At 62.6% G+C, this 57,269-nt stretch carries 54 protein-coding genes and 1 pseudogene (1 of these 55 running past the window's edge); 15 read left to right on the forward strand and 40 right to left on the reverse strand.

The genetic code is table 11. From position 1 onward, the window contains the following. The coding region (locus tag L901_RS04080; protein WP_059753750.1) for a cation diffusion facilitator family transporter at positions 1–747 on the reverse strand (747 nt) is incomplete at its 3' end. Between the two features lie 183 nt (positions 748–930). On the opposite strand from L901_RS04080, the gene L901_RS04085 reads away from it, so the two are divergent. Then, positions 931–1,719: an SDR family oxidoreductase gene (locus tag L901_RS04085; RefSeq protein WP_059753753.1), complete on the forward strand. Its 789-nt coding sequence runs from the start codon at positions 931–933 to the stop codon at positions 1,717–1,719. 18 nt (positions 1,720–1,737) lie between these two features. On the opposite strand, the gene L901_RS04090 is transcribed toward L901_RS04085, so the two are convergent. Then, positions 1,738–2,715 carry a sensor domain-containing diguanylate cyclase gene (locus L901_RS04090; RefSeq protein WP_059753756.1) on the reverse strand — a complete coding sequence of 326 codons (978 nt, stop codon included), beginning with the start codon at positions 2,713–2,715 and terminating at the stop codon, positions 1,738–1,740. Between the two features lie 408 nt (positions 2,716–3,123). Here L901_RS04090 and L901_RS04095 point away from each other — a divergent pair, with 408 nt between their 5' ends. The 3 genes from L901_RS04095 to L901_RS04105 all read left to right on the forward strand — a co-directional run bounded on the left by L901_RS04095 (position 3,124) and on the right by L901_RS04105 (position 5,708). Then, positions 3,124–4,422, forward strand: a complete 1,299-nt coding sequence (locus L901_RS04095; RefSeq protein WP_059753891.1) for an Hsp70 family protein — start codon at positions 3,124–3,126, stop codon at positions 4,420–4,422. A 43-nt stretch (positions 4,423–4,465) separates the two neighbouring features. Then, positions 4,466–5,365, forward strand: coding sequence for a uracil-DNA glycosylase family protein (locus tag L901_RS04100; protein ID WP_059753757.1), 900 nt, complete (start codon positions 4,466–4,468; stop codon positions 5,363–5,365). Between the two features lie 151 nt (positions 5,366–5,516). Then, positions 5,517–5,708 carry a hypothetical protein gene (locus tag L901_RS04105; protein WP_003509784.1) on the forward strand — a complete coding sequence of 64 codons (192 nt, stop codon included), beginning with the start codon at positions 5,517–5,519 and terminating at the stop codon, positions 5,706–5,708. Positions 5,709–6,139: 431 nt separating this feature from the next. On the opposite strand, the gene L901_RS04115 is transcribed toward L901_RS04105, so the two are convergent. After that, the gene (locus L901_RS04115) at positions 6,140–7,075 is read right to left on the reverse strand and encodes a DMT family transporter (protein WP_059753763.1); all 936 of its coding nucleotides are present in this window, start codon (positions 7,073–7,075) and stop codon (positions 6,140–6,142) included. Positions 7,076–7,515: 440 nt separating this feature from the next. On the opposite strand from L901_RS04115, the gene pepN reads away from it, so the two are divergent. The 3 genes from pepN to L901_RS04130 all read left to right on the forward strand — a co-directional run bounded on the left by pepN (position 7,516) and on the right by L901_RS04130 (position 13,187). Next, positions 7,516–10,164, forward strand: coding sequence for an aminopeptidase N (pepN, locus tag L901_RS04120; RefSeq protein WP_059753765.1), 2,649 nt, complete (start codon positions 7,516–7,518; stop codon positions 10,162–10,164). 128 nt (positions 10,165–10,292) lie between these two features. Continuing rightward, a complete protein-coding gene (locus L901_RS04125; RefSeq protein ID WP_059753768.1) occupies positions 10,293–10,613 on the forward strand; it encodes a carboxymuconolactone decarboxylase family protein in 321 nt (106 codons plus the stop codon). A 237-nt stretch (positions 10,614–10,850) separates the two neighbouring features. After that, on the forward strand, positions 10,851–13,187 hold the full coding sequence (locus tag L901_RS04130; protein ID WP_059753770.1) for a PAS domain-containing sensor histidine kinase: 2,337 nt from the start codon (positions 10,851–10,853) through the stop codon (positions 13,185–13,187). Between the two features lie 216 nt (positions 13,188–13,403). Here L901_RS04130 and L901_RS04135 read toward each other — a convergent pair whose 3' ends face one another. Next, a complete protein-coding gene (locus tag L901_RS04135) occupies positions 13,404–16,373 on the reverse strand; it encodes a bifunctional [glutamine synthetase] adenylyltransferase/[glutamine synthetase]-adenylyl-L-tyrosine phosphorylase (protein WP_082710462.1) in 2,970 nt (989 codons plus the stop codon). 287 nt (positions 16,374–16,660) lie between these two features. Here L901_RS04135 and L901_RS04140 point away from each other — a divergent pair, with 287 nt between their 5' ends. Continuing rightward, positions 16,661–17,524, forward strand: coding sequence for a MipA/OmpV family protein (locus L901_RS04140; RefSeq protein ID WP_059753774.1), 864 nt, complete (start codon positions 16,661–16,663; stop codon positions 17,522–17,524). Positions 17,525–17,654: 130 nt separating this feature from the next. Here L901_RS04140 and L901_RS04145 read toward each other — a convergent pair whose 3' ends face one another. The 18 genes and pseudogenes from L901_RS04145 to L901_RS04230 form a co-directional block, all read right to left on the reverse strand. After that, positions 17,655–18,080, reverse strand: a complete 426-nt coding sequence (locus tag L901_RS04145; RefSeq protein WP_059753776.1) for a thiol-disulfide oxidoreductase DCC family protein — start codon at positions 18,078–18,080, stop codon at positions 17,655–17,657. 203 nt (positions 18,081–18,283) lie between these two features. Continuing rightward, positions 18,284–19,693: a HAMP domain-containing sensor histidine kinase gene (locus tag L901_RS04150; protein WP_059753779.1), complete on the reverse strand. Its 1,410-nt coding sequence runs from the start codon at positions 19,691–19,693 to the stop codon at positions 18,284–18,286. 9 nt (positions 19,694–19,702) lie between these two features. Further along, positions 19,703–20,461, reverse strand: a complete 759-nt coding sequence (locus L901_RS04155; RefSeq protein WP_031233368.1) for a response regulator transcription factor — start codon at positions 20,459–20,461, stop codon at positions 19,703–19,705. Positions 20,462–20,762: 301 nt separating this feature from the next. Continuing rightward, on the reverse strand, positions 20,763–22,331 hold the full coding sequence (locus tag L901_RS04160) for a Do family serine endopeptidase (RefSeq protein WP_003509800.1): 1,569 nt from the start codon (positions 22,329–22,331) through the stop codon (positions 20,763–20,765). A gap of 156 nt (positions 22,332–22,487) precedes the next feature. After that, complete coding sequence (locus L901_RS04165) at positions 22,488–22,955, reverse strand: cytochrome c-type biogenesis protein CcmH (RefSeq protein WP_003509801.1); 468 nt, start codon at positions 22,953–22,955, stop codon at positions 22,488–22,490. Beyond that, a complete protein-coding gene (locus L901_RS04170) occupies positions 22,952–24,943 on the reverse strand; it encodes a heme lyase CcmF/NrfE family subunit (RefSeq protein ID WP_003509804.1) in 1,992 nt (663 codons plus the stop codon). The genes L901_RS04165 and L901_RS04170 overlap by 4 nt, the downstream gene beginning before the upstream one ends. After that, on the reverse strand, positions 24,940–25,452 hold the full coding sequence (gene ccmE, locus L901_RS04175) for a cytochrome c maturation protein CcmE (protein WP_020809581.1): 513 nt from the start codon (positions 25,450–25,452) through the stop codon (positions 24,940–24,942). Before ccmE ends, L901_RS04170 begins: the two co-directional genes overlap by 4 nt. Further along, positions 25,449–26,612, reverse strand: a complete 1,164-nt coding sequence (ccmI, locus tag L901_RS04180; RefSeq protein WP_059753782.1) for a c-type cytochrome biogenesis protein CcmI — start codon at positions 26,610–26,612, stop codon at positions 25,449–25,451. Before ccmI ends, ccmE begins: the two co-directional genes overlap by 4 nt. Positions 26,613–26,772: 160 nt before the next feature. After that, a complete protein-coding gene (locus L901_RS04185) occupies positions 26,773–27,201 on the reverse strand; it encodes a membrane protein (protein ID WP_031233662.1) in 429 nt (142 codons plus the stop codon). Between the two features lie 105 nt (positions 27,202–27,306). Then, positions 27,307–28,707, reverse strand: a complete 1,401-nt coding sequence (locus L901_RS04190) for a HAMP domain-containing sensor histidine kinase (RefSeq protein ID WP_059753784.1) — start codon at positions 28,705–28,707, stop codon at positions 27,307–27,309. Then, positions 28,697–29,368 carry a response regulator transcription factor gene (locus L901_RS04195; protein WP_003509815.1) on the reverse strand — a complete coding sequence of 224 codons (672 nt, stop codon included), beginning with the start codon at positions 29,366–29,368 and terminating at the stop codon, positions 28,697–28,699. Before L901_RS04195 ends, L901_RS04190 begins: the two co-directional genes overlap by 11 nt. Positions 29,369–29,462: 94 nt before the next feature. Beyond that, positions 29,463–29,717 (reverse strand): hypothetical protein, encoded by a 255-nt coding sequence (locus tag L901_RS04200; protein ID WP_003497070.1) that lies wholly within the window; start codon positions 29,715–29,717, stop codon positions 29,463–29,465. Positions 29,718–29,854: 137 nt separating this feature from the next. Then, complete coding sequence (locus L901_RS04205) at positions 29,855–30,061, reverse strand: hypothetical protein (protein ID WP_035262738.1); 207 nt, start codon at positions 30,059–30,061, stop codon at positions 29,855–29,857. 34 nt (positions 30,062–30,095) lie between these two features. After that, positions 30,096–33,904 (reverse strand): annotated as a pseudogene (locus tag L901_RS04210) (glycoside hydrolase TIM-barrel-like domain-containing protein). 16 nt (positions 33,905–33,920) lie between these two features. Then, complete coding sequence (locus tag L901_RS04215) at positions 33,921–34,355, reverse strand: NlpC/P60 family protein (protein ID WP_059753787.1); 435 nt, start codon at positions 34,353–34,355, stop codon at positions 33,921–33,923. Then, on the reverse strand, positions 34,352–35,236 hold the full coding sequence (locus L901_RS04220; protein ID WP_059753790.1) for a DUF2163 domain-containing protein: 885 nt from the start codon (positions 35,234–35,236) through the stop codon (positions 34,352–34,354). Before L901_RS04220 ends, L901_RS04215 begins: the two co-directional genes overlap by 4 nt. After that, entirely contained in the window at positions 35,233–35,871 is a 639-nt protein-coding gene (locus L901_RS04225) for a TIGR02217 family protein (protein WP_059753792.1), read from the reverse strand. Before L901_RS04225 ends, L901_RS04220 begins: the two co-directional genes overlap by 4 nt. Positions 35,872–35,927: 56 nt before the next feature. Beyond that, complete coding sequence (locus L901_RS04230) at positions 35,928–36,509, reverse strand: phage tail tape measure protein (RefSeq protein WP_059753795.1); 582 nt, start codon at positions 36,507–36,509, stop codon at positions 35,928–35,930. Positions 36,510–36,621: 112 nt separating this feature from the next. On the opposite strand from L901_RS04230, the gene L901_RS04235 reads away from it, so the two are divergent. Beyond that, the gene (locus L901_RS04235; RefSeq protein WP_031233366.1) at positions 36,622–36,849 is read left to right on the forward strand and encodes a DUF4160 domain-containing protein; all 228 of its coding nucleotides are present in this window, start codon (positions 36,622–36,624) and stop codon (positions 36,847–36,849) included. Then, positions 36,842–37,246, forward strand: coding sequence for a DUF2442 domain-containing protein (locus L901_RS04240; RefSeq protein WP_059753797.1), 405 nt, complete (start codon positions 36,842–36,844; stop codon positions 37,244–37,246). The genes L901_RS04235 and L901_RS04240 overlap by 8 nt, the downstream gene beginning before the upstream one ends. A 5-nt stretch (positions 37,247–37,251) precedes the next feature. Here L901_RS04240 and L901_RS04245 read toward each other — a convergent pair whose 3' ends face one another. Genes L901_RS04245 through L901_RS04255 form a run of 3 tightly spaced genes read right to left on the reverse strand, consistent with a single transcriptional unit; the run spans position 37,252 to position 38,224 of the window. Then, the gene (locus L901_RS04245; protein WP_059753799.1) at positions 37,252–37,461 is read right to left on the reverse strand and encodes a rcc01693 family protein; all 210 of its coding nucleotides are present in this window, start codon (positions 37,459–37,461) and stop codon (positions 37,252–37,254) included. After that, entirely contained in the window at positions 37,458–37,817 is a 360-nt protein-coding gene (locus L901_RS04250; RefSeq protein WP_059753802.1) for a gene transfer agent family protein, read from the reverse strand. The genes L901_RS04245 and L901_RS04250 overlap by 4 nt, the downstream gene beginning before the upstream one ends. After that, positions 37,817–38,224: a phage major tail protein, TP901-1 family gene (locus tag L901_RS04255; protein WP_059753803.1), complete on the reverse strand. Its 408-nt coding sequence runs from the start codon at positions 38,222–38,224 to the stop codon at positions 37,817–37,819. Before L901_RS04255 ends, L901_RS04250 begins: the two co-directional genes overlap by 1 nt. Positions 38,225–38,314: 90 nt before the next feature. Here L901_RS04255 and L901_RS04260 point away from each other — a divergent pair, with 90 nt between their 5' ends. Next, on the forward strand, positions 38,315–39,514 hold the full coding sequence (locus L901_RS04260; protein ID WP_059753894.1) for an MFS transporter: 1,200 nt from the start codon (positions 38,315–38,317) through the stop codon (positions 39,512–39,514). A 7-nt stretch (positions 39,515–39,521) separates the two neighbouring features. On the opposite strand, the gene L901_RS04265 is transcribed toward L901_RS04260, so the two are convergent. The 12 genes from L901_RS04265 to L901_RS04320 all read right to left on the reverse strand — a co-directional run bounded on the left by L901_RS04265 (position 39,522) and on the right by L901_RS04320 (position 49,267). After that, positions 39,522–39,917: a DUF3168 domain-containing protein gene (locus tag L901_RS04265; RefSeq protein ID WP_059753806.1), complete on the reverse strand. Its 396-nt coding sequence runs from the start codon at positions 39,915–39,917 to the stop codon at positions 39,522–39,524. Beyond that, entirely contained in the window at positions 39,914–40,249 is a 336-nt protein-coding gene (locus L901_RS04270; RefSeq protein WP_003521215.1) for a phage head closure protein, read from the reverse strand. Before L901_RS04270 ends, L901_RS04265 begins: the two co-directional genes overlap by 4 nt. Positions 40,250–40,252: 3 nt before the next feature. Beyond that, positions 40,253–40,822 (reverse strand): head-tail connector protein, encoded by a 570-nt coding sequence (locus tag L901_RS04275; RefSeq protein WP_059753808.1) that lies wholly within the window; start codon positions 40,820–40,822, stop codon positions 40,253–40,255. Positions 40,823–41,000: 178 nt separating this feature from the next. Beyond that, the gene (locus L901_RS04280) at positions 41,001–42,269 is read right to left on the reverse strand and encodes a phage major capsid protein (RefSeq protein WP_059753811.1); all 1,269 of its coding nucleotides are present in this window, start codon (positions 42,267–42,269) and stop codon (positions 41,001–41,003) included. Between the two features lie 30 nt (positions 42,270–42,299). After that, complete coding sequence (locus L901_RS04285) at positions 42,300–42,872, reverse strand: HK97 family phage prohead protease (RefSeq protein WP_020808623.1); 573 nt, start codon at positions 42,870–42,872, stop codon at positions 42,300–42,302. A gap of 28 nt (positions 42,873–42,900) precedes the next feature. Continuing rightward, positions 42,901–43,221, reverse strand: a complete 321-nt coding sequence (locus tag L901_RS04290) for a DUF6107 family protein (protein ID WP_020808622.1) — start codon at positions 43,219–43,221, stop codon at positions 42,901–42,903. A 195-nt stretch (positions 43,222–43,416) separates the two neighbouring features. After that, positions 43,417–44,583, reverse strand: coding sequence for a phage portal protein (locus L901_RS04295; protein WP_003522331.1), 1,167 nt, complete (start codon positions 44,581–44,583; stop codon positions 43,417–43,419). 268 nt (positions 44,584–44,851) lie between these two features. Further along, complete coding sequence (locus L901_RS04300) at positions 44,852–45,160, reverse strand: Dabb family protein (protein WP_003522330.1); 309 nt, start codon at positions 45,158–45,160, stop codon at positions 44,852–44,854. Between the two features lie 58 nt (positions 45,161–45,218). After that, entirely contained in the window at positions 45,219–45,857 is a 639-nt protein-coding gene (locus L901_RS04305; RefSeq protein ID WP_020808621.1) for a hypothetical protein, read from the reverse strand. 568 nt (positions 45,858–46,425) lie between these two features. Further along, positions 46,426–47,685, reverse strand: a complete 1,260-nt coding sequence (locus L901_RS04310) for a DNA-packaging protein (protein ID WP_020808620.1) — start codon at positions 47,683–47,685, stop codon at positions 46,426–46,428. Then, positions 47,682–48,209 (reverse strand): hypothetical protein, encoded by a 528-nt coding sequence (locus L901_RS04315; RefSeq protein ID WP_031233364.1) that lies wholly within the window; start codon positions 48,207–48,209, stop codon positions 47,682–47,684. Before L901_RS04315 ends, L901_RS04310 begins: the two co-directional genes overlap by 4 nt. An 80-nt stretch (positions 48,210–48,289) precedes the next feature. Further along, on the reverse strand, positions 48,290–49,267 hold the full coding sequence (locus L901_RS04320; protein WP_059753813.1) for an IS110 family transposase: 978 nt from the start codon (positions 49,265–49,267) through the stop codon (positions 48,290–48,292). A gap of 562 nt (positions 49,268–49,829) precedes the next feature. Here L901_RS04320 and L901_RS04325 point away from each other — a divergent pair. Continuing rightward, positions 49,830–51,470 (forward strand): alpha/beta-hydrolase family protein, encoded by a 1,641-nt coding sequence (locus L901_RS04325; protein ID WP_059753815.1) that lies wholly within the window; start codon positions 49,830–49,832, stop codon positions 51,468–51,470. 23 nt (positions 51,471–51,493) lie between these two features. Here L901_RS04325 and L901_RS04330 read toward each other — a convergent pair whose 3' ends face one another. Beyond that, positions 51,494–52,333, reverse strand: a complete 840-nt coding sequence (locus L901_RS04330; RefSeq protein WP_059753818.1) for an SDR family oxidoreductase — start codon at positions 52,331–52,333, stop codon at positions 51,494–51,496. 142 nt (positions 52,334–52,475) lie between these two features. On the opposite strand from L901_RS04330, the gene L901_RS04335 reads away from it, so the two are divergent. Beyond that, entirely contained in the window at positions 52,476–52,844 is a 369-nt protein-coding gene (locus L901_RS04335; RefSeq protein ID WP_003509204.1) for a helix-turn-helix domain-containing protein, read from the forward strand. 203 nt (positions 52,845–53,047) lie between these two features. On the opposite strand, the gene L901_RS04340 is transcribed toward L901_RS04335, so the two are convergent. After that, positions 53,048–53,479, reverse strand: a complete 432-nt coding sequence (locus L901_RS04340) for an Lrp/AsnC family transcriptional regulator (RefSeq protein WP_035262868.1) — start codon at positions 53,477–53,479, stop codon at positions 53,048–53,050. Positions 53,480–53,623: 144 nt separating this feature from the next. Here L901_RS04340 and L901_RS04345 point away from each other — a divergent pair, with 144 nt between their 5' ends. Further along, on the forward strand, positions 53,624–54,724 hold the full coding sequence (locus L901_RS04345) for a saccharopine dehydrogenase family protein (protein ID WP_059753820.1): 1,101 nt from the start codon (positions 53,624–53,626) through the stop codon (positions 54,722–54,724). A 193-nt stretch (positions 54,725–54,917) separates the two neighbouring features. Here the strand turns inward: L901_RS04345 and L901_RS04350 are convergent, their stop codons facing one another. Beyond that, complete coding sequence (locus tag L901_RS04350; protein ID WP_059753823.1) at positions 54,918–56,378, reverse strand: YdiU family protein; 1,461 nt, start codon at positions 56,376–56,378, stop codon at positions 54,918–54,920. Positions 56,379–56,546: 168 nt separating this feature from the next. Between L901_RS04350 and L901_RS04355 the strand changes: the two genes are divergently transcribed. Then, positions 56,547–57,269, forward strand: partial view of a glycoside hydrolase family 32 protein gene (locus L901_RS04355; RefSeq protein ID WP_059753826.1) — the 5' portion only. It continues 993 nt past the right edge of the window; only the first 723 of its 1,716 coding nucleotides appear in the window; the start codon lies at positions 56,547–56,549; its stop codon lies beyond the right edge, outside the window.

Raw genomic sequence — 57,269 nt, forward strand, 5'->3', positions numbered from 1 at the left:
GCGGGCGACATAGGAATAGTGCGAGGAGAAGCCGAATTTCTCCACCGTCTCGGCCGCCACCCGGTCCACATGCTGCCTGAATTCCAGCGGGGTCACCAGAAGAATGTCCGCGAGCGCCTGTTTCACATTGCCGAGCGGCATGGGGATGATGACGAGGCAGACCAGCGCCAGCACGGCCGGGTCGATATAGGGTGCGAGCCATGCCTGCGACGTTCCCGTGAGCCCGTAACCCACGGCGAAGGCGACGAAGAGCGCCATGCTCAGAAGCGCGCTCATCAGCCAGCTTTTGGCGTCCAGCGCCACGAAGGCGGATTTCAGCCGGCGGTTCTGCCGTTTGACGAACCATGCCATGGCGAGCGAGACGGCGAAGCTGACGAAGGTGACGACGATGGCGTAATCGAACTCGATCGATCTGCCGCCATCCATCAGGCTGTCGACGGCATTGATGAGGGCGTAGATCGCCGCCCCCATCAGGAGCGTGCCGTTAAGCCCGAGCACCATCGGCTCCAGATGCCAGAAGCCCATGGTGAAACGCTCCACCAGCCGGCCGCCGGGCTTGGGCGCGGCGGAAGCGGCGATCAGCCGCGCGACAAGCAGCGCCAGCACCGTCATGAAAGCATCCGTCAGCGCATAGACACCATCGAAAACCACGGCGAAGGAGCCGGAGAACAGGCCTGCGCCGATGCCGAAGAGCGCCAGCATAACCGTGACGGCGATGGAGAATTTGAGCAGGGATTGTTCTGTCATGACGTGTATTTTACCTTCAAAACCGGACGCGACCTTCCTCGAAGCGTTTTCGCTTTTCCTTGAATCGCGAAAGGGCTCTAACTCTTTGTTTTTTAGCATTTCCAGGCGGAAAACCGGGGTCCACTTTTCCTGGAAATACTCTATAAACAGCACATTGAGCACTCACAAGACAGGACAAAACCCATGGATCTCGGCATTTCCGGCAAACGCGCCCTCGTTCTCGCCTCCTCTCGCGGCCTTGGGCTGGGCATTGCCACCGCGCTGGCGAAAGAAGGCGCACATGTCCTTCTTGTCGGCAGAAGCGGCGAAAAGCTGGAGGCGAATTGCAAGGCGATCAATGCGCTCGGCAAGGGCAAGGCCGACTGGGTCTGGGGCGATCTGGCCGAGGACAATTTCGTCGAGGCCATGGTTCAGGCCGTCAAGGAAAAGCTCGGCGGTATCGATATTCTCGTCAACAACACCGGCGGCCCGACGCCGGGCCTTGCGCAGGAGATAACGGCCGACAAGCTGGATACCTTCTTCCAGTCGATGGTGATGCGCGTCATCACGCTTACCAATGCGCTTTTGCCGCAGATGAAGGAACAGGGTTTCGGCCGCATCCTGACTGTCGCCTCCTCCGGCGTGTTTGAGCCGATCGCCAATCTGGCGCTGTCCAATACGCTGCGCGGCGCACTGGTCGGCTGGAGCAAGACGCTATCCTCCGAAGTGGCCGGTTTCGGCATCACCTCCAACCTGCTGCTGCCCGGCCGTATCCATACCGACCGCATCGATGAACTCGATGGCGCCAACGCCAAGCGTCTGGGCAAAAGCGTCGAGGAAATTCGCGAGGCTTCCGTCAAGAGCATTCCGGCCGGCCGCCTTGGCACGGTGGAGGAATTCGCCGCCGCCGGCGCTTTCCTCTGCTCGGTGCCGGCAAGCTACATCACCGGCACGATGCTGCGGGTGGATGGCGGCGCGGCGAAGTCGAATTAAGGCCGCGACGGCGCGTTATCAAACGGGCGCATCGTGGATGACGAAGCGGTTCCGCCCCGTATTCTTGGCCCGATAAAGCGCCTTATCCGCCCGACGCAGCGCTTCCGCGGCGCAATCGCCGGGGCGCACGAAGGCAATGCCCGCCGAACAGGTGTAACGGAAATCCGGGACCTGTTCGAGCGGCGAGGCTTCCCGCAGCGACGCAAACAGGGCTTCGACGACGCTTTCGGCGTTGTGCATTCGCGCGCCGCTCAGCCCCAGCAGAAACTCCTCGCCGCCGATACGCCCGATGAGATCGTCGCGACCGGCGGCGGCGCATAGTTTTTCGGCGAAATGTTTCAGCACCCTGTCGCCCGATGCATGGCCGAAGCGATCGTTGATACTCTTGAAATGATCGATATCGAGCAGCACCAGAGCCAGCGCCTGCGCCTTGTGGGGACCGAGGCTGTGACCCAGATTGTCCATCAGGTAACGGCGATTGCCGAGCCCCGTCAACTCGTCGCAGAGGGCGGATTTGAGCGCCCTGTCGCGCTCCTGCCTGAGGTCGCGAAGCTCTATGCCGAGTTCGGAAATATCGGTGATGACGCACAGCATCCAGCCGCCCGGCAAAGTCGTTTCCGTCGTCAATACCCAGCGCCCGTCATTAAGGCTGGTCTCGATGGTGCGGAAAGGCAGCTTGCCGCGCCTCGTCCTGGCGGAGCGCAACCAGACTTCGAAGTCGGAAGTCTCGATTGCGGTGCCGGTGGAGTTGCCGTAGCCGCTGCGCATCAACTCGACCCAGCTTGGAAATTCATCCGGCGCGACATCCAGCGCCTTGCGGAAGGCCGCATTCGCAAAACACAGCCTGTCCTCGCCATCGAACAGCGCATAACCCTGCTGCGATGCCTCAAGAAGGTTCATGAGCTGACGGTTGAAAACGCCGGCATCGCCCCGAACGAGGCCGGGATGATCCGGCGATACATTGTCGAAGTTGGAACTGGTCGTCTTGCGGGACATAGAGTTTTCCAGATGACAAAGCGACAGGCAAAACCGAAGGGAGCGTTGAGTTAAACCCTTATCGTCGGGCTCCGCCAGTACAAAAAACAATGCGTGCGCGCCTGCTGCCATTGCGCCGTTCCACGGCAGCGGCTTCGTTACCAGCATAGCCGCAAACCCCTAAGAACATTGTCAAAAAACTGCCGCGTTCTTTCACGAGTGCGGAGGCGGATCGTTTACCATCTTCCCTCCCCGGCAGACGCTGCCGTCAATCTGCGAAAAACGGCGGGGGAAAAGCTTGCCATTCCATCGGGCCTGTGCAATCAACCGCCCTCCTCTGACATCGGGGTGCCAAAGGCATCCCTTATTTTCACGCCGGGCCGCCTTTCAGGCCGGGCGGGTGTTTCTATCGGCAACAAGGATATGGCGATGACGCAAAAGCGGGCTCTCGGCCTCGATTTCGGCACGACCAACACGGTCATGGCTCTTTCCGACACGGGCGGCGCCAGCCGTTCCATGCGCTTCACCAGCAGCGCGGGCACGGATGACAGCATGCGCACGGCGCTCTCCTTCATGAAGGATGCCGGCCTTGGTGCGGCCGCCCTGCATGTGGAAGCCGGCCATGCCGCCATCCGGCAATTCATCGACAATGCCGGCGACTGCCGTTTCCTGCAATCGATCAAGACATTCGCGGCCTCGCCGCTGTTTCAGGGCACGCTGATCTTCGCCAAGCGCCAGAGCTTCGAGGATCTGATGGACGTGTTCCTGCGCAAGCTGAAGACCTATGCGGGCGAGGAATGGCCGGGGGACGTCTCCACCGTCATCGCCGGCCGGCCGGTGCGTTTCGCCGGCAGCAATCCGGATGAAACGCTGGCGCTCGCCCGTTACAACGAGGCGCTCACCCGCGCCGGTTTCCCGGAAATCCACTATGTCTACGAGCCGGTGGCGGCCGCCTATTATTTCGCCCAGAGCCTGAAGAAGGACGCCAATGTGCTGGTGGCGGATTTCGGCGGCGGCACGACGGACTATTCGCTGATCCGCTTCGAAACCCATGCCGGCAAGCTTTCCGCCACCCCCATCGGCCATTCCGGCGTCGGCGTGGCTGGCGATCATTTCGACTTCCGCATGATCGACAATCTGGTCTCGCCGGAAATCGGCAAGGGCAGCAAGTTCAAGAGCTTCGACAAGGTGCTGGACGTGCCCTCCGGCTATTACGTGAATTTCGGCCGCTGGAACCAGCTGTCGATCTTCAAGACCTCGAAGGAATTCACCGACCTCAAATCGCTGGTGCGCTCGGCGCTGGAGCCGGAAAAGCTCGAACTCTTCATCGATCTGGTCGAACATGACGAGGGTTATCCGCTCTATCAGGCGATTTCCGCCACCAAGATGGCGCTCTCTTCGGCGGAAGAAGCGGAATTCAACTTCGCGCCGTTGGGCAAGGCCGGCCGCAAGATGGTGAAGCGCAGCGATTTCAACAACTGGATCGCCGAAGACCTCGCCAAGATAGAAGAAGCGCTCGACGAGGTTCTGGAAAAGACGAAAGTCGCGCCCGATGCCATCGACAAGGTGTTCCTGACCGGCGGCACCTCCTTCGTGCCGGCGGTTCGGGAGCTTTTCACCCGCCGTTTCGACGCGGACCGCATCGAAAGCGGCGGCGAGTTGCTCTCGATTGCCCATGGTCTGGCCATGATCGGCGAAAGCGGCGACATTCAGCGCTGGACAGTGTGATTTGCGGGTTCCCCGGGCGGGGAACATGGGGTAATTTCCGCCCATGATCGCCGCTCATGACCTCTCCCCGGCCGAACTCGCCGCCCTCCTGCATTTCCATGCGGATGCGGGCGTGGACTGGTTGCTGGAGGACCAGCCGGTCGATCGTTTCGCCGAATTTGCCGCCGCCCGCCCGGCCCGATCCGCGCCTGCGCAGGAGGCCGCAGCAGCTTCACGCCAGATGGAAAGGCCGGCGGACCGCCGTGCCGATGCGCCTCAGCGGCAGGCGGCGACGCGCAGCGCCCCGGCGCGCGGCGCACCGGCGGCCCCCGCCATTCAGCAGAATGTCGCCATGCCGGACGAGCAGGCCGTGGCGGCGGCGCGTTTCGCGGCCGAAAGCGCGCGGTCGCTTGCCGAGCTGAAAACCGCGCTCGACGGTTTCAGCGGCTGCAACCTCAAGAACAGCGCGCGCAATACGATTTTTACCGAAGGCGACCCCGCCTCCGCCATCATGGTCATCGGCCCGATGCCGGATGCCGATGACGACCGCGAAGGCCTGCCCTTCGCCGGCAAGACCGGGCTGTTGCTCGACCGCATGCTGGCAGCCATCGGGCTTGAGCGCAGTACCATCATGCTCGGCAATGTCGTGCCCTGGCGGCCGCCAGGCAACCGCCCGCCGACTCAGGCCGAAATGGATATCTGCCGCCCCTTCATCGAGCGTCAGATCGCCCTTGCGGAGCCGAAACACCTGTTGCTTCTCGGCAACTTTACCGCACGTTTCTTCTTTGGCGGCGCCGGCACGATCCATACGCTGCGCGGACAGTGGCGTGATGTCGCAGCCGGACACCTGATTTTGCCCGCTTTGGCCAGCCTGCATCCGCAGGAACTTTTGAATGCGCCGGCCAGCAAGTCATTGGCATGGCAGGATTTATTGGCTTTTCAGGCAAAGATTGCCGAAGGCTGATTGCCTTATTCTTGCTCAATGTAAATGAATTATGAAAAAAGCCATGCACAATGCGCATAACAGCGGCGCATTTGCTCAGCTTGCCGAATCCATGCTGCGCTGCGATATAGGCCTCATGTCTTGGGAGGAATAGGTTTAAGGAACCAAGGCAATGACCACTCGCTTCCGTCCGGTACATTCCGGCTTTGAAACGCTCCGCCTGGCGGGCCTCGGCCCTCGCTCCAGTCAGGGCTACCATCGTTTCGGCGCTGCCGCAAACGAACAGATGACCGCACGCGCTGCCATGCAGCAGGTCCGCGTGACGCGTCCCTCGGCAGTCTTCGCGGATTTCCGCGAGCGCTGAGAAGCACTCAGGCCAGTCTAGCGCTGGTCCACAGATATGATTGCGCGCTGGCGTCTTTCTTCGGGAAGGCGCCTTTTGCTTTTGTGGTTTTTTTACGAAAGGCTGCGACGAAGTCTTGAACCGAGTCACAAGGTTGTAGTGCGCGCCCAGCCGCCCCTTCTTCCGTTAACGCCGGTTGAGACGAAAAACGGCACTCTCAATCTTGTCTTCCACCATGCGTCATCCAATCCGTCATTCCGGCCTTGAGCCGGAATCCAGCCAGCCCAAGTCCTTGGGCTGAAAAGACTCTTCTCGCCGCGTGAGAGCCGCGTCGGCTGGATCCCGGCTCAAGGTCGGGATGACGGAGGAGAAGCATTTTTCGTGAAATTCGGTGGTTGAGAATGCCGCGCGCTTGTCCTGGAAACAGGCAAGACGCGCGGATTTGGGTTCCCTCACCCCTGCGGCGTCGAGGCCTTGCGGGCCGCCCGTCTTGCCAGGCCCAGCTGATGCTCGCGGAAGATGATGAAGATGCCGGCGAGGATAACGATCGCCGTGCCGATCAGCATCGTCACCGTGGGAATATCTCCGAACAGAATGTAGGAGACCGCGATGCCGAAGATGATGGAGCTGTATTCGAAGGGCGCGATGACCGAGACTTCGGCGTGCCGATAACTCTCCGTCAGGAAGATTTGCGCAACCCCGCCGCAGATGCCGCTGGTGATCAGCAGCATGGCCTGCGTCATGCTCAACGCGCTCCAGCCGAAGGGCACGCTGACAAGCGACAGCAGGGTGGCGGTGAGCGAAAAATAGAGCACGATGGTCGGCGTCTTTTCCGTTTCCACCAGTTGCCGCACCTGGATCATCGCCAGACCGCCGAGCGCCGCACCGCACAATACGGCTATGGCCCCCAGCCCCTCGCCCGCGGCAAAACCACCTTCCCTCAGTAGCGTCATCTTCGGCCAGAGAATCACCAGCACGCCCGTCATGCCGACGAAGACCGCGCTCCAGCGATAGATGCGCACCTTTTCATGCAGGATGACGGCGGCAAAAACGACCGCGAGAAGCGGCGAGGCATAACCGATGGCGATGAATTCCGGCAGCGGCAGCATGGTCAGCCCGTAAAAGCCGCAGGCCATGGACAGGATGCCCAGAAAACCGCGCTTGAAATGGCCGAAAAGATTATTGGTGTGCAGCGCGCTGGTCAGCGCATGCAGCCACGCCAGATAGACGACAATCGGGAGAATGGCGAAAGCGGAGCGAAAAAAGGTGATCTGGCCGGCAGGCACATCGCCTGCGGCCTTGATACAGGTCTGCATGACAAGAAAAAAGCCGACCGAAATCAGCTTCAGGCTAATCCCGCGAAAGGGATTCATCGGTTCGGCGTTCATTGGCAACTACTCATATCGGCTGCGCAAACACGCCATCGGGAGATTTTTCATGCGGGGAAGACGACGCAGGGGAATTGGATTTGTGCAAGGCTAGAGCATTCCCCCGGCGCTTTACAACAAAAAATGTGATTTACCCGTGAATTCCGTTGATTTGGGGAGGGATTGTTTTCGCGGCTGCGGAAATGATGCAAACCAAAAGCGACGCGCGCTAAAATTTGAAGAAAATAAAATATAATTTCAGCAATCGTTCAACATTTGCTGCCATGGTCCACAGGTCCGGCGGCGGGAGGATTGTCTGCATGGCCGGCAAAGCCTTCCATGGCGGGACAGAACGTCCTCCGACGCGCACATGAACGTGACGAATATTCTACCCATTTTACATCCGGGCCTTATGACGACATGATGCCGGGAAGACCACGCAAAGTTATTCAGGGACAGTCATGCGAACAGACACGGGCCAGATCGTTCACCTGGCAGATTACCGCCCCACCGATTTCGTTCTGGAGCGGGTGGATCTCACCTTCGAACTCGACCCCAAGAATACCAAGGTCGAAGCCCGTCTGATCTTTCACCGGCGCGAAGGCGCTGAGCGGCAGGCGCCGCTGGTTCTGGATGGCGACGAGCTGAAGCTTTCCAGCCTGCTGCTCGACCAGGTGGAACTTCCCGCCGGTCAATATGAGGCGACGCCGGAGAGCCTGACCATCCGCGACCTGCCGGCGGAGGCGCCCTTCGAAATCTGCGTCACCAATTACATCAATCCGCAGGTCAATACGCAGCTGATGGGGCTCTACCGCACCAATGGCGTCTATTGCACCCAATGCGAGGCGGAAGGTTTCCGCCGCATCACCTATTTCCCCGACCGCCCGGATGTTCTGGCGCCCTATACGGTGACGATCATCGCGGCGAAGGACGGCAATCCCCTGCTGCTCTCGAACGGCAATTTCCTCGGCGGCGGCAATTACGATGAAGGCCGTCACTTTGCGGCATGGTTCGATCCGCATCCGAAACCAAGCTACCTCTTCGCGCTTGTCGCCGGCGATCTCGGCGTGGTGGAAGACACATTCACCACCATGTCCGGCCGCGATGTGGCGCTGAAAATCTACGTCGAGCACGGCAAGGAGCCGCGTGCGGCCTATGCCATGGACGCGCTGAAGCGTTCGATGAAGTGGGACGAAGAGCGCTTCGGCCGCGAATACGACCTCGATATTTTCATGATCGTCGCCGTGTCGGACTTCAACATGGGCGCGATGGAGAACAAGGGTCTCAACGTCTTCAACGACAAATTCGTGCTGGCCGACCCGGAAACCGCCTCCGACGCTGACTACGCCAATATCGAGCGCATCATCGCGCATGAATATTTCCACAACTGGACCGGCAACCGCATCACCTGCCGCGACTGGTTCCAGCTCTGCCTGAAGGAAGGCCTGACGGTCTATCGCGATCAGGAATTTTCCGCCGACATGCGCTCACGCCCGGTCAAGCGCATCGCCGATGTGCGTCACCTGAAATCGGAGCAGTTTCCCGAGGATTCCGGCCCGCTGGCGCATCCGCCGCGCCCCGATACCTATCGCGAAATCAACAATTTCTACACAACGACCGTTTATGAAAAGGGCGCCGAAGTCACCCGCATGATCGCCACGATCCTCGGCGCGGACGACTTCAAAAAGGGCATGGACCTCTATTTCGAGCGCCATGACGGCGAAGCCGCAACCGTCGAGGATTTCGTCAAGAGCTTCGCGGACGCCAGCGGCCGTGACCTTTCGCAATTTTCGCTGTGGTACACCGAAGCGGGCACGCCGCTCGTCTCCGTCTCCTCGGCTTATGATGCGGGCAAGTCCACATTCAAACTCACTCTGGAACAGACGACCGCGCCGACGCCCGGCCAGCCGGTGAAACAGCCGCGTCACATTCCCCTGTCGCTGGCGCTGATCCTCGATAACGGCCAGATCGCCGAGCCTCAGGCTGTCGAAGGCGGCGACTATCGCGATGGCGTGCTACACCTGACCGAACGCAACCAGACTTTCTCCTTCTCCGGCATTTCCTCGCGGCCGGTGCTGTCGATCAATCGCAGCTTCTCAGCGCCGATCAATCTGGATTTCGAGCAGAATGCGGCCGATCTGGTGCAGATCGCCCGGCATGAGACGGATATGTTCGCGCGCTTCCAGGCGCTGACCGATCTTGCCCTGCCGGCGCTGATTGCCGCCACCAGGGCCGTGCAGAATGGCAAGGACGTTCAAACGGATGCGGAACTGACCGCAACGCTTATCGAAATCATCGGCAACGACGCCCTTGAGCCCGCCTTCCGGGCGCAGGCGCTGGCCTTGCCGAGCGAGACGGATATCGCCCGCGAAATGGGCGGCGACAACGATCCGGACGCCATCCACAAGGCGCGCAACGCCACCATCAAGGCCATTGCGACGGCCGGGCTCGAAACGCTGCGGCGGCTTGCCGACAGCACGGCTGACGGCGAGGCCTATAGCCCGGATGCGGCAAGTGCGGGACGCCGTTCGCTGCGCAACGGTGCGCTGACCTTCCTCGCCTTTGCCGAGGAAACGCCGGCCCGCGCGGCAAAGGCTTTTGCCGACGCCACCAACATGACCGATCTTGCGCATGCGCTCAGCGTCCTGACCCAGCGTTTCCCGGAAAGCACGGAAACAAAGGAAGCGCTTGCCGCCTTCGAAACACGCTTTGCCGACAATGCGCTGGTACTCGACAAGTGGTTCTCGCTGCAGGCCGCCATTCCGGGCGACGGTGCGCTCGACCGGATCAAGGCGCTCATGAAATCCAAACATTTCATCGCCACCAACCCGAACCGGGTACGCTCGCTCGTCGGCACGCTTGCCTTCGCCAACCCCACCGGCTTCCACCGTGCCGATGGCGCCGCCTACCGGTTCCTGGCCGAGCAGATCATCGCCATCGACAAGCGCAATCCGCAGCTTGCCGCCCGCATTCTCACTTCCATGCGCTCCTGGCGGTCGCTGGAGGCAAGCCGTGCCGAACACGCCAAGGCGGCGCTTTCGACCATCGCCGACGCCAAGGGGCTGTCGACGGATGTAAGCGATATCGTCGGGCGCATCCTGAAGGGCTGACCGCCCCGCCAAAACTCCGGACAATGCCGATACGCCGTCTTGATCGCCATCAAGGCGGCGTATTGCTTTGCGCGGCATGATGGTGCGCGAGAGGCCGGGAACGGCTGAAGACCGGAAAGGAATTTCAGATGACGGACATGTCCAGGACCAGCGCTTCGTTTCAACGCTTCATGACCGATGCTCCGGCCCACAAGGCGGCATGGTTTCAGGCCGTGCAGGGTCTAGGGGCGGCGTCCACGCTCGATGTGAAAACGCAGAGCCTGATCTATATCGGCATTCTTGCCGCCCTGCGTCTGGAAAGCGGTCTCGCCTTTCACGTGATGGAAGCCAAGGTGCGGGGCGCAAGCCGCGACGATATCATCAGTGCGGTGCTGACCGGTCTTCCCGCTGCGGGTAATGGCGTGATCAGCGCGCTTGGCCCGGCTCTCGACGCCTTCGACGGAGCATGAAGCCTGTTTCTCCCACGTTCCGCAACAACCGGATCGGATTGCCGGCTCACTGATTTCGTTCATAATTCCCGCCTCCGCCAAAGCGGAAACAGACCGTCCCGAAAAAATACGGAGTCGGTTCAAGGGGTTAAAATTCTTTTAACTTTTGCCTCTGGACACGGCGAATCGCATTTGATTCACTAGTCATATTCGAGCGGCGGCGCTTCGAATCACTGGGGACATCTTGAAGGCGGGACAATGACGAACGTGCGGCGGGCGACTGCGGGCGATGAGCGGCCGTATGCCAAATTTTCTGATCTTGCGGCCTGGGGCGAAAGGCTTTCCAGCGACCTGATGGGTTTGATGAATGGCTCCGACCGCCCGATGCCGCAGGTCGAGACCCTGCTGAAACGTCTCATTCCCATTCTCATCCTCGCCTTTCTCGTTGTCGTCGCGGCCTCGCGCATGCTGGGCATCGTCGCCGAATATAGCCGCATGGAAGAGGCCGCCCGCCATTCCACGGCGCTGACGGCGCTGACGGCCAAAGCAGCCCTTCTCAACAACGATACCGTCTTCACCGCGCAGGATCGTGCCCGCGCCGAAGCGAACCTCGTCGCGGCGCTGCCGTCGGGCAGCCTTGCCGACGGCACCATGGTGCTTCTTTCGGGCAGCAATGGCCGCATTTTCGCCGGCGCCGGCAAGGAAGCGATGCTTTATATCGGCACGTCGCTGCCGGCTTTGCTTCCGGAAATCGCCATCGTGCAGCGTTTCCCCGGCGCACCCGGCACCATCGAGACCAATATTGACGGCCAGCAGCATTATGCGACGATGATCCCCTTCGGCGACGATGGCGCGATGGTGATCGCGGCCCGCTCGCTGCAGCCGATCCGTTCTTTCTGGCGCAGCGAAATCGCCATGAACGTGACGCTGTTTGCCGGCATCTCCTCGATCCTGCTGGTCGTGCTCTATGCCTATTACATGCAGGTGAAGCGCGCCCGCGACGCCGACGATATCTTCGCCGAATCCAACCTGCGGGTCGAGACCGCGCTGTCTCGCGGCCGCTGCGGATTGTGGGATTTCGATCTTTCCAGCCGGCGCATGTTCTGGTCCGGTTCGCTTTACGAAATTCTCGGGCTGCCGCCGAAGGCCGCACCGCTGTCCTTCTCCGATGCCGCCCGCATGATGCATTCCGAAGACGGCAATCTCTATGAGCTTGCCCGCGCCGTCGGCTGCGGCAACCTGCGCCAGATCGATCAGATCTTCCGCATGCGCCATGCCAAGGGCCATTATGTCTGGCTGCGCGCCCGCGCCCAGGTCATCCGCACCAATAACGGCCCGCGCGTCATCGGCATCGCCATGGATGTGACCGAACAGCACCGCCTTGCACAACGCTACGCCGAAGCCGACCAGCGCCTTGCCGACGCCATCGAATCCACCTCGGAAGCCTTCGTGCTGTGGGACAAGAACGACCGTCTGGTGATGTGCAACACCCATTACCAGAAGGCCTATGGCCTGCCGGACAGCGTGCTGGTGGCAGGCACGGAAAAAAGCACCGTCTATGCCGCAGCCGCCCGCCCCGTCGTTGAACGTCGCGTTGCCGATCCGGACCAGTCCGGCCTGTCGCGCACCACCGAAGTGCAGCTGGCCGATGACCGCTGGCTGCAGATCAACGAACGCCGCACCCGCGATGGCGGCCTCGTCGCGGTCGGCACCGATATCACCCTTCTGAAGCGCCATCAGGAGCGCCTGCGCGATTCCGAACGCCGGCTGATGGCCACCATCGGCGATCTCTCCGCCTCGCAGCACAAGCTGGAGCGGCAGAAGACCGAGCTTTCCGACGCCAACGCCAATTACCTCGCCGAAAAAGAGCGCGCCCAGGCCGCCAACCGGGCGAAATCCGAATTCCTCGCCAATATGAGCCATGAGCTGCGCACGCCGCTCAACGCCATCCTCGGCTTTTCCGACATCCTGCAGAACGAGATGTTCGGACCGGTCGGCTCGCCGAAATATTCCGAATATGCCCGCGATATTCACGATAGCGGCAAACACCTGCTCAACGTCATCAACGATATTCTCGACATGTCAAAGATCGAGGCGGGCCATATGCGCATCAACCGCGAGACCATCGATCTCGCGCCGCTGATCGAGGAAACGCTGCGGCTGACCGCCATTCAGGCCGAGCAGAAGAACATCACCGTGCAGCAGAAGGTCTGCGCTGGGCTGACCATGCAGGGCGACCGCCGCGCCATGAAGCAGATCATGCTCAACCTGCTCTCCAACGCCGTGAAATTCACCGGCGACGGCGGCCGCATCGCGTTGCGCACCCATGTGCATCAGGCCGCGATGATCCTCACCATCGCAGACACCGGCATCGGCATTCCCGCCCAGGCGCTCAACAAGATCGGCCAGCCTTTCGAACAGGTGCAGAGCCAATATGCCAAGAGCCAGGGCGGCTCCGGCCTCGGGCTTGCGATTTCCCGCTCGCTCGTGAAGCTGCATGGCGGCACGATGAAAATCCGCTCGTGTGAGGGCCGTGGCACGGTGGTGACGATCATCATTCCGCATGCGGCGGGGTGCTGCGGGACGGTGCATTGAGGTGGCGTCGGATGCGCTGACTGTCCTGCAATATGGAAAGGTCGAGTGCGCGATACCCCCCTCTGCCCTGCCGGGCATCTCCCCCTCAAGGGGGGAGATCAGCTAGACGGATGCTCCCCGCCAAATTCGCAACATTTGAGATGATCGCACCGTTGCCGCATATCGATCTCCCCCCTTGAGGGGGAGATGCCCGGTAGGGCAGAGGGGGGTGAAGCCTCACCCACCATTCTTCACCGTCGCCACAAACGCCTTCCGCACCGCCTTCGCCAGCCGCTTCACCTCCCCCTCCAGTGTGGGAATATCAGGGCAATCCCCCGCCCGGCAAACGAGATCGGTGAGGCCCGCCGGCGCCTCCTTCGGGTTGAAGGCGCCATCGATGCACAGCCGCACGATCTGCGATATTTCGGTGTAGAGCGCCATCGCCGCCATGTAGTCATCAAAGGCCTGCGGCTCCATCACCGGGGCCGCGAGCGCCTGCAGCGCCTCGGCCGTGTTGCGCCCCGGTTCATGCGCGGCAAGCCCCTTCACCGGCCCCACCAGCGCCAGATATTGGGCGATGAATTCAAGGTCGATCAGCCCGCCATTGATGAGCTTGAAGTCCCAGTTGTTTTCCGGTGGCTTCTCCTGCTCGATCAGGCTGCGCATCTCCAGCACATCGGTGGAGACCTTGGCCACGTCACGTTTCTGGGAAAGGATGGAGGCGATGATGCGCCGCGCATCTTCCATCAGCGAAGCATCGCCGCAGATCAGGCGGGCGCGGGAGAGCGCCATGTGCTCCCAGGTCCAGGCTTCCTCGCGCTGGTATTTCTCGAAGGCGGAAATGCGCGTCGCCACCGGGCCCTTGTTGCCGGAGGGGCGAAGCCGCATGTCCACCTCGTAAAGCACGCCCTCTGCCGTCGGTGCGGAAAGCGCCGCAATCAGCCTTTGCGTGACGCGGGTGAAGTAACGCACGACATCGAGCGGCTTTGCGCCGGTCGATTCATGCGCGGCATCGTCATAATCGTAAAGCAGGATAAGATCGACATCCGAACCGGCCGTCAGCTCGAAGGAGCCAAGCTTGCCCATGCCCATGACAGCCACGCGCCCGCCGGGATAGAGCCCATGCGCCGCTTCCATTTCCGAAAGAACCGCATTCAGCGCCGCCTCGATCACCAGATCGGCAAGATGGGTGAAGGCTCGGGCAGCGACCTCGCCGCGGATTGCGCCGGTCAGCAGCCGAACGCCGATGAGGAAGCGCTGTTCGGCAGCGAAAATGCGAAGCCGGTCGAGAATATCCTCATAATGCCGGGCATTGGAGAGAAAGCTTCCCATGCGGTGGGCGAGATAATCGCGCGTCGGCACGTCGCTCATCAATGCCGGGTCCAGCATGCCGTCGAAGACATGCGGACGGGCGGCGATGATTTCGGCAAGGCGCGGTGCGGACGACATGATCGTCACCAGCAAATCAAGCAGCGCCGGGTTGTTGCCAAGCAGCGAAAAGAGCTGGATGCCGGCCGGCAGGCCGGAGAGGAAATTGTCGAAACGCAGCAGCGCCTCATCGGCCCGCTTGCTTTCACCGAAGGCCCTGAGCAGGTCAGGCGTCAGCTCCGTCAGCCGTTCGCGCGCCTCCACCGATTGCGTCGCCCGGTAACGGCCATTGTGCCAGGTGCGGATGACGCGGGAAATATCCTCCGGCCGCTCGAAGCCGAGGGAGGAGAGCGTCTTTAACGTATCGGGATCGTCCTTCTGGCCGGTGAAGACCAGATTGCCGGCCTCGCCTGACAGCTTCACCTCCTGCTCGAACAGCGCCGAATAACGGCGCTCCACCAGCCGCAGCACCTGTTCCAGCTTTTCCGAAAAGGCCTTGGTGTCCTCAAAACCGAGCATGAAGGCGATGCGCTTCAGTTCGGCTTCGGTGTCGGGCAGCACATGGGTCTGCTCGTCGCGCACCATCTGGATGCGGTGCTCCACCTCACGCAGGAACCAATAGGCGTCCGTCAGGCTGTCACGCGTTTCGGCGTCGATCCATTTCGCGTCGGTCAGCGCCGCAAGCGCCTCCTGCGTTGCGCGCACCCGAAGCGCCGGCATGCGGCCGCCGGCGATCAACTGCTGGGTCTGCGCGAAGAACTCGATCTCGCGGATGCCGCCGCGCCCAAGCTTGACATTGTGGCCCTTCACCGCAATCGCGCCATGGCCCTTATGGGCGTGGATCTGCCGCTTGATGGAATGAATATCGGCAATCGCCGCATAATCGAGATATTTGCGGAAGATGAAGGGCGTCAGTTCGCGCAGGAAATTCTCACCCGCCTTGATATCGCCCGCCACCGGCCGCGCCTTGATATAGGCGGCGCGCTCCCAGTTCTGCCCCCTGCCCTCATAATAAAGCAGCGCCGCCTCCACGGGAATGGCGAGCGGTGTCGAGCCGGGATCGGGGCGCAGCCTAAGATCGGTGCGGAAGACGTAACCATCGGCCGTGCGCTCCTGCATGATGCGGACCAGACGGCGCATCATGCGGCCGAAATTCTCCGTCGCATCATAGGGATCGTCCATGATGCCGGCTGAGGGTTCGAAGAACACCACGGCGTCGATATCGGAAGAATAGTTCAGTTCGCGCGCGCCGAGCTTGCCCATGCCGAGCACGATCAGGCCCGACCCGTCGCTCGGAGCTGCGACATTCTTCAGTTTCAGCTTGCCGCTCTCATGGGCGGCGAGCAGCAGGTGATCGATGGCGGCGGAAAGCGATGCATCCGCCATGTCGCTCAGCCAGCGTGTCGTATCGCGCGCGGTGAAGATGCGCGCCAGATCGGCAAGTGCCGCGATGAAAGAGAGCCGCCGCTTGGCTACCCTCAGCCGCGACATCACCTCGTTTTCGCTCGGCACCCCGCCCTCTTCGCCCGGCTTCCAGCAATCGCGCGCCTCATGGACGAGATCCGCCAGCAGCGGCTCGAGCGGTTTCGACATCGCCAGCGACAAAAGCCCCTCATCCGCAGACGCCATGTCACGCAGATAGGGGGACAGCGTGAAAGCCGCGGCGATAAATTCCTTCAGCGGGCTTTCCCCGGCAAGCAGCGCGGCCACCGCCGGCTCGCTTTTGCCGATATCCTTCAGCGTCGAAAGAACGGATTTCAGTTCCGTCTGCGTATAGGGGCGGATCACGCCCGGCAGAACCTCGCTCAGCCGCCTTTCGGCGGTTTCCCGTTTCGTCACTGTGTCTCTCCCTCTTCCGACTATCCTCTCGCCGCTCCCCGACATGCGGCTTTCAGGACCGGATGCGCCGCACCCGAAACGTCCCTGCCGCCACACCTCTTAGAATCCTCCCGGCGCATGCATCTGGCGTTGTAACAAATGCAGGCCGCTTTGCGATCATAAAACCGCCGATGGCGATGTTTTCCAAAGCGCCGTACCCCGTAATGTCTCCGCAATTGTGCCCGCGTAGCGTCAGCCTCAACGAAACCCGACTCCCCGGTTTTCCAACGCTCGGTGTTGCTACGGATATGATCATGAAACAGATTTTTACAGTGAAATTGCAAAAGAACCTGCGCGCGATGGCCCTTTGCCTGACGACGCTGCCCATGGCGCAGGCCGTCTGCACCCCCGTTTTTGCCGCCGATATCGACAAATCGGACCGGGTGGCCGATCCGCAGGGCAATTTCGACAATGCCCGCTACAGCAGTTCCAGCGACTGGAAGATCACGCTCGGTGTCGGTGCTGCCTACGCCCCGAAATATGAGGGTTCGGACAAGCTGGAAGCAGGCGCCGTGCCGCTGGTTTCCATCGAGTATGGAGATACGCTGAGCATCGATTTCAGCGGCGTCACCGTCAACCTGCTGAACCACAACGGCTTCAGGCTGGGTGTGAAGGGCGGCTGGGACGCCGGGCGCAAGGAAAAGGACGACAGGAAAAACCTGCGCGGAATGGGCGATATCAAGGCGGCCGGCGTGGTCGGCGGCGTTATCGCCTATGGCGTGGACCCCTTCGAAATCTACGCCAAGGTGGACAAGACCATCGACGGCAGCGAAGGCCTGACCGCGACCATCGGCGCCAGCGTCTCGCACAAGGTCGATCAGTTCATCCTGGGCGCCGACCTCTCCGCCACCTGGGCGGACGACAAGCACATGAAATCCTATTTCGGCGTCACCCCGGCCCAGTCCGCCCGCTCGGGCCTGCGCCGCTTCGACGCGAAATCGGGCTTCAAGCGCATCGACGCCAGCGCCTCCGTCACTTACCTCCTCACCGAGAACTGGTCGATCACCGGTGCGGGCGGCGTCGGCTTCCTGCTGGGCGATGCCAAGGACAGCCCCCTGTCGAAGAAGGATATTCAGCCGTTTGCGATGGTGGGCGTGGCTTACACGTTCTGAACCGCGAGCAGGAGAACCGCGCGGCCACGGATGCGCGCTCCGGCACGTCCCCAATGAGGAAAGGCGTCCCTGCCCTCACGCCTCCTCACCCGGTGAAGCGCCGCAAGGCGTTTCACCGGGGCCGCGATGCTTAGAGTATCCTGTCCCGGTACTCCGGCGGCGCCACCCAGCATTCTTCGCGTTTTCCGAACCAGCGGTAGCGATTGCGGGCGACAAAGCGATAGACGGGATCGCGCAGGAATGCGGGAACGATGCGCAATATGGTGACCAGCCGCCAGGGTAGGCCCAGCGCTTCATATATGCTCAGCACGGCATCGCTGTCCTGCCGCACCCTGCCGCCCTCCACGACCAGCATGCTGACCGGATCTTTCGGGTCCATGCCGCAGCGTCGGTAAATTTCCGCGCCGATATCGCCTTGCATGGATGCCAGGCGGAAATGTCCGGCCCTGTCATGCCGCAGCACGAATTGCGCATTCACGGAGCACAGCACACATTCCGCATCGAACAGAATGATCGGGCCGTGCCCGTCGTCGGTCAAGGGAACCGTAGCTGCCACCCGTCACACATCCTTTCGTCCATCGCACGCGATTTCCGAACAGAGCCATTGCCGTCAATCAATCGGACTATTCTTCAGATCATCTTGCAATACAATCTTGAAAAACAGTCATTTTCCGGATGGCGAAGACTTTGCGCACAAATCCCGGTGATCCGCCGGACCTCGTCGGCATGGATATCGCTGACAGCGCGAGGAAGTGGTGTTTACGCCTTCGAGACGGGAAACACCATCGAAACGGTCAGCCCCGGGCAGGCGGCATTCGTGGCATCCGTGTCCGACAGCATCAGCGATCCGCCATGCAGCTCCATCACGGCCTCCACCAGCGACAGGCCGAGCCCGGTTCCGGGTTTCGAGCGGCTTTCATCCAGCCTGACGAAGCGTTTCAGCACCTCGCCGCGTTTGTCGGCGGGAATGCCGGGGCCGTGATCGGCGACGGAGAGCACGATGGCCTCCGGCTCCCTTGCCAGACGCACAACGAGCTTTTTGTCGCCTTCGCCCTCGCAGGCATATTTCATGGCGTTGTCGATGAGGTTGGAGAGCGCCTGACCGATCAGCTCGCGGTTGCCCTTTACCGACAGGTCAGCCTCTATTTCGGCCTCCAGCACAAGCCCGGCATCCTCGGCCACCGGCTCGTAGAGTTCGGCGCTGTCGGCGGCAATCGCCGAGACGTCCACATCGGTCATTTCGGCGGCGATCGAACCTGCCTCGACGCGGGAAATCATCAGAAGCGCGTTGAAGGTGCGGATAAGCTGGTCGGATTCGGCGATGATGCCTTCAAGCGCTGCGCGCCGTTTCGTCTCGTCATTGTCGTCAAGCGCTGCGGCCGCCTTGTTGCGCAGCCGCGTCAGCGGCGTCTTCAGATCATGGGCGATATTGTCGGAGACCTGCCGCAGGCCTTCATTCAGCTTTTCGATGCGGCCGAGCATGGCGTTGAGCGAGCCGGACAGGCGGTCGAATTCATCGTCGGAGCGGCCCTGCGGCAAGCGCTGAGAAAGGTCGCCCGCCATGATCTTCTTGGTCGCCGCCGACATGCGGTCGATGCGTTTCAGCGCGTTGCGGCCGATGCCGAACCAGATGAGCAGCGCGCCGCCGCCCATGATGGCGAGCGCCACCATCAGCGCGTTGCGCACCAGTGCCCGGAACTTGGTGGGTTCGCCGAGGTCGCGCCCGATCAGGATGCGCAGGCCATTATCCAGCATGAAGACATTGGCGGTGGCCAGATGCTGCACGCTGTCGCCGCTTTCGGAGTAACGCTCGTAACGGAAAGGAAAACCGGTCCAGCCTTCCTTGTCGAAAACGCCCGGCTGTACCGAAGCGACGTTGCCGGCAAGGATTTCGCCATTCGGCCCGGCGATGACGTAAAGGCTCGCCCCCGGCTGGCGGGCGCGGCGTTCCATCATCCGCAGCAGCGGGTTGATGCCGCCGCGATTATAAATGCGCTGCACATCCGAGACTTCCTGAAGCACGGCATCGCGCGTCTGCTGGTTCAGCAGCCTTTCGGAAAGGGCGGTGACATAGAAGACCAGGAAGGCGGCGCAGAGCGCAAACAGCAGAATATAGAGCGCCGAAAGGCGCACCGCTGTCGACCGGAACACTATTCTGAGGCGGGCCATTTTCGCCAATCAGCCCTCGTCCTTCATCATGTAACCGGCGCCGCGAATGGTCTTCAGCAGCGGCTTTTCGAAGTCCTTCTCGATCTTGGAACGCAGGCGGGACACATGCACATCGATGACATTGGTCTGCGGGTCGAAATGATAGTCCCAGACATTTTCGAGAAGCATGGTGCGGGTCACGACCTGACCGGCATTCTTCATCAGATATTCGAGCAGCCGGAATTCGCGCGGCTGCAGCAGGATTTCCTTGCCGTTGCGGCGGACATCGTGGGAGAGCCGGTCGAGTTCGAGATCGCCGACCCGGTAGATCATGTCCTGCTCGGGCTTGCCCTTGCGGCGGCCCAGCACCTCGATACGGGCGAGCAGTTCGGAAAAGGCATAGGGTTTCGGCAGATAATCGTCGCCGCCGGCGCGCAGGCCGGTGACGCGGTCATCCACCTGCCCCAGCGCGGAAAGGATCAGAACCGGCGTCTCGATACCGCGGCGGCGCAGCTCGCTGATGACGGAAAGTCCGTCGCGGCGCGGCAACATGCGGTCGATCACCATCACGTCGTAAGCGTTCTCGCAACCCATAAACAGGCCGCTCTCACCGTCACTCGCATGGTCGGCGACGATCCCGGCTTCGCGGAACGCCTTGGTCATATAGGCCGCAGCCTCGAGGTCGTCTTCAATGACAAGAATCTTCATGTGCGGGACAATAGCGCCCTCGCCCTTTTCCGCACAACCGGAAACAGATGCGACAGACATTTCCTGAACCTTGTTTTCCATGAGGTTTCCTCCGAAGACCTGGTCTCTGGCGTTATCTGGCTTCTAGACGGGGCGACCGCCTATGGAGCGAGTGGTTACCGCTTGTTTCTTCTCCCCGCCGGGGAGAAGGTCGCGGCAGCGGGATGAGGGGGCAAGGCCAGAGATTTACCGAGAGGTTCCCCCCTCATCCGACCCTTCGGGCCACCTTCTCCCCGGCGGGGAGAAGAAACGGGCCGCAACGCCCTGCCATACTCAACCGCCCCATCTCAAGAGCGCGATGCGACGCCGGCTCCCGAAAGAACCGGCATCGCCATTCGAGTTATCAACCCTGGTCGATATCCAGAGCGATGAAGCGGCTGCCATCATCCGTCTGGATCTGGAACAGCGCCTTGGAGCGTCCGTCCTTCTTGGCCTGCTCGAGAATCTTCTCGATATCGGCGGCGGAAGCGACCTGCTGGTTGTTCACCGAGGTGATCTTCTCACCCGTCTTCAGGCCACGGGCAGCGGCATCGCTGTCGGGGTCGACATCGGTGATGGCAAGGCCGTTGCCGTCATCGGCGGGCGAAACCGTCAGGCCGAGGCTGGACAGGACCTTCTCGCTGGAAGACTGGTCGCCCTTGTCGTCGTTCTGGGTCGGCGTCGCCTTGGAGGCGTCGTCGCTTGTAAGATCACCCAGCGTCACTGTGACCGACTGCGACTTGCCACCGCGCCACAGCGAGATTTCAACCTTGGCGTTGGGCGCCATGCCACCGATGCGGCGCGACAGGTCGCGGGCATCCTTGACGGGCTCGCCATTGACGGCGGTGATGATGTCACCCTGCTTGATGCCGGCCTTGTCGCCCGGCGAGCCGGACTGCGGCGAAACGACGAGCGCGCCGCTTGCTTCAGCGAGGCCAAGCGATTCGGCGATATCCTTGCTGACCGGCTGGATCTGCACGCCGAGCCAGCCGCGTTCGACCTTGCCGTCCTTCTGCAGATCGGCAATCACGTCCTTGGCGACGGATGCCGGAATGGCGAAGGCGATGCCGACATTGCCGCCCGACGGCGAGAAGATGGCGGTATTGATGCCGACCACTTCGCCATTGAGGTTGAAGGCCGGGCCACCCGAGTTGCCACGGTTCACGGCGGCGTCGATCTGCAGGTAATCATCATAGGGGCCGGAGCCGATATCGCGGCCGCGGGCCGAAATAATGCCTGATGTCACCGTGCCGCCGAGGCCGAAGGGGTTACCGACGGCGACGACCCAGTCACCGACGCGGATCTTGCTGTCATCGGCAAACTTCACATAGGTGAACTTGCGGTTCACATCGACCTTCAGGAGCGCAAGATCGGTGCGCGGATCACGGCCGACGAGCTTGGCCTCGAGTTCGGTACCGTCGTTCATGACGATCGTATAGGCGGAGCCGTCATCGACGACATGGTTGTTGGTGACGATGTAACCGTCTTCGGAGATGAAGAAGCCGGAGCCCTGAGCGACGGGACGAAGCGGACCCTTGCCGTCACGGTGGCGATTCGGACCACGCTCGGAGCGATCCTGGTTCGGACCACCGAATTCCTTGAAGAAGCGCTTCAGCGGATGGTCATCAGGCAGCTGGTCGAGGCCACGGCCGCCAAAATTGAAGGAGAAATTGCTGGAGTCGTCGGAAGCGGGCTGCACGTTCGACTGTACGCGAACGGAGACGACGGCGGGCGATACCGCATCGACCACATTGGCGAAGCTTGGAACCTGCGGCGCATTCACCTCGACGGGGGCGGCAAACGAATGGAGGATCGGGGCGGCGATGCCGGTGGAAAGCATCAGCGCCGCAAGGCCGCCAACGGTCGTGGCCTTCAGAGCCGTCTTCAGCGAGGCCATCTTCAGCGAGGAATGGCCGTTTTGCGAATGAGACATGGTGTACCTTCTTTCTTCATTCAGACTGGGCCCCGTTTGACCGGGGGAGAAGCGGTGGATGATGAAGATATAGGAGGCGACACCTTACGGCGAAGTGTCTGACGAATGAAAAATCCGTAATGTTGAAAAAGAACCGGGGACGGAAATGGAAACCGGTTATTTTTCAATGAGATTGCGGATTCGCTCTTCTTCGTCCGCGCTCAGTTTCTGTGGCTGTTCCTGGCTTGCGCGGCGGCGGGAAAACACGAAGACGGCGAAAATTCCCGCAAGGGTGAGGCCGATCGGCGCGCCCCACAAAAGCACGGTGCGAAGGCTGAGGCGCGGTTTCAGGAGCACGAACTCGCCGTAGCGCGACACGACGTAATCGATAACGGCCTTGTCGCTGTCGCCTTGAACCAGCCGCTCGCGCACCAGGACCCGCAGATCGCGCGCCAGTTCGGCATTGCTGTCGTCGATCGACTGGTTCTGGCAGACCATGCAGCGCAGTTGAGACGTGAGATTGCGGGCGCGCTGTTCCAGCACCGGGTCTTTGAGGACTTCGTCGGGGTTGAACGCGAAGGCTGGAGAGGCCGCAGCGAAGATGAGGGTGAGAAGAAGCCCGAGCGCTACCACAAACTCCCTCATTCCGCCGCCTCCGGCATTGCAGCCCGCACCGGCTTCGCCTTGCGATTCGGCGCACCGACCCGCAAACGCCTGTCCGAGAGCGAGATGAAACCGCCCGCCATCATGAACAGCGTGCCGCCCCAGATGCACAGGATGAAGGGTTTCCACCAGATGCGCACCACCATGCCGCCATCGGTCATGGGATCGCCGAGCGAGACATAAAGCTGGCTGAGGCCGAAGGTCAGGATGCCGGCTTCCGTCGTCGGCATGCGCCGCGCGGTATAGAGCCGCTTGGAGGACCACACATCGGCCACTTCGACACCCGCCTTGCGGATGGTGAAATGGCCGCGATCCTCGGTGAAATTCGGACCGACGGCGTGGCGGATGCCGTCGAAGGTGAGGCTGTAGCCGCCCGCTTCCGCCACCATGCCCTCCTTCATCTCCAGCACCGTTTCCGTCTCGAAAGTGGTGACAATGACGATGCCGAGCACGGTGATGCCGAGCCCCATATGCGCCAATGCCGTGCCGAAGGCCGAACGCGGCAGGCCTTTGAGGCGGCGAAATGCGATGCCGAAGGCCAGCTTGCCGAAATTGGCGCGATACCAGAGATCGGCAAGCGCCCCGAAGATCAGCCAGAAGCCCGCAGCGATGCCGAGTGCGGCCAGCACCGGACCGCCATTTTCGATGTACCAGAGCGTCAGACCCGCGAGAGCCGCAAGCGCCGCGGCCACATAAAGCCGCTGGAATGCGCCGAGCAGATCGCCGCGCTTCCAGGCGAGCATCGGGCCAAAGGGCGTGACGATCAGGATCGGGATCATCAGGAGGCCGAAGGTGAGGTTGAAGAAGGGCGCGCCGACCGAGATTTTTTCGCCCGTCAGGGTTTCGAGAATGAGCGGGTAAAGCGTGCCGATCAGCACGGTTGCCGTGGACACCGTGAGGATGAGGTTGTTGAGAACCAGCGATCCCTCACGCGAAATCGGCGCAAACAGCCCCCCGGCCTTCAGCGAGGGAGCGCGCCATGCAAAGAGCGCGAAGGCGCCGCCGATGAAGACCGTCAGAATGCCAAGAATGAAGATGCCGCGGCTCGGATCGGTGGCAAAGGCATGCACGGAGGTCAAAACGCCGGAGCGGACAAGGAAGGTGCCGAGCAGCGACAGCGAAAAGGTCATGATCGCCAGAAGCACGGTCCAGATTTTCAGCGCCTCGCGCTTTTCCATGACAAGCGCCGAATGAAGCAGCGCGGTTCCGGCAAGCCAGGGCATGAAGGAGGCGTTTTCCACCGGATCCCAGAACCACCAGCCGCCCCAGCCGAGTTCATAATAGGCCCAGTAGGAACCCATGGAAATGCCGGCGGTCAGGAAGGTCCATGCGGCGAGTGTCCACGGCCTCACCCATCGCGCCCAGGCGGCATCGATGCGCCCTTCCAGCAGCGCTGCGACGGCGAAGGAAAAGCAGACGGAAAAGCCGACATAACCGAGATAAAGCAGCGGCGGATGGATGGCGAGGCCGAAATCCTGAAGGATCGGATTGAGGTCCTGCCCCTCGGCCGGCACCGGCTCCAGCCGCAGGAAGGGATTGGAGGTGAGCAGGATGAACAGCAGGAAGGCGACCGAAATCCATGCCTGCACCGCAAGAACATTGGCTTTCAGCGTTTCCGGCAGGTTGCGGCCGAAGGCGGCGACGAGCGCGCTGAAAAACACCAGAATGAGCAGCCACAGCAGCATGGAGCCTTCATGGTTGCCCCACACACCGGTCAGCTTGTAGATCATCGGCATCAGCGAATGGGAATTTTCCCAGACGTTGCGCACGGAAAAATCCGAGACGGCATAGGCCCGCGTCAGCGCCGCAAAGGAAAAACCAACGAGCAGGAACATCATGACGGAGCCGAGCGAGGCGACATCCATCAGCGCCCGGTCGTTGCGGCGCGCGCCGATAACCGGCAGCGTGGAAACGATCAGCCCCACCCCAAGCGCCAGCACCAGAACGTAATGGCCGATCTCGTTGATCATTTGGTTGCTCCGGTCTTGTCGGGCGACGTCGCACTGGCCGACGGCGTCGCGGCGGCGGGTTCCTCACCCTCTCCGCCATGCTGCCACAGGCCCTTGTCCTTCAGCCGGTCTGCCACTTCTTTCGGCATGTAGTTCTCATCGTGCTTGGCCAGCACGCTGTCGGCCACGAAGCCGTGGGTCGCGGCGTCGAACATGCCTTCGGTCACCACGCCCTGCCCTTCGCGAAAGAGATCGGGCAGAATGCCGGTATAGCTGACCGGCACATTGGCCTCGCCATCCGTCACCGTAAAGCTCACCGTGCGGCCCTCGCCGCGCTTGATCGAGCCTTCCGCCACCAGCCCGCCAAGGCGGATGCGGGTGCCGGGGTTGACGGGCGTCTTCTCCAGATCGGCCGGCATGTAAAAATATGCAATCGACTGGCCAAAGGCGAACATGACGAGCAGCACGGCTGCAACGATGAAGCTCATGCCGCCGCCGATGATCGCGAGACGTTTCTGTTTGCGGGTCATTGCGTCACTCCCTGCGGCGCAGCATCCTGTTGCCCGTTCGTACGGATCGGCCCGGCGGAAACGCCAAGTTCCTTCGCCAGCGCCAGAAGCTGCCTGCCCTGTTCACCCTCCGGCGGGAAAGCCTTCAGCCCCGCCCGCAGGGCCTCTCCAGCCTTGGCTTCGTTCTTCAGCACCGAATAGGCGCGTACAAGCCGCATCCAGCCTTCAAAATCGGCGGGGTTTTCCTTGAGCTTGGCATCGAGGCTCGACACCATGCCTTCGATCATCGCCTGCCGGTCGGAAGCCGTCATGTCGTTGGCCGCCGCCATATCCTGCGCCGTCGGGCCGGGTGCGGCGGGGGGCGCCGCGCCGCCGGTGCGGGCGATATGCTCTTGAACCAGCGGCAGCCACGGCGCGCCGGCCGGCGCATCGGCCGCCAGCGCTGCAAAGGCCGCGCGTGCTTCCTCCGCCTTGCCAGCCTGCTCCAGCGAAAGCGCCAGATAGAAGCGGGCGCGCGGATTACCAGGTTTCAACTGTTCGGCCTGCGCAAACGCATCGCGCGCGGCCTCTATGACGATGCCGTCATTGCCGGCAACCAGCGTTTCGCCAAGGCCCGTCAATCGTTCGGCGCTCGGGCCCAGAATACGAAGCGCATTGCGATAGGCAAGCTCGGCATCGCCAAGCCGCAATGTCTTGAAATAGATCGGCGCGAGAATGTCCCAGCCCGCGCCGTCATCCGGGTTCTGCGCCAGATGCCTTTCGGCCCGTGCGACCAGCAGGTTCATGTCGTTACCGGGCTTTTCAAGACGTGCCTCGAGCGGCATGTCCGGCACCTCCGGACTGCCGTTCCAGATGTAAAGACAGAGGCCGAGTGCGGGCAAGAGAATGGTGATGAGGCTGGCGGCGAGATTGTGCCGCAGCGGGCGCGCCTCTCTGCCGGGCTGCTCTTCCGTCTCGGCGGCAGCGAGAAGCCGGCGGCCGATTTCGGCGCGGGCATAATCCGCTTCGGTTTGCCCGATCAGGCCGGCGGCGCGTTCGCGGTCCAGCTCGGCCAGCTGGTCGCGATAAACGGCAACCTCACCGTCGCGGCGCGTCTCGGGCGCCTCGGTCTTCCGCATCAGCGGGTACATCAGGACGATGGCAACAGCCGCCGTCAATATCGCAACGACAATCCAGAACATAAGGCTCAATTACTCGAATGCGCGGCACATGGAAACATGAAGCGCGGGGATGACGCGAATTTGAGACATCACGCCGCACCGCAGGCCATCTCCCGGCTGCACCGCTATGCCTCTTCTTGTCATCGCAAAAGGCCCGTGACCTTGATTTACGTCAAACTGGTTACGTCAGCGGCGACCAGCTTCCATCGGCATTGCGGCAGGCTGCACCGCGCGCCCTGGTTTCCCGTCCGTCGACCGTCAAGGTATGCGAATATTGCCGGCAATTCTGATTGCCGACCTGATAGGGCGCATTGGCGACCACCTGGCCCTTGGCGTCATCGCCCGTCCAGGTGACAGGCGTGCCGACCGGGGCTGTTTCCAGCGCCTTATATTCGGCTTCCAGCGCCTTGGTCTGGTCACCCCTGTCAAGCTCAACGCCGCTTCGCCCGACAATGCCGCCTTCCAGATTGGCAAGAAAGGGCGTCGAGGGCTGCGCAGAGCGGCCAAACAGGCCGCCGCCCGCCGGGCGGGTGCCCGTAGTGGTGCAGGCGCTCAGCATCGATACGCACAGGATCGAGAGAAGTGCCGGGCGTGACACCAGCGAACGCATTGTCACGGAGCGGCAGCCATCATACACGTCAACCAAACCCTGTCCTCTTTCCTACCGCATTGCACCTAATATACCGGCATTGAATTTCTTGCCTTTTTTCTTGCCTCACGCAAGCTCTTTCGAAAGGCCCGGCAAAATCAGATCGGCTTTCAGGCCGCCGATGGCGCTGCGCGACAGCGAAAAGCGGCCATGGTACTCTGACACCACCTCGGAAACGATCGACAATCCGAGACCCGTGCCCGGCCGGCTCTCGTCCAGCCGCCTGCCGCGCTTCATCGCTTCGCTGATCTGTCCCGGCTCCAGCCCCGGCCCGTCATCCTCGACAGTCAGCTCCACCCAGGAGCGACGGGCGATTTCGGCGTCGGACGATGGGTGCGTGCCGGTCGCAAGCGTGATGACCACGCGCGTCTGCGCAAAACGCGCGGCATTTTCCAGAAGATTGCCGACGACCTCCTCCAGATCCTGCTGCTCCATGCCAAGCACGGCGCCGGCCTGCTCGAAATTCAGGACAAACTGCTTGTCGGGGTTCAGGCGACGCATGACGCGCACCAGCCGTTCCAGTGCCGGTTCCGCTTCCACGCGGGCAAGGATAGAACCGCGCTGGGCGGCGATGCGGGCGCGGGAGAGATAGGATTGCACCTGCGCCTGCATGGCATCGGCCTGCGCCCGCACCAGATCGCCATGCTGCGGGTCCAGCGTGCGCGCTTCGTTGAGAAGAACGGCGATCGGCGTCTTCAGCGAATGCGCGAGGTTGCCCACCTGCATGCGGGCACGCTCCACGAGGCGGCGATTGCTGTCGATCAACGCATTGACCTCATTGGCCAACGGCTGGATTTCGCGCGGGAATTCACCTTCTAGGCTTTCCGCCTCCCCGCCCCTGATCTTGCCAAGCGCGACGCGAGCCTGATCGAGCGGCCGCAGACTGTAGAGAATGGCGAGGCCATTGACGACCAGACTGCCCACACCGAAAACGGCGAGCGCCAGATAAAGGCTGTTGGAGAAATCGCGCACATCGTCTTCCACGACGTTCAGATTGCCGGAGACACGGAAACGCGCCGCACGCCCCTCGCCATCCAGCACCACCTCCGTTTCCGCCACGCGCACCTGATTGCCCGCCTCGTCGGTGACGGCATAAAAGCGCTCATAGCGATTGTCGAAGGGCGCATCGAGAATGCTCGGCACCGGCAGGGTGGAGACGCCGAGCGACGATGACACCAGCGGCGCGGTCTGGAAATTGCCGAGCGGCTCGACAACCCAGTACCAGCCGGTATCGGGCTGCGAAAAACGCAAATCGCCGAGCTGCGGGCTGCCGGCCAGCGTGTTCTCGTTGGAAATCGTCACGGAATTGATGACGTTATAAAGCTGCGCCCTCAGAAGATCGGTGAAGCTGCGCTCCACCCCTTGCCGGTAAAGCGTCGAGATCACGACGGCGATCACCACCAGCGCCAGCACCGACCAGAGCGAGGCGAGCAGCAGAACGCGGGCGGTGAGGGAATTACTTCGCATCTGCCGGCGCTTGCATCCGGTAACCGAGACCGCGGATCGTCTCGATCAGATCAACCCCGAGCTTTTTGCGCAAACGGCCGACAAACACCTCGATGGTGTTGGAATCGCGGTCGAAATCCTGATCGTACATATGTTCGACCAGCTCCGTGCGCGAGACGACCTCGCCCATGTGGTGCATCAGATAGGACAGGAGCCGGAATTCGTGCGAGGTGAGCTTCAGCGTCGTGCCGTTGACGGTCGCCTTGGAAGACTTGGTGTCGAGCCGGACCGGTCCGCACACCAGTTCGGAAGAAGCATGGCCGGCGGCGCGGCGGATGAGCGCGCGCACGCGGGCAAGCACTTCTTCGACATGGAAAGGCTTGGTGACGTAATCGTCGGCGCCGGCATCGATGCCGGCGACCTTGTCGCTCCAGCGGTCGCGGGCGGTGAGGATGAGCACCGGCATGGCCTTGCCGGCCGCACGCCATTTTTCAACGACGGTGATGCCGTCGAGCTGCGGCAGGCCGATATCGAGGACGATGGCGTCATAGGGCTCGGTATCGCCGAGATAATGGCCTTCCTCGCCGTCGAACGCCTGATCGACGACATAACCGGCTTCTTTCAGCGCATCGGTCAGCTGACGATTGAGATTGGCATCGTCCTCAACAACGAGAATACGCATTGTCCGCCCTTTCCTGTATCCCGGCCCGCAGGCGCGTCGCCGGTCATGCTAAATGTGTCGGATTGTTTTCCGATATTTCGGCGATGCGGGCAAGCTACATCGGCACGCGCATCGTCACCTTGCGCGGGCGCTCGCCATTGCCCTGGACGAGAACGGTGACGACACAGGACTGACCGTCACCGGAAGGATAGACCGAAAGCAGCTGACCGCCGGTTTCGCGCACGACGCGGGCGACGGCTGCGCCGCAATCGCTCGCCGCCAGAATGTAATGGCCCTGCAGATCAGCCTCGGGCGCCGTGAAACCGGAAAGCCCGGCTGCAAGCGTCGCGATGATGAGAGGTGATGCCATTCTACAAACTTCCAAAAAACCGGGTGCGTCTCGAACCGTATTCTGACCGAATATGTAGCGCAAAGCGTCTGAATGGCAAATGAATGCCGCCCCCGCCGCATGGGCGCAAGACGGGAACGGCGTCGTCGCGGGCGCTGTCAGCGAATGGCGCTGGTCGCCGAAAGACGGCCGTAAAGTGCGACCAGACCACCGATTCCGCCCGCAACCGTCACCAGCCCGTCCGCAAGTTCTCCTTGCAGACCGGCGGGCAGATCGAGGCCGGCGATGCTGAAAAGCGGTGCGAAAACCGCAACCAGGGCGCCCCAGATCGTGCGCGATTGATACCATGCTTTGGTACTGTCCATAGTCTCGTCCTTTGCGTTGTTTTTCAGGCACATGTCAGATCGGGAGGGTGGCCTCAGCCACCGCGCCCGAGGGCACCGCGCGGCCGAACATTCGGACACGCACGGAAATGTGATCCCGCAATGCCGGGAAATCTGTGAGTTCGTCCGCGGCGGGGTAAAACCAGAAGGGTTGTGAAACCTCCGCCATGCGCCGTACGGTCTCGCCGTCCAGCACCTCGATGCGATAAAGCTCGAAGGGCTCGTCCAGCGGGATGTCGCTCGCATCCCAGCCATCGGCCTCCACCCGGCCCCGGCGTTTCCACCTGATGAAAACGCCGTCGCCGCGCCGCTCGGCGGCAAGATGCACCGGCGCAAGCGGTGTCAGCGCCCGCAGGCCGCCCTCGAAGGCAAAAGGACCGCTCGGCACGCCCGCCACTCCGGCGGCTTCCGCGATCCAGTTCAGGCGTCGCCCGCGCTCGCTCGCAGCAAGACCGAGCGGCTGTACCGCCGCATCCAGAACCACCACCGGAGCACCTTTCGGCGCGCCTGCGGCGAGCGCGTCTTCCGTGCCGGCGAGCCCCCGCAGGAGAGAGGAGAGCCGCCAGCGTGCGGGTGCGATTTCCTCGGCCTTTGCGAAGGCGACGATTTCCCACACACCGCTCGCCGCCCTGACGGCGAGACGGTTCTCGCCGTTCAGCACCGAAAGCTCCCCGGCCGACGATACCTCGCCGAAGGGCAGATCGACGACAACGGTGTTTTTGCGGTCGAAGCGGCCGGAAGGGCCCGATGTCAGCGGCATTGCCAGCGCGCCGATCATCGCCGGACGGTCCAGCAGCACGCGCTGCCGGTAACCTTCCCTGCCCGGCGACGCGGAAATGATGATTGGCCGCCAGGGCTTTGCAAGCGCCGCAATCCGCGCCGAATCCTCCGGCGCAGTGCCGTCATGGTAGGGCAGATCGAGAAACAGCACCTCGGGCGCGAAACCTTCGGCTCCGCTTGCGCCGCTGCTGCGCCGTTCCTCCGCGCTGCCGACAAAGACCGGAAAGGCAGCGGAAAAGGCCCGCGCCTCCACCTGCCGCACCGTACCGTCCTCGATCCGGCTGACCAGAAACCGCCCTGCCGGCGCCTGCGGAAAGGTCCCTTCCGGCAGGCGGATACAATCACCCGGTTCAAGCGCGATATCGCAAGGCGGCAGAGCAAAGCGCAGGCTGCGCCGCGCCTGCCGGTTGTCGCGCAACAACGCCTCGACGGCGGCTTCCGCCGTTTCCGCAGGCAGGGCAGCGTTGAGATCGAGCCGCATCAACCGGCTGCCGGCATTGTCGATGCGGCGGGACCGTACACTTGCCTGCTCGTAATCCAGCGCCGGGTTGAAAGACGTCAGCACGGCTTCAGCGGCGAAATCGCTGTCATGGCCGCGATTTTCCGACCAGAGCGGCTCGTCTTCCAGATCGGCCAGCACGGCAATATCCCGGACCGGCAAGACCGCCGTGTTGCGGGAGCGGAAGCGCAGGGTTCCGCCATCTTCCGTCACATCCACCTGAAACGCCGCCATCAGCGGCTCCAAGAGGTTGCGGGCCGAGGTCACGTCGCCCTGCACATAACCTCCCAGATCGCCGCTGACGGCGGAAACGTCGAAGTCTGAAAAGCCGTGATCGGTGAGGATGGCGGCGATGGCATCGGCGAGCGTTGCCGTGCCCAGCCTCCCGTTCAGCCAGTGGCCGGTGCGCCAGTTGCCGCCATCGCTCCAAGCCGCGCCATTCTGCGGAAAGGCAGGGAAAGGCCGTGCATCCCAGGTCCACAGATAGACCCGGTTTGCATCGACCATCGCCGCATCGCCCTTTCCCCAATGGTCGAGATGCGCCTCCAGAAACCGTCGCTGCTGGCTGTCGGCGCGGTTGCGGCGGGAAAAATAGGGAAAGGCGTTTTCCGCCGATTTCGGATCGGGAAAGACATTGGGGCGCGTCGCACTCTTGTCCACCGCCGGGCAGCCGAATTCGGTGAACCAGATGGGCTTCGAGCGCGGCGCCCATGCCGTCGGCGTTGTTTTCTCCACACCCCGCACCCGGTCGTAGTGAAGGTTTCCCCACCAGTTGCGCAAGTCCTTGTAACGGAACACCCACGGCTTGCCCTTCAGCCCGTCGGTAATCGGCGTGCGCGTGCGCGCGGCGCGGTCCGCATCGCTGGCATAATACCAGTCGAAACCCTCTCCCGCCGTCATGGCGCGGCGGAAGGCGCTCACATCGTCCGGGCCGGTCATGCCGTCCGGATTGCCGTTTGCGGCATCCCCGTCACGCCAGTCGGAAAGCGGCATGTAGTTGTCGATGCCGATGGCGTCGATATTCGGGCTCGCCCAGAGCGGATCGAGATGGAAGAACACGTCGCCCGAACCGTCCGCCGGCTGGTGACCAAAATATTCGCTCCAGTCCGCCGCATAGGTGAGCTTCACCGCCGGCCCCAATATCGCCCGCACATCGCCCGCCAGCCGCAGCAATTCCCCGACAAAGGGAAAGGCGTCGTTCTGGTCCCTGAGCGCGGTCAGCCCGCGCAGCTCCGAGCCGATCAGGAAAGCATCCACTCCCCCCACCTGGGCCGCCCGGGCCGCCAGCGCCGCATAGTGCAGCACCATGCGGCGATAGCCTTCGTCACGGTTGCAGAAGGCGGAAACCTGCGCCCGTGCACCCGCGCTGCGATCCGCAGAGCCGGCCCTGCCGGGTGCGGGAAGCAGGTGATGCGTCCGCGCCATGCATAGGCGTCCTGCTCGCTTTTGCCATAGGGGTCCGGCAGACCATTGCCGATGGGAACATCCATCATCACGAAGGGGTAAAGGCACACCCGAAGGCCCCGCGCCCTGAGATCGGCTATCGCCTGCAACACGCTCTCGTCGTTCGGCGTGCCGCCATAGGCCGGGCCGCCGCCATGATGGCTGACAGGATGTGCCTCATCCCGCGAAAGGCCGGCGACGGACCATCGCGTGGTTTCCCCATCCCGGCCGGCCACTTCCACGCCCGGCAGAATGCGGCATTCCCCCGCCCGCATATCCGTGCCGAACCAACTCACCACCAGCGCCACGCTCTCAAGATTGGGGCACAGATCCAGCAACTCGTCGATCGCAGCACCCCAGTCGGTCGAAGCGGTCAGGCCGTTGCGGTTCATGATGCGGCTTTGGCCGATCCCCGTCCTTTCGGAAACCTGCGCGGTGGCGTAACCGTGCTCCGTTGCCCCCGGAATGACGGTGATGGCGCGGATGGATTTTTCCAGCCGGCCGACCAGCCGCACCACTTCGAACTGCATGAGCGGAATGCGGTTGCCGAAGCCGTCGAGCGGCAGGCGTTCGAACACCACATAGGCCAGTCCGCGAAAGGCCGGCGCATTACCCGCCCCCTGCTTCGCCTCGATCAGGGGATCGGGCAATTGCGTCTCGCTGCCGGGATAAAAGCGCATCTCCACGGCACTCAGGTCCAGCTCCCGCCCATCGGCCCAGACGCGCCGCACCCTTGCCGCCTCGCCTTCGCAAAGACCGATGGCGATGTTGGCAAAATACCGAAAGGTTTCGACCTTCGGGCCGCGATTGCCCTTGCCGCCACGCCGCTCCACCTCCACGCTTTCTTCGAAACGCGTCGCCCAGATCAGCGTGCCGCCGATCCGTGCTGCGCCGTAAAGCCGGTTGATCGCCGCTCCCTCATCCGCCCCCGGAATGCGCGCCGTCGAGAGCCGCGCGCCCGTTACCGTCCGCCCGTTCGAAAGCAGCGTGCGGTCGATGGCATTGCCCGCCAGCGCCCCGGCCGCCCGGCCGATTACTGCGCCCAAAGGACCGAAAATGCCGCCGAGTGCCGCGCCCGCCGCCTGAAAAACGATTGTCGCCATGCTTGCCTCGAAAAATTCAGGGATCGGGAAAACGGAAGACGCCGGCAATGCGCCGCCGCCAGCCCGGCACCAGCGCCGAACGCACCACCGCCGCCTGTTCATAGGCGTGGATGAAATGCTGCGGACCGGCCAGAATGCCCAGATGCTTGGCCGCCGCATCGGCCCGCCAGCGGAATAGCAGCAGGTCCCCCGGCCTTGCCTCTTCCATGCCCGCCACCGCCGGAAAATGGCGTTTTGCCGCCGCCATCAGCCGGTCCTCGCCGCCGCGTTCGGCCCAATCGGGCGCATAGGGTGGCGGCAATTCCGGTTCGTGGCCGTAAAGGTCCCGCCAGATGCCACGAATGAGGCCGAGGCAATCGCAGCCGACACTCTTCAAAGAGGCCTGATGCCGATAGGGCGTGCCGATCCAGCTTTCGGCGAGCGCCAGCACTCTTTCGCCGGTATCGCTCATGAAAACAGCGCCCCGCCGTCATGGCTCTCGCCGCCCGCCGCATAGGAATAGGCGAAATCCGCCCCTGGCAGATGCGGAAAGCCCCGGAAATTCAGATGATTGGCGAATTTTGCCCGGCAGGTGGAAAAACTCTTGTCGCAGCCGGCGGTGACGGAAAACGTATCTCCCGGCGAAGGCGTCTGTTCCGGCGGCAGCCAGAAGGACAGAAGCATCCCGCCGTCACGCCGCTCCTGCCCGTCGAGATCGAACCCCTTGCCGGCGAGCGGACCGGTCAGAAAACGCAGCTTTCCCCGGCTGAAAAAACCATCGGCAAAGGCATCGAGCCCGGAGACGATCAGGCCGCCCGAGGCGTCCACCGCCGCGACGCTGCCATGCCCGGTAAAGCGGGCCAGATCGACACCGCAACGCCTGTCGCCAAGGGCGGCGTCGCAGCGCCGCCCATAGACCCTGCCCTGCGGCTGGCCGAGGCGATGCGCAAGGCTGCGCAGCTCGGCGCGAAACGCCCCGCCTGCCCGCGTCACCTCGCCAATCTCGCGCCTGTTCAGCAGCACATGCTGGTCAGGCGCCTGCCAGTTGACGAGGAAAAGCTCCACCCTCGCCCCATCGAAACGCCCGGCGGCCAGATCGCCCTCCGCAATCGCCTCGCTCGAAAAACCGCCGGCCACCTCCCCGGCGCCTGCACCCAGCCCCGTTTCGCCGTCGCTATCGCTGGCCGAAAAGCCGCTGGCGGCAAGGTAGGACGTGCCGGCAAACGATATCGTCTCGTCATGATCGGTAAAACCGATCACCGCACCGTCCTTCAGTGTCACCTTCCAGCAATGGCATGTGGTCGTCGCATCTTGCCCGAGATGCCCGGCAAGGGCGGTGGGAATGGTTTTCATGGCAGGATTTCCATCAGTGGAATGGAGGGAATGCGGCCCGCCTCGAAAGCAGTCAGGTTCACGTCGATACGGTCGATCCCAAAGCGGACCGGCACGTCGAATTCGAAACCGGCGCGGATCGCGGCGCCGGCGGGCGGCACCCGCCCCGCACGGAACACGATCATGCCGGTTACATGATCGACCGCCACATCAGCCGCTTCGACCTTCACCCCCTCGACCGAAACCATGATCGAGCCTTCGACCGGTTTCTCGATCCGCCGGGAGAACGCGCCGCCCGCATCGGCATAGGTCTTCAGCAACTGAAAACGGGCCGTCATCCCGTCGCCAGTGCCGATCCTCTGATCGGTCGCGGCGGGCGTCTCCCCCGGTGGGCAGGATTTGAAATCCACCGGGTCGCGAAAACGAAAGCCGTAAAGTTCGCCGCGCCGCGCCTCGAAAAAGGCGAGCACCTCATAAAGATCGGCGACGGAGCGGATACCGGATCCGGCGTCATAGCTACGTCTGGCGTTCCTCCAGCGCTGGTTGCGGCTTTCGCGGCCATTGGACAGGTTGACGATATCCGTCCGCCGCACCGGCCCGCCGCTGACGCCGAGTGCGAGCCGCAGCGGAAACCGCACTTCATGAAATGCCGCCATGTCGTTGTTCCTGGATTCTTTTCGATGGTCTTGAAACGTGGGAGGACGCGCGTGCGTCACAATCCGCGCTGGCCGCGCCCGACGCTGCGTGCCAGCATGGCGGCGATCTGACCTTCGCTTTTCCGAAAGCTCGCAGCATCCGTCGCCGTCACGTTAAAAACGATCTGCGCCCCGCCTCCGCCCGACGGCGCGGCAACGCCGAGAGCGCCATCCGAACCGCGCTTCAGCGGCAGGATCGCTTCCGCCCCCGCCTCGCCCATCAGGCCAAGCCCGCCGCCCATCGGGAAAAAGGCGGGGCTGGAAACTATGCCGCCATCGGCAAAGGGCGTGATGCTGCGTCCCGGCACACCGCCATCGGCAAAAGCGAACAGCGAACCGCCGCCGTTCAAAAGCCCGCTGACGGCATTGCCGATCATGCCCTCCAGCGGTTTCAGACCGGCCGAAAGCGCGATGCCGGACAGCCGCTGCCCCAACCCGCGCAACACATCGTCCAGCCCCCTGCCGCCCGCCGTCGCCGCCTGCAGGGCCGAGGTCAGGGCCGCACCGAACCGCTCGGACCGGCGTTCGAGATCGCCCATCACCTCGGACAGCGCCTCCGCCTCTTCCCGGTTCTCCGCCATCGATCCTTCGCCCGCCATCGCGCTTGCCTTTCTGATTCAACTGGGGAATGCATGGTGCTGAAACAGCTTTCAAAAACCGCTGTTCCAACCCACACTCTTTTAAAACCCAACTTCTTGGGTTATGGTTCTCATGGTCACGGTTCTCCGCCAGCATGGCATGCGTTTTGTCATCTACACGGCCGATCACGAGCCGCCGCATGCCCATGTCTATGGAGAGGGTGAAGCCCGTATCGACATCGTCAGCCTCGTCGTTCTCACACAGGGCGGCATGTCAGACCGGGATGTGCGGCGCGCCGTCGCCGTCATCGAGGAAAACCGGAAGCTGTTTATGGAAACCTGGAGACGATATCATGGTTGAGGTCAGCGATGCCGAACTCGCCGCCGCCAAGGAACGCTGGCAAAAAGAGCGCGCCGAGCGCCCCATTCCGGTTTCCGTGCGTTTCGAAACGGCCTCGGCTCGTGTCATCGTCGATTTCGCCAACGGCGCCTGCTTCATGTTTCCCGCGCGAGCGCTCGAAGGCTTGCAGGAGGCGACCGCCGAACAGCTTGCGGATGTCGAACTGCTCGGCGAGACGGGTCTGCATTGGGAAACCCTCGATGTCGACTATACGATCAGCGGCCTGATGAACGGTATTTTCGGCAGCCGCACATTCATGGAAGCGCAGCGCAAGGGCGGGCAATCCCGCTCTCCGGCCAAGACGGCAGCCAGTCGCGCGAACGGTGCCAAGGGCGGCCGTCCACGAAAAATGCCCTGACGCCATTATCTGTCGGGAAACCGCCGCATCATCGCCTCCATCGCCTGACGATCCGGACCGCGGGGGACGGCGTTGCCGCCCGTCATCGCGAAGAATTCCCGCGGGGTCAGCCGCCAGAAGGTTTCGGAGGAGAGCCGCAGCAGGCAGAAGCCGGCATGGATCGCTGCCTCCCAGGGGAACGGGCGCGGCGTCGCTTCGCCTGCTGCGGCGCTCAAGGGTCCGGCGGCGTCTCGCCTTTCAGGCCGCCGAAGGTGGCGGTCAGAAGGTCGGCGACGATGGCGGCGTGGCCGGCAATGCCGCCTTCCACCGTGGCGGCGGCCACATCCTCGTCGGAAAAGACATTGCCCGCGCCGCGCAGGCCCGCGCCGATCACCCTTATCATGTCGACCGCCTTCATGCGGCCGCTCGCAAAACGTTCGGCGAGCGCTGTGAGGTCGTCGGCTGCAAAGGCGGTTTCGAGTTCGGCCAAGGCCCCGAGCGTCAGGCAGAGAACGCGCCTTTCGCCGTCGATCAGCGCTTCGATCTCGCCGCGATGGCGGTTCGCCCGCCCGTAACGCAAACGCTCAGCCATCACAGCGCTCCGAATGTGAGAAGACCGGCCGATTCCAGCGCGATCTCGAATTGCACCTCGCCATCGTGGCGGCCGGAATATTCGAGCGCCACGATCTGGAACGGCCCGGTAACGATGCCGAAACCGGGAATGACGATCTGCCAGCCGGGAATGGTCCCGGAGAAAAATGCGCCGCGCACCAGCGCATCGCTCGCCTGATCCTTGAAGATGCCGGAGGCCGTGAGCGATGCCCGCTGCACGCCGGCGCCGGCAAGAAGCTCCCGCCAGCGCCCCGCGCTTTCGGCATCCGTCACATCGACGGCCTGCGCATTGAAGGCCAGCCGTTTTGTCCTCAGCCCCGCAACGGTTGCGTAGGAACCGGCATTGTCGATCTTCAGCAGCAGGTCCTTGCCCTTCTGCGCCACCATGTTGTTTCCTTTCGTCTCGATTGCTGTTGCGGGGTCGCGATGGGCCTGCTACCAAAAGCGTTCCTGCACCTCGCACCCCGCGATCTCACCATGTCCGACGCTGCCCCCCTGACGTCTCGCGCGCGCCTTATCGGCGTGCTTGCGGTCGGGCAGATCGTGAGCTGGGGTAGCGGTTTCGATATGCTGGCCGTCCTCGGGCCACGGATCGGCCAGGAGCTGGCCATCACCAACGGCGTGGTTTTCGCCGGCCTCACGATCATGATGACCATCAGCGCCCTGTGCGGCCCGCTGCTTGGAAGAATGCTGATGCGCCACGGCGCGACGCCCGTGCTGGCGGCCGGTTCGGTATTCTTCGCGGCCGGCTTTGCCGTGCTCGCCCTCGCGGGCGGGACGATGAGCTATCTCTTCGGCTGGGCCGTGATGGGTTTTGCCGCCACCTGCGGCCTGACGACGGCGGCCCATGCGGCTGTAGTGGAACGCGTGGGCGCGGAAAGCGGCCGGCTTTTGACGCTGCTGATGCTGTTTACCGGGCTTTCGGCGGCGGTTTTCCTGCCGGTCACCACCATTGCCGATCAGCATCTCGGCTGGCGCGGCACGCTTGCCGCCTATGCCTGTCTGCAAATTTTCATCCTTCTGCCGCTCTATCTTTTCGTGCTTCCCGGCCGTCCGGCCCGAAAAGAGGCAAAGCCGAAAGAAGAGACGGCGATGTCGCCCTCACCGGTCGATACGCGGCGCGCCTTCGTGCTGCTGGCCGCCATGACGACGATCAGCGCGTTTACGACCTTCGGCCTGTCACCGCTCCTGCCACTGCTTCTGGTTCAGGCCGGCGCAACGCAATCGCTTGCGGTGCAACTGGCATCGGCACGCAGCGTCCTTGCGATTACGGCGCGCGGGCTGGATTTTCTGCTCGGGAAGCACGGAAATCCCTTCCTCACAGCCATGATCGGCTTCTGTCTGCTGCTCTTCTCCCTGCTGCTGTTGCTCGTTTTTGCTCCGGCCATGCCTGCCTTCATCGGTTTCATCGTTTTCTTCGGCTTTGGCGCCGGCGTGCTCACCGTCAGCCGTGCCGTGTTGCCGCTGGCTGTGTTTTCCCCGGAAGAATATGGGCTTCAGGCCGCGCGCATCTCCCTGCCGCAGAACCTCGCCATTGCCGTGGCGCCGGTCATCTTCACCCTGGCGCTGGATCGCGGCGGCGTATCCGCCATGCTCACCATCGCCTCCGTGCTGATCGGCATTTCGTTTCTGCTGCTGATCGTTCTGTGGAAAACCGTGCGCAGGCAGGGTTCCTGAAACGGCGTTACTCCGTCACCGCCCTGAAACGCATCTCCGCGATGAAATTCCGTGTCTTCGCCTCGCGCCGCGAGCGGCTGGAAAGAAGATGCAGATTGACGAGAGAAACGCCGGCAATCGGCAGCGCCGCATCATGGAGCAGGATTTTCACCCGGTCGACGATTTCGCCGGCACCCCTGCGGCCATTGGCGTCGCTCCATATCTGCAGCGACAGAAAATGCTCCTCGGCCTTTTCCGTCGCCGTCGAATAGTCCCGGCTTTCAAGATCATCGATAACGATGCACGGCAGAACCGCGCGCGGCAGAAGCCGGTCGACGATGCCGCCGGGGATAAGCGCCGTCAGCGCCGCATCGCTGCCGAGCCTTGCGAAAATTGCCTGCAGAAGCAGATTTGCGGCGCTCATCGACTTTCCTCCTCGCAGCGGCAGACGATGAAGCGACGCGTCTCATCCGGGTCCATCACCGCCCGGATCGCCAGAATGCGGCGGCCCTTGCGAAAGCGCATGCCGGCGGCGATGTCGCCGCGGTAAGCCAACCAGACGCGATGGGTAATCGTCACGCCCTCGGCCGAGGCCCGTTCATGCGACGCCTCCGAAACGGGTTCGATCGCAGCCCAGAGCGACCGCAGGAAATTCCAGCTTTCCGCAGCACCGCCCTGCCCGTCCGGCGTTTCGGTCCGCACGTCCAGTTCCAGCCGCGCCGTCAACCTGCCGGGATCGAGAAAAACAAGGTTCATGTCTCAAAGCCCCAGACGGCAGAAAGGCGCCACCAGCCGCTCGTAACCGGCGGGAATGGCGGCGGGCTGGTTTTCCGGGGCGAGAGCACCGCGAAAGGCGAACATCTGCGCCACATGCATCAGCATGGCGCGTTTCAGCGTGTCGGGCACATCCGTTCCCGCTTCACCGTAGCCGGCAATGAAATCGATCTCGATGCCGTTCATCGCCCGTCCGGGTGCCGGCGGATCGCGCAGCCACAGCCTTGCCGGACGCGCCGCGCCATCGAGCAATTTTTCCCCGGCGGCGATATCTACCGAGCGCCCCTCACCGTCAAAAACCAGAATCGTTTCGATGGCTTGCACCGGTGTCCTGCCAATCGGAATCACGCCGCTCTCAGGCCACCGGTCGAGATAAAGCCGCCAGTTCTGACGGATGAGGCAAAGTCCGGTCGTGCGTTCCAGATGCTCGCGGGCGGTGCGGATGAGCGCGGCAAGAAGCGCGTCCTCATCGCCGCTATCGAGACGCAGATGCGCCTTCACCTCGGCAAGCGTCAGCGGCTCCGCCTGCGGCGGATGAATGAGGGCATAGGTCATGGGGTCTCCGGAAGAAAGGTAGTCGCATTGGCGAGCGGGCACCGCTTGTTTCTTCTCCCCGAGGGGGAGAAGTCCGCGGCAGCGGGATGAGGGGGCAAGGGTAGATGTGTTCAGAGAGCTTGCCCCCTCATCTGCCCCTTCGGGGCATCTTCTCCCCGGCGGGGAGAAGAAAGGGCGGTCAATTCACCCCGAATTTCACCAGCTTGATCGCCTCGAAATTCTGCACGCCGCCGCCCACGCGTTTGGTGGTGTAGAACAGCACATAGGGTTTGGCCGAATAGGGATCGCGCAGGATGCGCACCCCGGTACGGTCGACGACGAGATAGCCGGCGCGGAAATCGCCAAAGGCGATGGCGAAGCTGTTGGCCGCCACATTCGGCATATCCTCCGCCTCCGTCACCGGAAAGCCCATCAGCGAGGCGGGCTGGCCGGCAGCGGCGGGCGGGTGCCACAGATAGGCGCCGCTGGTATCCTTGAAGCGTCGCAGCGCCCCTTGCGTCTTGCGGTTCATCAGGAAGGTTCCGTTCTGGCGGTGGCCGGCCTTCAGCGCATAAACGACATCGAGCAGCACATCCATCGGCCCGGCCGAGGCGAAACCGGCCGAAACGCCGGTCGCGACATAACCGATATTGCCCCAGCTCCAGCCATCATTGGCGATGGCGGCATAGGAGAGGAAACCCCTGGGTTTGTTGACGCCATCGCCGGCGATGAAGGCGGCAGCCTCCTGTTCGGCGAAAGCAATGTCCACTTCGGAAGCGATCCAGGCTTCGATATCGACTGCCGCATCATCCAGCAACCCTTGAGTCGCGGCCGGCATGGCGTAAAGCTCCATGGTCGGGAAGGAAAGCTCGGCGAGCTGCGGCGTTGCCGTTTGCGGACGCGCCGCCGTCTCAGAAACCCAGCCGGTCGTCATCCCGCCGGGCGAGAAGGGTTTCTTCAGCACGGCGGCGGAAACCTGCCGGACGGTCGCCAGCGCGCGGATCGGCGAAATCGCCGTCATGCGCCGGCCGATCTCTCCATCCGTCTCGTTCGGCAGCAGAAAACCGCCATCGGCCCCGGTCGAACCGGCAAAGGCCTTGGCCTCCAGATCGCGTAGCGCCCCCTCCTCGCCGCGACGGATATAGGCTTCGAAAGCAGCCTTGTGCTCTTCGGCATCGTGGGAAAGCGCATCCTTGCGGCCAAGCGCGGGACGCGCCTTTTTCAGCGCCAGATCGTCCATGATCCGGCGGTTGTCGTCGAGCGCCCTGTCGATACGGTCGAGCTTGTCGCGGGTCACGACATCCGCGCCCATCTTGCGCTCGATGTCGGCAAGCCGCTGGTCGTTGGTCTCGCGAAAGGCCTCGAAGGCTTCCATGAACTCATCGAAGGCCGCCGTCACCGTATCGGGCACGGCCTTTACCTGCGGCGCGACGGTCATCAGGGCCGGTTTCGTCATCTGGTCTGTCATGTCGTTTCCTTGTTGGTGATTGTCCGGAAGTCAGCGTTTGGGTGTCGTGTCGAACAGCGCGCGGGCGGCGCGGCGCATGGTGCGCACCAGCTCGGTCTCGCGGTCGCGGAAGAAGCGAGCATGCTTGACGTCGGAAACGCGCGCCGAGGGCAGCATCGGGAAGGTCACGACCGAGATTTCCCAGAGGTCGGCCTCCAGGATGCGCCGGACGCCGTGGCTCGCCGCCTTGCCGGAACGCACCGTTCGGAATCCGATGGACAGCCCGTCCAGCGCCCCGGTCTTCATCAGTGAATGCACCTCGCGGGAGCGGGCGACGCCGGGGGCGAGAACGCCCTCGACATAAAGGCCGCGCTCGTCCTCGCGGATGGTGCGCCAGGCGCCGATGGGCTCGGCCGGATCGTGCTGGTAGAGCATGCGGATGCCGGCTGCGCCCCGCTCCTCGATGGAGCGGCGGAAAGCGCCGCGCTCGATGACATCCTGACCGAGATCGACCTCGCCGAAAACGCTGGCATAACCGGAAAAGGTGCCGTCGCTGGCAATGCCGCGCAGTTCCAGATTGGCGAATTTGCGCGTGGCGGGACGCGGCCCGCGATAAACGTGCATGGAAAACTCCTGCGATGTGAAGGAAGTGTCAGGCGCGCGGGCGCGCACCGTAACGGTCGGCGATGCGCACCAGCACGCCCAACCCCCACCACGCGCCCATGCTGGCGGCGGCGGAACCCGCCACCATGATTTCCCGGCCCGAAAGCGCGCCGGCGATATCGAGCTGCTGCACGATCCACAGGCCGATAGGCCCGCCGAAGATCATGCCGCAGGAAACGCCGGTGATGAAACGGCTCGCGGCCTCGCGTTTGCTTTTCGGCAGGAGATAAACGAGCGACACACCCGCGCCCGCCACGGCGCCGGTGATGCGGGCGGCCCAGATGCCGGCCTCATTGGCGAATTCAGACATGGGTAATCATTCCGTTCTAGGATGTGGTTATCGGGCGGACGCGCCGCGTCGCACGCAGGCGTTTTTTGCGCGCCTGCGCCGGGTGATTTTGCGAATCTTCGGAATCGCTTGGGCGGAAGAGCTCACAAAGAGAGTCCACCTCTTCAGAAAATGATTGAACGGGACACCGGGGTTTCGATCCCGCCGGGGCGGCGATCAATAACCGACGGCCTCACGCTTTTCCTCGTCGCTCAGGAACGAGGCCGCGCCGATGCGTGCCCAGAGCGCATCCCGCTCGCCGGCAAGCCCGGCAATCCGGTCGAGATCGGGTTCGAGCCTCAGCCCAGAGCCGAAGACCGGAGAAAGCCAGCCGCAGAGCCTCGCCGCCGTGCGATAAACGAGCGGCAGGACGGTGAGACGATAAAAGGCGCGGTTCGCCTCCTGGTAATTGGCATAGGTATTGTCGCCGGGAATGCCGATCAGCATCGGCGGCACGCCGAGCGAAAGCGCGATATCGCGCGCCGCCCCGTTGCGGGCCTCGAGAAAATCCATGTCGCGCGGCGAAAGACCCATGGCCTTCCAGTCCAGCCCGCCTTCCAGCAGCAAAGGCCGGCCGGCATTCATCGCGCCCTGATAGCCTTCCTCCAACTCGCGCTTCAGCCGCTCATATTGTTCGGTGGAGAGATTGCCGCCCTCCTTCGGCTGGTAGACCAGCGCGCCGGATGGCCGGGCGGAATTGTCGAGCAGGCGCTTGTTCCACTGGCTTGCGGCATTGTGCAGATCGAGCGCGGCCCCTGCGGAGGCGAGCGGCGCAAAACCCGCCCGGTCATCCAGCGGATGGAAAAGTTTCAGATGCAGCAGCCCCAGCCCGTCGCGCTCGGCGGCGATGCGCCGGGAGGCGCGGCCCTCGGCGCGGTAATCATAGGCCACCGGCCAGCCATCCGGCCCTTCGACGATGCTGACCCTGTCTGGCCGCAGCAGATGCAGCTCGCGCAGCCGCCCGCCCACCGTCAGCGGCTCGATATAGGCATTTCCGGCGAGCATGAGGTGGCCATAAAGCGCCTCGAAGAAATCCGGCCCGCCCATATGGGCGCCCGGTTTTAAAAGCAGCGCCAGCAGCGGGTGATCGGCGAGCTCCTCTTCGCCATCATAAAGCAGCCAGCTGACGGAAGCCGAGGTCTCCGCCACCATGCGAGCGGCCCGGTGCGCGACCGGGTTTTTCATGAAGCCCTCGCGGGCAAGTGCGGCATAGGACCGGCCCGACCAGAAAGCCTGCCCGCCCTGCACGGCAACCGCCATGAAGCCATCGGCCATTTTCCGGCTTTCAGGCACGGCTCTGCCATCCGCCGGGCGCAGCCACGGCAGGGAAAAGGGAAATCGCATGGAGTTGTCCTTGTTTTGATGGCGCGCGGCGTCGAGTCCTGCGGCGTCGCCCGCGTGGGGTTTTCACCGACAGGGTAGACCCTGAAATTTCTGACGAGTCCTGAAAGCTCTCTTTCGTCATGCTCGGGCCTGTCCCGAGCATCTGCAACGTCTCGATTTTATTGGACGTGATCAGATCCTTGGGACAAGCCCAAGGATGACGTCGCGCGTGAGGCACCCTGTCCGCACAGCGGCAATATTTCGCGCCGACCTCGGTGAAACCTGACGTCTACCGGATCGGCGCTTTCACCGCCGTATCGCTGTCGAAATCGGCGGCGACGCGGGTTTCGCGCAGCGGCTTTACCGTGCGGGTCGAAAGATCATAAGCGGGGTCGGCCTTGTAAGCGGCGAGTGCCGCCTCGTTTTCGAACTCGCCATAGACGATGAAATCGACCGAATTGCCCCATTGGTCCTTCTTCACGTTCTCGCCGATTTCCAGCTTCAGCGAATGCGGTATCGCGGTGAGGCCGGAAAGCCCCCTGCGCACGGCGTCGCGGTTTTCCTCGGGAACGGTGAAAAAGACGATATGGCGGATCACGGTGTCACCTGTCATGCAGAATTCGGAGGCAGCCTTTTCGGCACCGGGTAACGGGTTATCATCTGGCCCGCCCGGGTTCAATCCGCGCCGCGACAAGCGCGTGATGAAATGCGCGCCCGTAACCGCCCACCAGCCGCGCCCGGTCGCTGCCATTGATGATGGCACGGGCGCCGTCCCAATCCTCACGCCTGTCGCTGAAGAAATCGGAGAGCCTGCGGCCGGTAAAACCGCCGCCCGCCATGCCGTGGATCAGGATCGCGGTGGCCACCTCCGCCTCCATGGCGCGCTCGGGCCGTTCCAGGAGATCGACGCCAGTCAGCGCCATCATGGCCTCGTAATTGCGCCGATGCGTCAACTGCACGAAGCCGCGCCCCAGCCAGCTCTTACCCTCCGTGTCCGGCCGCCAATAGGGCTTGCGCACCATCGGCAGCCTGCCCGCCGCAAAGGCGCGGTCGAGCCTTGCCATCGCCTCGGTATCGCTTGCCGCCAATGTCTCGCGCACCGGCTGCATTGTCGCCGCCGTCTCGTGAAAGGCCGTCGCCAGCATATAGGCGAGCCAGCGCGGATCGCCGCCCGGCATCGACTTTTCAAATCCTGCCAGCATCGTTTTCGTGCCGGCAAGCTGGGCCGCGCGCAGGCGACCGCCGAAAATGGAAATCCGCGCCGACGCGAAGAATCGCGCCTCGTCATAGGCCATGATGGCTCCTGAAAATGATGGGCGATACGACGCCCGGTTTTTCCACATGCAGGCCGCCGGAACTAAATCGATTTGAAAAAACCTTAATCGATTTTAATCCGCGCCCCGGGGTTTTGGGGTAAAAAATTCCTTGAATTCCGGAACCTTAGCGCGCTAACTCCATTCACCGCGCAATCCCGCAGCGTTAACCATTCAAGGAGGAATGCCACCATGACAGCGACAATCCCCCAGACCGTTTATGACCGTCTCGAAAACGAGTGGCGCCAGATGCGTGAAACCGGCTCCCAGCCGAAACCGGCGCAATCCCCGAAGAAATAATATCTACCAGACGCCCGATTTCGGGCGTTGACGGTGCCTCACTTTTCTTCTCCCCGCTGGGGAGAAGATGGCCCGAAGGGTCAGATGAGGGGGCAAGTTCTCCGCATATCTCTACTCTCTCAACACATCTTGACCGTGGCCCCCTCATCCGGCGCTGCGCGCCACCTTCTCCCCGCTCGGGGAGAAGAAACCGGGGGCATCCGCTGACCGGTAATTGGCTCTCCTTCGCGGGAGCCAATAATCAGCCAGCTCACATCCCCCGCACTTTCGGTTCACTCACCACCATCGTCGTCAACGCCGTGATCGCCCAGACGAGCGCATCCAGCCTGTCCGGCGAGCGTCCCGACGAAAGACCATCCGGCCCGAAATCCGTCATCTGGTCTTCCAGCTTTTCAAACCGTGCGGCATGTCGCACCCTGCCCTGCTCGTAGAGTGCGGCAACCGGCTCGGCGCGGGTGAATTTGCCGCGACTGGCCCGCACCAGCGTCAGCGGCAGGTTGGCGTCGATGCTCTGCAGCATGGCGCGCACCATCTCGCCGCCCTGATTGACCTCCGCCACCACCCGGTCCGCCTCGTGGCGACGAAAGGCGGCGACCACGGCGCGGGCCCAGCCGGCCGGCGTTTCGCCCTCCACGGAACAATCCGCAAGCACGTTAAGACGCCCGGACATGCCGAGCCCCGCCACGACGATGCCGCAGCAGGAATGTTCACCGACGCCGGCGGGCGGGTCTACCGCCACCACGATCCGCGTGAGCGGCTCATGCACGGCTTCGATGATCGCTTCCAGATCGGCGCGTTTCCACAGCGCGCCCTCGCGCTCGTCGATCAATTCACCGCCGATTTCCTGACGCCCCAGCCGGGTGCCGCCATAGCGGTCCTGCATGGCTTTGAGAAAACCGGGAGAGAGATTGCGCGCATTCATGGCCGTCGGCATCCGCGCCACCCGTGTTGTGGGATCGGCGAGAAGCGCCTTTAAAAGCGGAATGGGCCGTGGCGTGGTGGTAACAAGTTGCCGGGGCATTTCACCCAGACGCAGGCCGAATTGCAGCATGTCCCAGGTTTCCTGCGGATATTTCCATTTGCCCAGCTCATCCGCCCAGGCCATGTGGAATTGCGGGCCGCGCAGGCTTTCCGGGTCTTCCGAAGAAAACACCTGCGCCATCGCGCCATTCGGCCAGAGGAGCCGTCGGCGCGACACCTCGAAGGCGGGGCGATGGCGGCGGGCGATGCGGCAGATGCCGGAAATGCCGTCTATCATCACCTCGCGGGCGTCACCCAGCGTTTCGGCCACGAGCGCGATGCGCAAATCCGACTGCTTGCCAGCAGAGGCGATATGATGCACCCATTCCGCCCCGGCCCGCGTCTTGCCGGAACCGCGCCCGCCGATCAGCAGCCATGTCCGCCAGTCGCCCTCCGGCGGCTGCTGCGGCAGGTTGCCGATGAAACGCCAATCGCGCAGGAGGTTGAAGACCTGCGCCGGCAGATGGGGTTCGGTCGGCATATCCGTCATGTGTCGGCTTCTGCGGATGGGCTGCGGGCGGGATCGGCCTCCATCTTCGCGCGGCATTTCTGTTCAGCCAGTTCGTCTATGCGGTTGAGGAAATGCGCCACCGCCGCTTCGTAGTCCCCGGCCTCGGTTTCGTCTTCGCCGAAAAGAGCTTCCCTCTCTTCCGCCAGCACCCGTTGCAGGGCGTCGATCCGCTCCAGCGTGCGGACGATCAGCGAAAGCTGGTCCGTCGCAGCCTTCACATCGGCACGCGCCAGCTTGCCCGAAGCGTCCTCCGCCGTCGCCAGAAAGGCCGCTTCGCTCGCCTGACGGAGATTGCGGTACAGGCAGAACTGCTCGCGCATCTCCTCCGTCAGTTCGTTCAGCAATTGCCGCAGGCTGCTGTTGCGCGCCGCATCTTCGGCAGCCAGCCTGTCGGCCCGAGACTTCGTCTCCGGTGCGGCTTCAAGCGCGTCCTCAGCCGCATAGGCGGGCGTTTCCGGCCAGACGCCGTAGAGCGTCGGATCGCAATTGCTGGACATTGTCATGGGATTGGCCTGCGAGAGAAAGAACAAATAAAGAGGAGCGTGGGAACAAGGCACATTTGCATGCACCTCACTCACCCTCATCAAGTCAGTCTTGTTTGGATGTTTTCATACTCTTTGAGCTTGGCGTTTGCGATCACGACGATGTGTCGCATAATCGCGCCGAGGGCTGTGAGCTTTGACTTCCCAGCACTGAGCAGGCGTCTGTATGTTGTGGCAAGATGGCTGTTGCTTTGGCTTGCGGCCATGGCAGCGGTGAAGAGCAGCGGTCGCAATTGTCGTCGTCCACCTGTGGCAAAGCGGCGGCCTTTGTGTGCGCCGCTGTCGCGCGCATGGGGCGCACATCCAGCCAGACTTGCTGCCTGCTTGCGATCGATGAGGCCGAGTTCCGGCATGATTGCCAGCAGCACGGGTGCGATCACCCTGCCGATGCCAGGCACGGTCTGCAGGATTGCTTTTCGATCTTTCATGCGCTTGTTGTGAGCGACGATCGTCTCGATCTGTTTGTCGATCGCCTCGATACGGCGTTTGATTTCGGCAATGTGGCCGGCAATCTCGCCTGCGATCGGCTTATTGCGCGGTGCCTTCAGGCGGTTTTCCTCCTGCACGCGCATGGAGACGAGATCGCTACGACGCAAGACGAGCAGTTTCATCTTTGCTTCGTGCGGCTGGCTCGGCCGCCAGCGTGGGAGGGAATGTGCTCGCGACAGGCCATATTCGGCGATATGGCGCGCATCGATGGGGTCTGTCTTGGCTTTGGCGCCACAGACGCGGATGAAAGCTTTGACCCTCGCGGCGTCTGCGCGGTGGGCGGGGATGGCAAGGTCTTCGAGAACCCCAAGCAGGGCGTCCTCGTACCCGCCGGTTGCCTCGCAGATGGCGAGTGTATCGATACGTCTGGCATAAGGCTTCAGGGTGGCCTTGAGTGCAACTGCGGTGTTTTCGACGGTAACGGTCCTTCCGTTGCTGCTGTCGAAGAGTGTGACGGTTGCTTTGGAGACGTCACATCCCAAGGCGAACTGGATGGAGGCAGACTGGATTTGTACAGTGTTCGGGTTCATGATGGGGCTCCATGCTTGGCATTGTCTGCGGGCGCGGCGCAAGCCAGCCCATTCAAGTCAACAAGCGATGCGAAGCTGGTGCGGCTGCAGCCCAGGATGAGGCCGGTCGATAAGACCCATTCCTGTTCGGGCGTACAATCGCATGACCTCCGGGGTGGCCGCCTCGGAGGTCATCCAACGTCCCGAACAATAAAGCATAATTCCGACAGACAATTCCTGTGCTTGTCACAGGAATCCAGTCGGCGCGCGTCTGCGCGACGGAGGGACTTTCTTTCAGCCCAAGGACTTGGGCTGGCTGGATTCCTGTGACAAGCACAGGAATGAGGTGGTGAAGAAAGCGCCACGGGCAATCCAAAGGAGAACCCATTGCCGTTCAGCCGCAAATCTCCGACCGTAGCCAAACACTATCAAACCACCGTCACGCTGTAAAGGATTATTTTCCTATAATTGTGATTTTTATCCTGCCCGCAGGATTTGCACCCTCGTCCGTCACATATTACACTCAGCACCAGGCGGTGAGTACAAGGGGCGAGTCAAGTTGGTGAAACAATGGGTTGAGCGGTTGTTTGCGGGTCTTTCGGCAACCGGCATCGTCTTCGGCACTATTCTGTTCTGCGCTTCGCTCACGCCCTCGCTCCTGCCGCGCACCTGGTTGATGCAGGGGGTGCTGTGCGGCTTTTCCTTCGCCATCGGTTATCTGATCGGTGTCGCTTTGCACGCCATCTGGGCCTATCTGGAACTGCCCGAACCCTCGCGCCACAATGCGCGCGGCATTCGTTTTCTCATCGCACTTGCCGCCGCCATCACCGCCATCGCGTTTTTATGGCAGGCGAAGGACTGGCAGAATTCCATCCGCGTTTTGATGGAGCTCGATCCGCTGCCCAGCGCCCACCCCACCAAGACCGGCGGCCTTGCCGTGCTGGTCGCCGCCATCCTCATCGGCGCCGGCCGGCTGTTCCAGCTTATCCGCCGGTTCTTCGCTGCGCGCAGCCGTCATTTCCTGCCCCGCCGCCTTGCCAATGTGCTCGGTATCGCGGTGGCGATCATCCTCTCATGGATGCTGCTCAATGGGCTGATCTTCGATATCGGCCTCAGATTTGCCGATTCCTCGCTGAAACAGGTAGATGCTCTGATCGAACCGGATGTGCCGCGCCCGTCAGACGCGCTCAAGACCGGCAGCAGCGCCTCGCTGATGACATGGGAATCGCTCGGACGACGCGGGCGTGAATTCGTCGCAGAGGGTCCGGCGGGCGCGGAGATATCCGCCTTCACCCATCGCCCGGCAAAGGAGCCGCTCAGGGTCTATGCGGGCCTCAACTCGGCGTCGACGCCGGAAGAAAGAGCGGCCTTAGCGCTGGAGGAGCTGAAACGGGTCGGCGGTTTCGAGCGCAAGGTGCTTCTGGTGGTCATTCCCACCGGCACCGGCTGGATCGACCCGGAAGCGCTGGATACGGTCGAATATCTGCATGACGGTGATATCGCCAGCGTCGCCGTGCAATATTCCTATCTCTCGAGCTGGATCGCGCTGCTGACGGAGCCGGATTACGGTGTCGAGACGGCACGCGCTTTGTTCGAGGCCGTCTATGGCTACTGGACCACGCTGCCGAAGGAAACGCGGCCGAAGCTTTACCTGCATGGCCTGAGCCTCGGTTCGCTCAACTCGCAGAAATCCTCGGATCTCTACGATGTGCTCTCCGACCCGTTCCAGGGTGCGCTGTGGAGCGGACCGCCCTTTTCCAGCCCGACATGGCGCATGGCCACCAATGGCCGGGTGAAGGGCACGCCGGAATGGCTGCCGCGCTTCCGCGATTCCTCCGTCATCCGCTTCGCCAACCAATATACCACCGCGCATATGCCCGATGCGGAATGGGGGCCGATGCGGATCGTCTATCTGCAATATGCCAGCGACCCGATCACCTTCTTCGAGGCCGCCTCGCTTTACCGGCGGCCGCAATGGATGGCGCATCACGGGCCTGACGTTTCCACATCCTTCCGCTGGTTCCCGGTGGTGACCCTGCTGCAGCTCGGTCTCGATGTCGCCGCAGCCACCACCGCGCCCATCGGTTATGGCCATGTCTATGCGCCGGAACATTATATCGATGCATGGACGGAAGTAACCGAGCCGCAGGGCTGGAATGCGGAGGATATCCAGCGGCTGAAGATGTTCTTCAAGGCCCGCCGCGGCTCGACCGATCCGGCGTGAGCGCAGCGGGCTCGCTTTGAGCCTCAGCCCTTCAGCCGGTCCAGATTGTCGGCGATATAGGTCTCCAGTGAACGCGGCGCATGGCCGGTCAGCGTCTCGACATCGCCGGTCACCACCGCTGTCCAGCCTTCGCGCACGGGATAGAAGATCGAGGCGAGGAACGAGGCGTAATCCTGCGGCACGCCCGCACCGGTGAGGATGCCGATGAAGACCTCATCCGAAACGGCAGCGTAGGACACCGGCTTGCCGATCGCCTGCGATATCAGTGCGGCCGCTTCGCCGTAACCTAGGGCTTTCGGACCCGTCAGGTTGAAAGCCTTGCCGTTAAAGGCATCAGAGGTCAGGGCTGCGGCAGCGCTGTCGGCGATGTCGCGCACGTCGATGAAGCTAGACTTGCCCTCGCCGGCCGGCACGGCGATCTGGCCGTGGTCGATGCCCGCCTTCCAATAGCTGTGGAAATTATCGGCAAACCAGTTGGGGCGCAGGATGACGTAGGGCGTGCCCGAAGCGATCATCTTCAGCTCGATCTGGCGATAGGGAATGGAATCATCGGCATCGACGCCGAGGACGCTGAGGAACACGATCTTCACCTTGCGGCGCGCCGCCTCCTCGACCACAGGCGTCAGCGCGTCGATGGCATCCAGACGCCCGCCCGCCAGGATGAGGAACAGACGGTCAACGCCGTCGAAGGCATCCGCATAGGTCGATGCGTCGGTATAATCGAAACGCACGCCTTCCGCGCCGCCTGTGGCCTTGCCGCTGCGCGAGGCGGCCTTCACGCTTTCGCCCCTGGAAAGCAGCTCTTTCACCAGCGGCGTGCCGATGGTGCCGGTGGAACCGATTACGAGTATCTTGCCTGTCATCTCAAATCTCCGTAGTATCTAATGGAAACCATGTTTCGAAAACACAGGTACTGCGTTTGCGAAATCATGAAAAGAGAGCACTTTTCGGTTAGCTGGTTTCCTTTCGGAAACCGGCATGGCCGTGAAACGACGGAACAAACCCATGGAACGTATCTATGACGTCTATGAAGACCGCTGCCCCACCCGCATGGTGCTGGACAGGATTGCCGACAAATGGGCGCTGCTGATCCTCGACCGGTTGCGGGTGGAGGCGGTGCGCTTCAACCTGCTGCGCCGGGAGATCAAGGGCATTTCGCAGAAAGTCCTGTCTCAAACGCTGAAGAAGCTCGAGCGCGACGGGCTGATTTCGAGGCAGGTGTTCCCGACCGTGCCGGTGACGGTCGAATATTCGCTGACGCCGCTGGGGCGGACGCTGACCGACACGGTGGCGGCGCTTGCCCATTGGGCGGAGGGGAATATCGACGCGGTGATGGCGGCGCAGAGGGCTTATGATGAGCGGGCGGTGGTTTAAGGTAAGAACACCGTCTTTCACCTCCCTCATTCCTGTGCTTGTCACAGGAATCCAGCCGACGCGCGTCTGCGCGGCGGAAAGACTCCCCTCAACCCAAGGACTTGGGCTGGCTGGATCCCTGTGACAAGCACAGGGATGAGGGAAGAAGAGAGTATCGCGCGCACCCACCGGCCTTTGCGCCCACCGCACGCCCTCAAACGCTCCTACCGCGAAATCCGCGTCGACAGAATGATCGACGACAGCGTGCGCTCCACGCCGTCAAGCGCGCCGATGCGGTCGATCAACCGGTCGAGCTCGAGGATCGAAGGCGCGGCCAGAATGGCGATGAGGTCGAAGGTGCCGCTCACCGAATGCAGCGTCGTCACCTCCTTGATGGCGGCAAGGGCCGCCGTGACACCGGGCAGCGCCTTCGGCCCGATGGTAATCAGCACATGGGCGCGCACCAGCCCGGAAAGATAACTTTCCGAAAGCCTGAGGCCATAACCCGCAATCACGCCGTCCGCCTCCAGCCGCTCGATGCGGGCCTGCACCGTGGTGCGCGAAAGGCCGAGTTTGCGCGCCAGTTCCGCCACCGGCATGCGGGCATTTTCGGAAAGCAGGGCGAGCAGCGCCCGGTCCTTGTCGGCAATCGTCATAGTGACCAATCCTGTCGTCTTATTGCCTAATATTAACCCGCTATCCGCACATAGTGAAGCTGCGAATCGTCAATAAAAACTGGCATTCTGTTCTCGAAGCGCATCTGCGCTGACACATTTGCATTCACTGCGGGGAACAAAAACATGAAAAACATTGTCGTCATCGGCGCGGGCAATATCGGGTCGGCCATCGCCTGGATGCTGGCCGCATCAGGCGATTATCGCATCACCGTCGCCGACCGTTCGGCCGATCAGCTGGCCAATGTGCCGGCGCATGAACGGGTCGATACCGAGATCGTCGACATTACCGACCGTCCCGCTCTGGAAGCACTGCTGAAAGGCAAATTCGCCGTGCTTTCCGCCGCCCCGTTCCACCTGACGGCGGGTATTGCAGAGGCAGCCGTTACCGTCGGCACGCATTATCTCGATCTGACCGAAGACGTCGAATCCACCCGCAAGGTCAAGGCCTTGGCAGAAACGGCCGGGACGGCGCTCATTCCGCAATGCGGCCTCGCGCCCGGCTTCATCTCCATCGTCGCTGCCGATCTTGCCGCCAAGTTCGACAAGCTGGACAGCGTGCGCATGCGCGTTGGCGCGCTGCCGCAATATCCGTCCAATGCGCTCAACTACAACCTCACCTGGAGCACGGACGGGCTGATCAACGAATATATCGAGCCCTGCGAAGCGATCGTCGAGGGCCGCCTTACCGCCGTCCCGGCGCTGGAGGAACGCGAGGAATTCTCGCTCGACGGCGTTACCTATGAGGCCTTCAACACCTCGGGCGGCCTCGGTACGCTCTGCGCCACGCTGGAAGGCAAGGTGCGGACGATGAATTACCGCACCATCCGTTATCCCGGCCATGTGACGATCATGAAGGCGCTTCTGAACGACCTCAACCTGCGCAATCGCCGCGATGTGCTGAAGGACCTGTTCGAAAACGCCCTGCCCGGCACCATGCAGGATGTGGTCATCGTCTTCGTCACCGTCTGCGGCACCCGCAACGGCCGTTTCCTGCAGGAAACCTATGCCAACAAGGTCTATGCCGGCCCGGTTTCCGGCCGGATGATGAGCGCCATCCAGATCACCACCGCCGCCGGCATCTGCACGGTTCTCGATCTGCTCGCCGAAGGCGCCCTGCCCCAGAAGGGCTTCGTGCGACAGGAGGAAGTGGCCCTGCAGAAGTTCCTCGAAAACCGGTTCGGGCGCTATTACGGTTCGCATGAACCGCTGGCCCGGGTTGGGTGATTTAAAGGCACAGCATCCCCGCCGGTTTCTTCTCCCCGCCGGGGAGAAGGTGGCCCGAAGGGTCGGATGAGGGGGCAACGCCAGCGATGGATCGCACCCTTGCCCCCTCATCCCGCTGCCGCGACCTTCTCCCCCTCGGGGAGAAGGCGAAAAAGGTGCCCACTCGCTCCGGCGCTGCGGATCAGCGCTACGCTTACGTCCCGCAAAAAGTCCTGAACACCCGCTCATGGCTCATTGGCGGCTGCATATAGACAAAGTTATCCGGCCGCTCCTCGAAAGGCGTGGCGATTGCTCTCAGCATGGCGTGGAAGGGCTCGAAGTCCCCCTCTTCCACCGCTGCTTCGATCAGTTCCTCGATGCGGTGGTTGCGCGGGATGATGGCGGGATTGACGGAGAGCATCGCCGCTGATCGTTCGGAATCGGAAATCCCCTCGCGACCGGCTCTTTGCCGCCAGCGCGCCAGAAATTCGTCCGCCCCCGCAATATCGATGAACATGCCGCGAAACGGTTCGGCGTCGCCATTGGCCGCATGGGAAAGACGCCGGAAGGTCAGCGTATAATCCGCTTCCGATGCCTGCATCAGCGCCAGAAGCGCCTGCACCAGATCGATGTCGCCCTCTTCCTCCACCGTCAGGCCAAGCTTTTCGCACATGCCGGTAAGCCAGCGTTTGGGAAAGGCGGCAGCGAAATCGGCGAGAACGGCATTGGCGAGTTCGGCGGCTTTCTCCACCTGCGGATCGAGCAGCGGCAACAGGCATTCCGCCAGCCTTGCAATGTTCCATTGCGCGATGCCCGGCTGGTTGTTGAAGGCATAACGGCCCTGTGCATCGATGGAGGAAAAGACCTTGTTGGGGTGATATTCGTCAAGGAAAGCGCAGGGGCCGAAATCGATGGTTTCGCCTGACACCGCCATATTGTCGGTATTCATCACGCCATGGATGAAGCCCACCATCATCCAGCGGGCGATGAGGTCGCATTGCCTCTCGGCGATGCCGCGCAGCAGGGCGAGATAAGGATTGTCTGCCTCTTTCGCCTCGGGATAATGACGGTCGATCACATAGTCGGCAAGGTTCCTGATCGCCTCGTCATCCTCGCGCGCGGCGAAGAACTGGAACGTGCCGACCCGGATATGGCTTGCCGCCACGCGGGTGAAAACACCGCCCTGCAGGCCGACTTCGCGCTGCACCCTTTCGCCGGAGAGGACAGCCGCCAGCGCCCGCGTGGCGGGAATGCCGAGCGCAAACATCGCTTCCGACACGATATATTCGCGCAGCACCGGGCCAAGGGCCGCGCGCCCGTCTCCCCGGCGCGAAAACGGCGTCGGGCCGGAGCCCTTGAGCTGGATATCGCGGCGTCTGCCGTTCCTGTCGATCACCTCGCCGAGCAGAATGGCGCGGCCATCGCCGAGCTGCGGCACGAAACCGCCGAACTGGTGGCCGGCATAGGCCATGGCCAGCGGCTCTGCCCCCTGCGGCACGACATTGCCGGAAAAGATCGCCGCCAGCCTTTCATCGTCAAGGCCGGCCACATCGAGAAGGAGTTCATCGGCCAGCCCACGATTGAAGGCGATGAGCCGCGGCGCCTTCACCGGCGTCGGCAGCACTGCGGCGCTGAACCGTTCCGGCAGGCGGGCATAGGAATTGTCGAATTTCATCACGGGTAAACTCCCTGCTTTGCCCCTATATGGGGCCGGAAGGCGACGGATGCGAGCGATAAATGCCGTACCTCCTCCATCGCCTCATTCAATTTTGCGCAATGAACTTTCCCGCGCCATCATCGTTCCTATGCTTGACCCGCAGAATGCCGAAGGAAAGGAAAAGCAATGACCGTCGTTGAAGCTAGAGCCGAGCCGGAAAGCGCCATCCGCACCATTCATACCGATCTGCCCGTCAACGCCACCTTCCATGTCTGGCTGAAGGCGAAGAAAGATGCCGAGCCGGGTGCCGTGTCCTTTTCCAATCAGAATGGAAAATTCGCTGAGGTTTCAAGCGTCAACACGGAAGAGTTCGGTTTTCGAATCTATCAGGTTTTCGGCGGCGGCCATGTGGAGCTGAGTTACGACACGGTCACAACAGCCGTTTCCGTCATCTACTGGTTCACCGCTTCGGATGTGCTCGAAACCGGCATTACCGTCGTCCATACCAAGCCGGACAATGCCGCACCGGAGCTTCCCGGCAGCTATCACTTCCGCCCGCCCTTCGGCTGGATGAACGACCCGAACGGTTTCGGTCGTTTCGAGGGGCGGCCGCATCTGTTCTATCAGCATTATTCGCATGGGCTGCGCTGGAACACCATGCATTGGGGCCATGCCGTCTCGTCGGATTATCTGCGCTGGCGGCACTTGCCGATCTTCCTTTTCCCTTCCGAAGATCTGACGACGCGGCCCGACAAGCGTGGCGGCGCCTATTCCGGCTCCACCATTCCGCTGGTGGAAGGAACGGGCATCCGCGTCTTCTTCACCGAGCAGGTGCAGGACCGCATCCCCGAACAGCAGATCCAGCTCACCGCCACCTCCTCCGATCTCATCATGGCCGGACAGGCCGAG

Source organism: Agrobacterium sp. D14 (assembly GCF_001526505.1).
GTDB classification, from domain to species: domain Bacteria; phylum Pseudomonadota; class Alphaproteobacteria; order Rhizobiales; family Rhizobiaceae; genus Agrobacterium; species Agrobacterium leguminum.

Bases quoted from the DNA above. Each gene is read 5' to 3' on its own strand.
- L901_RS04085 (WP_059753753.1), top strand. From the start codon at position 931: ATGGATCTCGGCATTTCCGGCAAACGCGCCCTCGTTCTCGCCTCCTCT.
- L901_RS04090 (WP_059753756.1), bottom strand. From the start codon at position 2,715: ATGTCCCGCAAGACGACCAGTTCCAACTTCGACAATGTATCGCCGGAT.
- L901_RS04095 (WP_059753891.1), top strand. From the start codon at position 3,124: ATGACGCAAAAGCGGGCTCTCGGCCTCGATTTCGGCACGACCAACACG.
- L901_RS04100 (WP_059753757.1), top strand. From the start codon at position 4,466: ATGATCGCCGCTCATGACCTCTCCCCGGCCGAACTCGCCGCCCTCCTG.
- L901_RS04105 (WP_003509784.1), top strand. From the start codon at position 5,517: ATGACCACTCGCTTCCGTCCGGTACATTCCGGCTTTGAAACGCTCCGC.
- L901_RS04115 (WP_059753763.1), bottom strand. From the start codon at position 7,075: ATGAACGCCGAACCGATGAATCCCTTTCGCGGGATTAGCCTGAAGCTG.
- pepN (WP_059753765.1), top strand. From the start codon at position 7,516: ATGCGAACAGACACGGGCCAGATCGTTCACCTGGCAGATTACCGCCCC.
- L901_RS04125 (WP_059753768.1), top strand. From the start codon at position 10,293: ATGACGGACATGTCCAGGACCAGCGCTTCGTTTCAACGCTTCATGACC.
- L901_RS04130 (WP_059753770.1), top strand. From the start codon at position 10,851: ATGACGAACGTGCGGCGGGCGACTGCGGGCGATGAGCGGCCGTATGCC.
- L901_RS04140 (WP_059753774.1), top strand. From the start codon at position 16,661: ATGATCATGAAACAGATTTTTACAGTGAAATTGCAAAAGAACCTGCGC.
- L901_RS04150 (WP_059753779.1), bottom strand. From the start codon at position 19,693: ATGGCCCGCCTCAGAATAGTGTTCCGGTCGACAGCGGTGCGCCTTTCG.
- L901_RS04155 (WP_031233368.1), bottom strand. From the start codon at position 20,461: ATGGAAAACAAGGTTCAGGAAATGTCTGTCGCATCTGTTTCCGGTTGT.
- L901_RS04160 (WP_003509800.1), bottom strand. From the start codon at position 22,331: ATGTCTCATTCGCAAAACGGCCATTCCTCGCTGAAGATGGCCTCGCTG.
- L901_RS04165 (WP_003509801.1), bottom strand. From the start codon at position 22,955: ATGAGGGAGTTTGTGGTAGCGCTCGGGCTTCTTCTCACCCTCATCTTC.
- L901_RS04170 (WP_003509804.1), bottom strand. From the start codon at position 24,943: ATGATCAACGAGATCGGCCATTACGTTCTGGTGCTGGCGCTTGGGGTG.
- ccmE (WP_020809581.1), bottom strand. From the start codon at position 25,452: ATGACCCGCAAACAGAAACGTCTCGCGATCATCGGCGGCGGCATGAGC.
- ccmI (WP_059753782.1), bottom strand. From the start codon at position 26,612: ATGTTCTGGATTGTCGTTGCGATATTGACGGCGGCTGTTGCCATCGTC.
- L901_RS04185 (WP_031233662.1), bottom strand. From the start codon at position 27,201: ATGCGTTCGCTGGTGTCACGCCCGGCACTTCTCTCGATCCTGTGCGTA.
- L901_RS04190 (WP_059753784.1), bottom strand. From the start codon at position 28,707: ATGCGAAGTAATTCCCTCACCGCCCGCGTTCTGCTGCTCGCCTCGCTC.
- L901_RS04195 (WP_003509815.1), bottom strand. From the start codon at position 29,368: ATGCGTATTCTCGTTGTTGAGGACGATGCCAATCTCAATCGTCAGCTG.
- L901_RS04200 (WP_003497070.1), bottom strand. From the start codon at position 29,717: ATGGCATCACCTCTCATCATCGCGACGCTTGCAGCCGGGCTTTCCGGT.
- L901_RS04205 (WP_035262738.1), bottom strand. From the start codon at position 30,061: ATGGACAGTACCAAAGCATGGTATCAATCGCGCACGATCTGGGGCGCC.
- L901_RS04215 (WP_059753787.1), bottom strand. From the start codon at position 34,355: ATGAGCGATACCGGCGAAAGAGTGCTGGCGCTCGCCGAAAGCTGGATC.
- L901_RS04220 (WP_059753790.1), bottom strand. From the start codon at position 35,236: ATGAAAACCATTCCCACCGCCCTTGCCGGGCATCTCGGGCAAGATGCG.
- L901_RS04225 (WP_059753792.1), bottom strand. From the start codon at position 35,871: ATGGCGGCATTTCATGAAGTGCGGTTTCCGCTGCGGCTCGCACTCGGC.
- L901_RS04230 (WP_059753795.1), bottom strand. From the start codon at position 36,509: ATGGCGGGCGAAGGATCGATGGCGGAGAACCGGGAAGAGGCGGAGGCG.
- L901_RS04235 (WP_031233366.1), top strand. From the start codon at position 36,622: ATGGTCACGGTTCTCCGCCAGCATGGCATGCGTTTTGTCATCTACACG.
- L901_RS04240 (WP_059753797.1), top strand. From the start codon at position 36,842: ATGGTTGAGGTCAGCGATGCCGAACTCGCCGCCGCCAAGGAACGCTGG.
- L901_RS04250 (WP_059753802.1), bottom strand. From the start codon at position 37,817: ATGGCTGAGCGTTTGCGTTACGGGCGGGCGAACCGCCATCGCGGCGAG.
- L901_RS04255 (WP_059753803.1), bottom strand. From the start codon at position 38,224: ATGGTGGCGCAGAAGGGCAAGGACCTGCTGCTGAAGATCGACAATGCC.
- L901_RS04260 (WP_059753894.1), top strand. From the start codon at position 38,315: ATGTCCGACGCTGCCCCCCTGACGTCTCGCGCGCGCCTTATCGGCGTG.
- L901_RS04265 (WP_059753806.1), bottom strand. From the start codon at position 39,917: ATGAGCGCCGCAAATCTGCTTCTGCAGGCAATTTTCGCAAGGCTCGGC.
- L901_RS04270 (WP_003521215.1), bottom strand. From the start codon at position 40,249: ATGAACCTTGTTTTTCTCGATCCCGGCAGGTTGACGGCGCGGCTGGAA.
- L901_RS04275 (WP_059753808.1), bottom strand. From the start codon at position 40,822: ATGACCTATGCCCTCATTCATCCGCCGCAGGCGGAGCCGCTGACGCTT.
- L901_RS04280 (WP_059753811.1), bottom strand. From the start codon at position 42,269: ATGACAGACCAGATGACGAAACCGGCCCTGATGACCGTCGCGCCGCAG.
- L901_RS04285 (WP_020808623.1), bottom strand. From the start codon at position 42,872: ATGCACGTTTATCGCGGGCCGCGTCCCGCCACGCGCAAATTCGCCAAT.
- L901_RS04290 (WP_020808622.1), bottom strand. From the start codon at position 43,221: ATGTCTGAATTCGCCAATGAGGCCGGCATCTGGGCCGCCCGCATCACC.
- L901_RS04295 (WP_003522331.1), bottom strand. From the start codon at position 44,583: ATGCGATTTCCCTTTTCCCTGCCGTGGCTGCGCCCGGCGGATGGCAGA.
- L901_RS04305 (WP_020808621.1), bottom strand. From the start codon at position 45,857: ATGGCCTATGACGAGGCGCGATTCTTCGCGTCGGCGCGGATTTCCATT.
- L901_RS04310 (WP_020808620.1), bottom strand. From the start codon at position 47,685: ATGACGGATATGCCGACCGAACCCCATCTGCCGGCGCAGGTCTTCAAC.
- L901_RS04315 (WP_031233364.1), bottom strand. From the start codon at position 48,209: ATGACAATGTCCAGCAATTGCGATCCGACGCTCTACGGCGTCTGGCCG.
- L901_RS04320 (WP_059753813.1), bottom strand. From the start codon at position 49,267: ATGAACCCGAACACTGTACAAATCCAGTCTGCCTCCATCCAGTTCGCC.
- L901_RS04330 (WP_059753818.1), bottom strand. From the start codon at position 52,333: ATGACAGGCAAGATACTCGTAATCGGTTCCACCGGCACCATCGGCACG.
- L901_RS04335 (WP_003509204.1), top strand. From the start codon at position 52,476: ATGGAACGTATCTATGACGTCTATGAAGACCGCTGCCCCACCCGCATG.
- L901_RS04340 (WP_035262868.1), bottom strand. From the start codon at position 53,479: ATGACGATTGCCGACAAGGACCGGGCGCTGCTCGCCCTGCTTTCCGAA.
- L901_RS04345 (WP_059753820.1), top strand. From the start codon at position 53,624: ATGAAAAACATTGTCGTCATCGGCGCGGGCAATATCGGGTCGGCCATC.
- L901_RS04350 (WP_059753823.1), bottom strand. From the start codon at position 56,378: ATGAAATTCGACAATTCCTATGCCCGCCTGCCGGAACGGTTCAGCGCC.